Source organism: Luteibacter sp. NPDC104163, from assembly GCF_055584245.1.
This window is the reverse complement of record NZ_JBVJMK010000004.1, coordinates 1-57671: the sequence shown is the minus strand read 5'-3', so window position 1 is coordinate 57671 and position 57671 is coordinate 1. Positions and strand designations below refer to the sequence as shown.

At 63.8% G+C, this 57671-nt stretch carries 51 protein-coding genes (1 of these 51 running past the window's edge); 27 read left to right on the top strand and 24 right to left on the bottom strand.

Features of this window, described 5'->3' with window-relative positions:
• Positions 1 to 18, top strand: the 3' end of a protein-coding gene (locus ACZ6YI_RS06690; protein WP_465777968.1) for a DUF3103 family protein. The gene continues 504 nt to the left of window position 1, outside the view; only the last 18 of its 522 coding nucleotides appear in the window; the start codon falls outside the window, past its left edge; it ends in the stop codon at positions 16 to 18.
• 47 nt (positions 19 to 65) lie between these two features.
• On the top strand, positions 66 to 665 hold the full coding sequence (locus ACZ6YI_RS06685; RefSeq protein ID WP_465777967.1) for a DUF3103 family protein: 600 nt from the start codon (positions 66 to 68) through the stop codon (positions 663 to 665).
• A gap of 68 nt (positions 666 to 733) precedes the next feature.
• Here the strand turns inward: ACZ6YI_RS06685 and gcvT are convergent, their stop codons facing one another.
• The gene (gene gcvT, locus ACZ6YI_RS06680; RefSeq protein WP_465777966.1) at positions 734 to 1840 is read right to left on the bottom strand and encodes a glycine cleavage system aminomethyltransferase GcvT; all 1107 of its coding nucleotides are present in this window, start codon (positions 1838 to 1840) and stop codon (positions 734 to 736) included.
• Positions 1841 to 1946: 106 nt separating this feature from the next.
• Between gcvT and ACZ6YI_RS06675 the strand changes: the two genes are divergently transcribed.
• The 4 genes from ACZ6YI_RS06675 to ACZ6YI_RS06660 are packed head-to-tail and all read left to right on the top strand — an operon-like array spanning position 1947 to position 5412.
• Positions 1947 to 3089, top strand: coding sequence for an MlaE family ABC transporter permease (locus tag ACZ6YI_RS06675; protein WP_465777965.1), 1143 nt, complete (start codon positions 1947 to 1949; stop codon positions 3087 to 3089).
• Entirely contained in the window at positions 3083 to 3868 is a 786-nt protein-coding gene (locus tag ACZ6YI_RS06670; protein WP_465777964.1) for an ABC transporter ATP-binding protein, read from the top strand. The genes ACZ6YI_RS06675 and ACZ6YI_RS06670 overlap by 7 nt, the downstream gene beginning before the upstream one ends.
• A 3-nt stretch (positions 3869 to 3871) precedes the next feature.
• Positions 3872 to 4810 carry an MlaD family protein gene (locus tag ACZ6YI_RS06665; RefSeq protein ID WP_465777963.1) on the top strand — a complete coding sequence of 313 codons (939 nt, stop codon included), beginning with the start codon at positions 3872 to 3874 and terminating at the stop codon, positions 4808 to 4810.
• Positions 4807 to 5412 (top strand): ABC-type transport auxiliary lipoprotein family protein, encoded by a 606-nt coding sequence (locus ACZ6YI_RS06660; RefSeq protein WP_465777962.1) that lies wholly within the window; start codon positions 4807 to 4809, stop codon positions 5410 to 5412. The genes ACZ6YI_RS06665 and ACZ6YI_RS06660 overlap by 4 nt, the downstream gene beginning before the upstream one ends.
• Before the next feature lie 94 nt (positions 5413 to 5506).
• Here the strand turns inward: ACZ6YI_RS06660 and ACZ6YI_RS06655 are convergent, their stop codons facing one another.
• Positions 5507 to 6913, bottom strand: coding sequence for an amidase (locus tag ACZ6YI_RS06655; RefSeq protein ID WP_465777961.1), 1407 nt, complete (start codon positions 6911 to 6913; stop codon positions 5507 to 5509).
• A gap of 151 nt (positions 6914 to 7064) precedes the next feature.
• Between ACZ6YI_RS06655 and ACZ6YI_RS06650 the strand changes: the two genes are divergently transcribed.
• The 7 genes from ACZ6YI_RS06650 (at position 7065) to ACZ6YI_RS06620 (ending at position 18011) form a co-directional block, all read left to right on the top strand.
• The gene (locus ACZ6YI_RS06650) at positions 7065 to 8672 is read left to right on the top strand and encodes an electron transfer flavoprotein-ubiquinone oxidoreductase (protein WP_465777960.1); all 1608 of its coding nucleotides are present in this window, start codon (positions 7065 to 7067) and stop codon (positions 8670 to 8672) included.
• 99 nt (positions 8673 to 8771) lie between these two features.
• A complete protein-coding gene (locus ACZ6YI_RS06645; protein ID WP_465777959.1) occupies positions 8772 to 10781 on the top strand; it encodes a glycosyltransferase in 2010 nt (669 codons plus the stop codon).
• 3 nt (positions 10782 to 10784) lie between these two features.
• The gene (locus ACZ6YI_RS06640; protein WP_465777958.1) at positions 10785 to 12827 is read left to right on the top strand and encodes a glycoside hydrolase family 99-like domain-containing protein; all 2043 of its coding nucleotides are present in this window, start codon (positions 10785 to 10787) and stop codon (positions 12825 to 12827) included.
• Between the two features lie 12 nt (positions 12828 to 12839).
• Entirely contained in the window at positions 12840 to 13853 is a 1014-nt protein-coding gene (galE, locus tag ACZ6YI_RS06635) for a UDP-glucose 4-epimerase GalE (protein ID WP_465777957.1), read from the top strand.
• 142 nt (positions 13854 to 13995) lie between these two features.
• The gene (locus ACZ6YI_RS06630) at positions 13996 to 14742 is read left to right on the top strand and encodes an electron transfer flavoprotein subunit beta/FixA family protein (protein ID WP_465777956.1); all 747 of its coding nucleotides are present in this window, start codon (positions 13996 to 13998) and stop codon (positions 14740 to 14742) included.
• A 24-nt stretch (positions 14743 to 14766) separates the two neighbouring features.
• Entirely contained in the window at positions 14767 to 15708 is a 942-nt protein-coding gene (locus ACZ6YI_RS06625; RefSeq protein WP_465777955.1) for an electron transfer flavoprotein subunit alpha/FixB family protein, read from the top strand.
• A gap of 407 nt (positions 15709 to 16115) precedes the next feature.
• A complete protein-coding gene (locus ACZ6YI_RS06620; protein WP_465777954.1) occupies positions 16116 to 18011 on the top strand; it encodes a hypothetical protein in 1896 nt (631 codons plus the stop codon).
• A gap of 5 nt (positions 18012 to 18016) precedes the next feature.
• On the opposite strand, the gene ACZ6YI_RS06615 is transcribed toward ACZ6YI_RS06620, so the two are convergent.
• From ACZ6YI_RS06615 to ACZ6YI_RS06600, 4 genes are all read right to left on the bottom strand, one after another.
• Positions 18017 to 18949 (bottom strand): glycosyltransferase, encoded by a 933-nt coding sequence (locus ACZ6YI_RS06615; protein WP_465777953.1) that lies wholly within the window; start codon positions 18947 to 18949, stop codon positions 18017 to 18019.
• Positions 18950 to 19051: 102 nt separating this feature from the next.
• Positions 19052 to 19900, bottom strand: coding sequence for an FkbM family methyltransferase (locus ACZ6YI_RS06610; RefSeq protein WP_465777952.1), 849 nt, complete (start codon positions 19898 to 19900; stop codon positions 19052 to 19054).
• A gap of 128 nt (positions 19901 to 20028) precedes the next feature.
• Complete coding sequence (locus ACZ6YI_RS06605) at positions 20029 to 20937, bottom strand: hypothetical protein (protein ID WP_465777951.1); 909 nt, start codon at positions 20935 to 20937, stop codon at positions 20029 to 20031.
• Positions 20924 to 21547, bottom strand: a complete 624-nt coding sequence (locus tag ACZ6YI_RS06600) for a class I SAM-dependent methyltransferase (RefSeq protein ID WP_465777950.1) — start codon at positions 21545 to 21547, stop codon at positions 20924 to 20926. The genes ACZ6YI_RS06605 and ACZ6YI_RS06600 overlap by 14 nt, the downstream gene beginning before the upstream one ends.
• 186 nt (positions 21548 to 21733) lie before the next feature.
• Between ACZ6YI_RS06600 and ACZ6YI_RS06595 the strand changes: the two genes are divergently transcribed.
• A complete protein-coding gene (locus tag ACZ6YI_RS06595) occupies positions 21734 to 22768 on the top strand; it encodes a glycosyltransferase family 2 protein (protein WP_465777949.1) in 1035 nt (344 codons plus the stop codon).
• On the opposite strand, the gene ACZ6YI_RS06590 is transcribed toward ACZ6YI_RS06595, so the two are convergent.
• The 6 genes from ACZ6YI_RS06590 to ACZ6YI_RS06565 all read right to left on the bottom strand — a co-directional run bounded on the left by ACZ6YI_RS06590 (position 22752) and on the right by ACZ6YI_RS06565 (position 32021).
• Positions 22752 to 24971 carry a hypothetical protein gene (locus tag ACZ6YI_RS06590; protein WP_465777948.1) on the bottom strand — a complete coding sequence of 740 codons (2220 nt, stop codon included), beginning with the start codon at positions 24969 to 24971 and terminating at the stop codon, positions 22752 to 22754. The two genes, ACZ6YI_RS06595 and ACZ6YI_RS06590, sit on opposite strands and share 17 nt — an antisense overlap.
• An 88-nt stretch (positions 24972 to 25059) precedes the next feature.
• Positions 25060 to 27249 carry a glycosyltransferase gene (locus ACZ6YI_RS06585; protein WP_465777947.1) on the bottom strand — a complete coding sequence of 730 codons (2190 nt, stop codon included), beginning with the start codon at positions 27247 to 27249 and terminating at the stop codon, positions 25060 to 25062.
• Positions 27249 to 29192, bottom strand: coding sequence for a methyltransferase domain-containing protein (locus ACZ6YI_RS06580; protein WP_465777946.1), 1944 nt, complete (start codon positions 29190 to 29192; stop codon positions 27249 to 27251). The genes ACZ6YI_RS06585 and ACZ6YI_RS06580 overlap by 1 nt, the downstream gene beginning before the upstream one ends.
• 86 nt (positions 29193 to 29278) lie before the next feature.
• Positions 29279 to 30016, bottom strand: coding sequence for an ABC transporter ATP-binding protein (locus ACZ6YI_RS06575; protein WP_465777945.1), 738 nt, complete (start codon positions 30014 to 30016; stop codon positions 29279 to 29281).
• A gap of 2 nt (positions 30017 to 30018) precedes the next feature.
• The gene (locus ACZ6YI_RS06570; protein ID WP_465777944.1) at positions 30019 to 30837 is read right to left on the bottom strand and encodes an ABC transporter permease; all 819 of its coding nucleotides are present in this window, start codon (positions 30835 to 30837) and stop codon (positions 30019 to 30021) included.
• A 17-nt stretch (positions 30838 to 30854) separates the two neighbouring features.
• Positions 30855 to 32021, bottom strand: a complete 1167-nt coding sequence (locus ACZ6YI_RS06565) for a trans-sulfuration enzyme family protein (RefSeq protein WP_465777943.1) — start codon at positions 32019 to 32021, stop codon at positions 30855 to 30857.
• 208 nt (positions 32022 to 32229) lie between these two features.
• Between ACZ6YI_RS06565 and rfbB the strand changes: the two genes are divergently transcribed.
• The 5 genes from rfbB to ACZ6YI_RS06540 are packed head-to-tail and all read left to right on the top strand — an operon-like array spanning position 32230 to position 37028.
• Positions 32230 to 33276: a dTDP-glucose 4,6-dehydratase gene (gene rfbB, locus ACZ6YI_RS06560; RefSeq protein WP_465777942.1), complete on the top strand. Its 1047-nt coding sequence runs from the start codon at positions 32230 to 32232 to the stop codon at positions 33274 to 33276.
• Positions 33273 to 34160 (top strand): glucose-1-phosphate thymidylyltransferase RfbA, encoded by an 888-nt coding sequence (rfbA, locus tag ACZ6YI_RS06555; RefSeq protein WP_465777941.1) that lies wholly within the window; start codon positions 33273 to 33275, stop codon positions 34158 to 34160. The genes rfbB and rfbA overlap by 4 nt, the downstream gene beginning before the upstream one ends.
• Positions 34157 to 34705: a dTDP-4-dehydrorhamnose 3,5-epimerase gene (rfbC, locus tag ACZ6YI_RS06550; protein WP_465777940.1), complete on the top strand. Its 549-nt coding sequence runs from the start codon at positions 34157 to 34159 to the stop codon at positions 34703 to 34705. The genes rfbA and rfbC overlap by 4 nt, the downstream gene beginning before the upstream one ends.
• Positions 34702 to 35598: a dTDP-4-dehydrorhamnose reductase gene (gene rfbD / locus ACZ6YI_RS06545; protein ID WP_465777939.1), complete on the top strand. Its 897-nt coding sequence runs from the start codon at positions 34702 to 34704 to the stop codon at positions 35596 to 35598. The genes rfbC and rfbD overlap by 4 nt, the downstream gene beginning before the upstream one ends.
• 17 nt (positions 35599 to 35615) lie before the next feature.
• Complete coding sequence (locus ACZ6YI_RS06540) at positions 35616 to 37028, top strand: mannose-1-phosphate guanylyltransferase/mannose-6-phosphate isomerase (RefSeq protein WP_465777938.1); 1413 nt, start codon at positions 35616 to 35618, stop codon at positions 37026 to 37028.
• Between the two features lie 19 nt (positions 37029 to 37047).
• Here the strand turns inward: ACZ6YI_RS06540 and ACZ6YI_RS06535 are convergent, their stop codons facing one another.
• The 10 genes from ACZ6YI_RS06535 to ACZ6YI_RS06490 form a co-directional block, all read right to left on the bottom strand.
• On the bottom strand, positions 37048 to 37758 hold the full coding sequence (locus tag ACZ6YI_RS06535) for a class I SAM-dependent methyltransferase (protein WP_465777937.1): 711 nt from the start codon (positions 37756 to 37758) through the stop codon (positions 37048 to 37050).
• A 15-nt stretch (positions 37759 to 37773) separates the two neighbouring features.
• A complete protein-coding gene (locus tag ACZ6YI_RS06530; RefSeq protein ID WP_465777936.1) occupies positions 37774 to 38160 on the bottom strand; it encodes a GtrA family protein in 387 nt (128 codons plus the stop codon).
• The gene (locus ACZ6YI_RS06525; protein WP_465777935.1) at positions 38157 to 39518 is read right to left on the bottom strand and encodes a phosphohexomutase domain-containing protein; all 1362 of its coding nucleotides are present in this window, start codon (positions 39516 to 39518) and stop codon (positions 38157 to 38159) included. Before ACZ6YI_RS06525 ends, ACZ6YI_RS06530 begins: the two co-directional genes overlap by 4 nt.
• A gap of 9 nt (positions 39519 to 39527) precedes the next feature.
• Positions 39528 to 40505, bottom strand: coding sequence for a GDP-mannose 4,6-dehydratase (locus ACZ6YI_RS06520; protein WP_465777934.1), 978 nt, complete (start codon positions 40503 to 40505; stop codon positions 39528 to 39530).
• Positions 40502 to 41407 carry a GDP-mannose 4,6-dehydratase gene (locus tag ACZ6YI_RS06515; RefSeq protein WP_465777933.1) on the bottom strand — a complete coding sequence of 302 codons (906 nt, stop codon included), beginning with the start codon at positions 41405 to 41407 and terminating at the stop codon, positions 40502 to 40504. The genes ACZ6YI_RS06520 and ACZ6YI_RS06515 overlap by 4 nt, the downstream gene beginning before the upstream one ends.
• Entirely contained in the window at positions 41404 to 43233 is a 1830-nt protein-coding gene (glmS, locus tag ACZ6YI_RS06510) for a glutamine--fructose-6-phosphate transaminase (isomerizing) (protein ID WP_465777932.1), read from the bottom strand. The genes ACZ6YI_RS06515 and glmS overlap by 4 nt, the downstream gene beginning before the upstream one ends.
• A gap of 22 nt (positions 43234 to 43255) precedes the next feature.
• Entirely contained in the window at positions 43256 to 44626 is a 1371-nt protein-coding gene (locus ACZ6YI_RS06505) for a pyridoxal-phosphate dependent enzyme (RefSeq protein ID WP_465777931.1), read from the bottom strand.
• A gap of 208 nt (positions 44627 to 44834) precedes the next feature.
• Entirely contained in the window at positions 44835 to 45065 is a 231-nt protein-coding gene (locus tag ACZ6YI_RS06500) for a YdcH family protein (RefSeq protein WP_440328658.1), read from the bottom strand.
• A 336-nt stretch (positions 45066 to 45401) separates the two neighbouring features.
• Complete coding sequence (locus ACZ6YI_RS06495; RefSeq protein ID WP_465777930.1) at positions 45402 to 46064, bottom strand: DUF4398 domain-containing protein; 663 nt, start codon at positions 46062 to 46064, stop codon at positions 45402 to 45404.
• Positions 46064 to 46639: a DUF4398 domain-containing protein gene (locus tag ACZ6YI_RS06490; RefSeq protein WP_465777929.1), complete on the bottom strand. Its 576-nt coding sequence runs from the start codon at positions 46637 to 46639 to the stop codon at positions 46064 to 46066. Before ACZ6YI_RS06490 ends, ACZ6YI_RS06495 begins: the two co-directional genes overlap by 1 nt.
• A gap of 93 nt (positions 46640 to 46732) precedes the next feature.
• On the opposite strand from ACZ6YI_RS06490, the gene ACZ6YI_RS06485 reads away from it, so the two are divergent.
• Positions 46733 to 47842 carry a PilT/PilU family type 4a pilus ATPase gene (locus tag ACZ6YI_RS06485; protein WP_440326127.1) on the top strand — a complete coding sequence of 370 codons (1110 nt, stop codon included), beginning with the start codon at positions 46733 to 46735 and terminating at the stop codon, positions 47840 to 47842.
• Between the two features lie 84 nt (positions 47843 to 47926).
• On the opposite strand, the gene maiA is transcribed toward ACZ6YI_RS06485, so the two are convergent.
• Complete coding sequence (maiA, locus tag ACZ6YI_RS06480) at positions 47927 to 48577, bottom strand: maleylacetoacetate isomerase (protein WP_465777928.1); 651 nt, start codon at positions 48575 to 48577, stop codon at positions 47927 to 47929.
• An 83-nt stretch (positions 48578 to 48660) separates the two neighbouring features.
• On the opposite strand from maiA, the gene ACZ6YI_RS06475 reads away from it, so the two are divergent.
• From ACZ6YI_RS06475 to ACZ6YI_RS06450, 6 genes are all read left to right on the top strand, one after another.
• Positions 48661 to 49842, top strand: coding sequence for a phosphoglycerate kinase (locus ACZ6YI_RS06475; RefSeq protein ID WP_465777927.1), 1182 nt, complete (start codon positions 48661 to 48663; stop codon positions 49840 to 49842).
• On the top strand, positions 49842 to 50474 hold the full coding sequence (locus ACZ6YI_RS06470; RefSeq protein WP_465777926.1) for an HAD hydrolase-like protein: 633 nt from the start codon (positions 49842 to 49844) through the stop codon (positions 50472 to 50474). Before ACZ6YI_RS06475 ends, ACZ6YI_RS06470 begins: the two co-directional genes overlap by 1 nt.
• Positions 50475 to 50637: 163 nt before the next feature.
• Positions 50638 to 51843: a hypothetical protein gene (locus ACZ6YI_RS06465; protein WP_465777925.1), complete on the top strand. Its 1206-nt coding sequence runs from the start codon at positions 50638 to 50640 to the stop codon at positions 51841 to 51843.
• A 399-nt stretch (positions 51844 to 52242) separates the two neighbouring features.
• Positions 52243 to 52875: an outer membrane protein gene (locus ACZ6YI_RS06460; protein ID WP_465777924.1), complete on the top strand. Its 633-nt coding sequence runs from the start codon at positions 52243 to 52245 to the stop codon at positions 52873 to 52875.
• A gap of 266 nt (positions 52876 to 53141) precedes the next feature.
• The gene (locus tag ACZ6YI_RS06455) at positions 53142 to 53696 is read left to right on the top strand and encodes a hypothetical protein (protein WP_465777923.1); all 555 of its coding nucleotides are present in this window, start codon (positions 53142 to 53144) and stop codon (positions 53694 to 53696) included.
• 296 nt (positions 53697 to 53992) lie between these two features.
• Positions 53993 to 54487 carry a hypothetical protein gene (locus ACZ6YI_RS06450; RefSeq protein WP_465777922.1) on the top strand — a complete coding sequence of 165 codons (495 nt, stop codon included), beginning with the start codon at positions 53993 to 53995 and terminating at the stop codon, positions 54485 to 54487.
• Between the two features lie 55 nt (positions 54488 to 54542).
• Here ACZ6YI_RS06450 and tkt read toward each other — a convergent pair whose 3' ends face one another.
• A complete protein-coding gene (gene tkt / locus ACZ6YI_RS06445; RefSeq protein ID WP_465777921.1) occupies positions 54543 to 56555 on the bottom strand; it encodes a transketolase in 2013 nt (670 codons plus the stop codon).
• Positions 56556 to 56780: 225 nt separating this feature from the next.
• Between tkt and ACZ6YI_RS06440 the strand changes: the two genes are divergently transcribed.
• Positions 56781 to 57509 carry a porin family protein gene (locus tag ACZ6YI_RS06440; protein ID WP_465777920.1) on the top strand — a complete coding sequence of 243 codons (729 nt, stop codon included), beginning with the start codon at positions 56781 to 56783 and terminating at the stop codon, positions 57507 to 57509.
• Positions 57510 to 57671: the final 162 nt, after the last annotated feature.

Sequence of the window (57671 nt, the reverse complement as noted above, 5' to 3'; positions counted from 1 at the left end):
CCCTACACCGTCGGCTGACCGCCAACCGGCCGCCCATGCACCACCCCCACCCAGAAGGATCTGACATGAATACGACTCATACCGTTGCCGGCCCGGGTAACGAAGAACTGACCATCATCCAGCGGATCACTGCGAAGGACATCCGCGAATCGTGCCCGAAGGGCAAGGCCGAGGTCATCGCCATCGTGAGCGGTGTCGGGCACGACGCCATGCCGAAGGTATCGATCCGCCAGCTGCCCTTCCTGACCGAGGCGAACCAAAGCCGCAACCCGCACATGGATATCGTGAACTGGAACGAGTTCGCCTCGAAGTACGTGAACATCGAGTTCTGGGAACTCGACGGCGATCTCGACTTCAACCACCTCGCCCGAGGGGTCGTCGATTCCGTGGGTGATATCGCCACCCTGATCGCACCCGAGGTGACCCCGGGCACGCCGACGGAGCAGATCGAAAAGGCCCTGGAAAGCATCACGAAGCGATCGAAGGCTGCCGTGTCGCTGGTCTCGCGGATCGGCGAGGCCGTGATGAAGACCATGGGCAGCGGCAGCTGGCTGAAGGACGATCACGATTACCTCGATACCTTCTACACGATCGAGCGCGGCGAGTATTACAAGGACCGCATGGGCGCCAACCGCAACATCACGATTACGCTCCAACCGAAGTAACCGGCGCCACAAATGACGAGGGCGGCCCGCGGCCGCCCTCGTCAAGCACATCTTTATAGGGGTGCGTTTTAGTCCGCGATACCCGGCATCGGCTGGCCATCGCGCACGAACGGGAACTTCACCACGCGGACCGGCACTTCCTTCCCACGGATGTCGACGCGGACGTCACCCGGCTCGCCTGCAGGGATGCGGGCAAAGGCAATGGACTTGCCGAGCGTGGGGGCGAAGCCGCCGGAGAGGATCTCGCCCTCGCCGTTGGCAGTGAGAACTTTCTGACCGTGGCGGAGCACGCCCTTGTCGTCCATGACCAGGCCGACCATGACGCGCTTCACGCCATCGGCCTTGTGCTGCTCCAGCGCGGCGCGGCCGATGAAGTCACGGCCCTCGTCCAGCGAAATGGTCCAGGCCAGCGCGGCTTCCCACGGCGACACCGTCTCGTCCATGTCCTGGCCGTAAAGGTTCATGCCGGCTTCGAGGCGCAGGGTGTCGCGCGCACCCAGGCCGGCCGGGGCGACACCCGCGGCATGCAGGTGCTTCCACAGCTCCACGACGCGGGTGTTCGGCACGACGACCTCGAAGCCGTCTTCACCGGTGTAGCCGGTGCGGGCGAGGAACAGCGGCATGCCATCCGGACCCTCGGTTTCGATCGCGGCGAACTTGCCGAGCTTGCGTGCCTTCTCCTGCACGTCGGCCGGCAGGAGGCCGATCAGCTTCTCGCGGGCGTTCGGGCCCTGCACGGCGATCATGCCGAACTCGGGGCGTTCGCGGACGCTGACGCCGAAGGCAGCCGCCTGCTTTTCGATCCACGCCAGGTCCTTCACGCGGGTAGCGGCGTTCACCACCAGGCGGAAGAAATCCTCGCGCAGGAAATAGACGATCAGGTCGTCGATGACGCCGCCATTCTCGTCGAGCATGCAGGTGTAGAGCGCCTTGCCCGACTTCGCCAGCTTGTCCACGTTGTTGGCGACCAGCTTGCGCAGGAAGTCGCGGGTGTTCGGGCCAGTCAGGTCCACCACGGTCATGTGCGAGACATCGAACATGCCGGCGTCCTTGCGGACGGCGTGGTGTTCCTCGATCTGCGAGCCGTAGGCGATGGGCATGTCCCAGCCACCGAAATCGACCATGCGGGCGCCGAGCTCGCGGTGGGTGGCGTTGAGTTCGGTCTTGTCGGTCATGGTCTTACCTTCAGGGGGATAGGGCTTGGGGCTAGCCAGTTATTATCCCGGCAGCAAGCGCCAAGTCCAAGCGCGCCGCAACATCTTCCTGCTAGCCTTCCGACCCATGGCCACTCCCACCCTGCCCGGCACGGTCACCCTTACCCGCGATACCGGCGGCGATCGGCTCGTGCTCCGGGGGGACTGGACCCTCCCTTATTACGAGGCGCTGCAGCAGCGCGCCAACGAAATGGCCGGGTCGATCGGTAGCGAGGTCGCCGTGGACCTCCACGACGTCCATGCCATGGACACCTCCGGCGCGTTCGTCATCGCCGAGCTGCTTGGCAGCCGGCGCACCCAGGCCCTGGCCCAGGACGAAGCCCTCCCCGCCGCCCGCCGGGCACTGTTGAAGACCGTCGGCGACGCGATCGACACGTACTGCAAGGGCGTGCCGCGCAAGCGCGATGCCGGCTTCGTGGTCCTGCTCGAGCGTATCGGCCGGGGGGTCGAATCGTTCTGGAAGCAGACGCTCAAGCTGCTCGCCTTCATCGGCATCACGCTGCAGGGTTTCGCGAGCACGGGCTGGCGCCCCCGACGCTGGCGGGTCACCTCGCTCATTTCCCACCTGGAGCAGACCGGCCTGGATGCCGTGCCGATCCTCGCCCTGCTCTCCTTCATGGTGGGCGCGGTGGTCGCCTTCCTCGGCTCGACCGCGCTCGCCGCTTATGGTGCGAGCGTGTTCACGGTGGACCTGGTCGGCTTCGCGTTCCTGCGCGAGTTCGGCGTGCTGCTCACCGCCATCCTGCTCGCCGGCCGTACCGCCAGCGCCTTCACGGCGCAGATCGGTTCCATGAAGGCCCGCGAGGAGATCGACGCGATCCGCACCCTGGGTCTCGACCCGGTGGAGCTGCTGGTGCTTCCGCGCGTCCTCGCCCTGCTGATCGCCCTGCCGCTGCTCACCTTTATCGCCATGATCGCCGGCATCGTCGGCGGCGGCGTGGTCTGCATCGCCACGTTAAAGATGTCGCCCTCGATGTTCCTCAACATGTTCCAGGAGGACATGCAGCTCCGGCAGTTCCTCGTCGGCATCGCCAAGGCACCGGTGTTCGCCTTCATGATCGCGGTGATCGGCTGCATGGAAGGGTTCAAGGTATCCGGCAGCGCACAGTCGGTCGGCGAGCACACCACCTCCGCCGTGGTGCAATCCATCTTCGTGGTGATCCTGCTCGATGCGGTCGCCGCCCTCTTCTATATGGAGATGGGTTGGTGAGCGACGATACCGTAATTGAAGTACGCGGACTCACCAACCGGTTCGGCACGCAGACCGTGCACGAGAACCTCGACCTCGACGTGCGCCGCGGCGAGATCATCGGCATCGTCGGCGGCTCCGGCACCGGCAAGTCGGTATTGCTGCGAACCATCATCGGCCTGGTGCGCCCGGTGGCCGGCGAGGTCCGCGTGTTCGGCGAGAACCTGCTCTCGCTACCGGAGGACCGTCGCTCGCTGGTGGAACGGCGCTTCGGCGTCCTGTTCCAGAGCGGCGCCCTGTTCTCCTCGCTGACCGTGGCCGAGAACGTTGCCCTGCCGCTGGTGGAACACGCGAAGCTCGACCGCATCGATGCCACCCGCCTCGCCGGCGTGAAGCTCGCGCTCTCCGGCCTGCCGGTGGAAGCCGGGCGCAAATGGCCCTCGGAACTTTCCGGCGGCATGATCAAGCGCGCCGCCCTCGCCCGCGCGCTCGCGCTGGACCCCGAGATTTTGTTCCTCGACGAGCCGACCGCCGGCCTCGATCCGATCAGCGCCGCCGCGTTCGACAGCCTCATCGTCACCCTGCGCGATGCGCTGGGGCTCACCGTGTTCCTCGTGACGCACGACCTGGACACCTTGTATTCCACCTGCGACCGCGTAGCCGTGCTTTCCCAGCGCCGCGTCCTGGCCGTGGGCCCGATTAGCGAAGTCGCCCGCACCGATGATCCCTGGGTGCAGGCGTACTTCAACGGACCGCGCGGCCGCGCGGCCACCTTCGCCGCCAGCCAAGGCAAGGACTGAACCATGGAAACCCGAGCGCACCACATCCTTATCGGCCTGTTCACCGTGATCGTCGTCGTTGGCGGCCTGCTCTTCGGGGTCTGGCTGGCGAAGGCGCACTCCGACCAGGAATGGAACTACTACGACGTGGTGTTCAGCGAAGCAGTCACCGGTCTCTCGCGCGGCTCGGCGGTCCAGTACAACGGCATCCGCCTGGGCGACGTGACCCAGTTGAGGCTGGACCCGAATGACCCGCGCCGCGTGCTCGCCCGGATCCGGGTGAACGGCGATACGCCGCTGCGCAAGGACACGCACGCGAAGCTCGCGCTGACCGGCGTGACCGGCACGGCGATCATCCAGCTCACGGGTGGCTCGCCCGGCAGCCAGTTGCTCGTCGGCCACGACGGCGAGGTGCCCATCATCAATGCGGATACCTCCCAGCTGGCCAAGCTGCTCTCCAACAGCGAAGACCTCATCACCAACATCAACCAGGCGGCGGCGCATGCCAGCGAGTTGCTATCGCCCGAGAACGTGCACCGGATCGAGCGCACCCTGGATCACCTCGACAAGACGACCGGCGTCATCGCCGATGAGCGTGAAGACATCCGTTCGCTGATCAAGCAGCTCGATCTCGCCACGAAGCAGGCGAACGAGACGCTGGCGGAAAGCAAGAGCCTGGTGCAGAACGCCAATGGGCTGGTGCAGGGACAGGGCAAGGCGACGCTGGAGAGCGCGCAGCGTGCCATGGCCTCCCTCGAGCATTCCATGGCCTCGATCGACCGGCTCATCAACGACAACAGCGATGCCCTCAACGGTGGCGCCGCCAGCCTTGGCGACCTGGCGCCTGCCTTGCGCGAACTGCGCGACACGCTGGGATCGCTGCGCTCGATCACCCGGCGCCTGGATGAAAACCCGAGCGGCTACCTGTTCGGACGCGAGAAGACCAAGGAGTTCACCCCATGAGCCGCCTACGGTTCGCCCTTCCCTTCGTGCTCGCCGCCGTGGCGGGCTGCTCCATCCTGCCCAAGGCCGAACAACCGAGCGTCTATACGCTGCCGGCCGCGCCCGGCGGCCGGCCCATGGCGACGACGCCCGTGCCCTGGGCGCTGCGCATCGCCACGCCGAACGCGCCGCGCTCCATCGATAACTCACGCATCGCCGTGGTACCGGCGAGTAACACGATCACGGTGTATGCGGCCGCGCGCTGGAACGACAGTGCGCCGCACATCTTCCGTGACCGCCTCGCGGACGCGTTCCGCGACAGTGGCCGCGTCACCGCGCTCAGCACGGATGACAGCAACCTTGCCGCGGATTACGAGCTTGGCGGAACACTCGCGTCGTTCCAGACCGATTACGCCAACGGCAGCCCGGAAGTGGTGATCCGCTTCGACGCCATGCTCGCCAACTCCCGCCGCCACCAGATCGTCGCCAGCCAGCGTTTCGAGGTGCGCGAGCCGGTGGATGGGAAGGAAGTACCGCAGGTGGTGCAGGCGTTCGGGCGGGCGATGGACAAGCTCTCCCGCGATGTCGTGAGCTGGACCTACCAGTCAGCCCCAACGCCGTAGGAGCCCACCCTGTGGGCGACGCCGTTCGCGAGAGAGTCAGGGGTCCTGTGGCCTATCGCGAAAGATGTCGCCCACAGGGTGGGCTCCTACGAGGTCAGGCGGGTTTCGGTTCCACCGGATACGCCGGCTCGGCATCGAGCGACGACGCGCAGACCGCTGCAAGCTCCAGCAGCCGCAGATCCGAACCGCGCGCGCCCACGAGCTGCATGCCGATGGGCATCCCGTTCGGCAATGTCCCCATCGGAATGCTCACCGCCGGGCAACCCGCCAGGCTGGCGAAGCTGCAGAGGTCGGCCTGCGATGCCGGTGCCGGCTGGTCGAGCGGGAACGCACCCTGCGAGGTCGTGGGCATGACCAGCACATCGACCTGGGCGAACAGGCGGCGCATCTTCAGCGTGGCCGCATCCAGCACGAGATCGGCGGCGACATAGTCGGCGGCCGACTTCTTCGCCGCGAAATCCACCATCTGGCGGAAGGCCGGCGATACCGGATACGCCTCGTCGGCCAGTTCCTCGGCAAAGGTGTTGAGCATCTCCGCTTCCATGAGCAGGAGGCCGGCGCGACGGGTGCGGGCGAAATCCCAGTCGGAGAAATCCACCGCGCGGCGCTCGCCCAGTTCGCCCTTGAGCTGGGAAAGCGCGTTGTTGAACACATCGATGACGTCGCTCTCGACACCCACGGCGGCGAGGTCCGGCAGGAAACCGGTGCGCAGGTTGCCCGGCTCCCAGTCCGGCGGCTGGAACGCGACGCGACGGCGGCGCGAGCGGGCATCGTCGGCGTCGTAGCCCGCCAGGGTCTGCAGCAGCACGGTCAGGTCATCCACGCCGCGCGCCAGCAGGCCCACGGCGTCGAGCCTTCGCGCCGCGGGCACCAGGCCCCGGGCGGAAATCTCACCGTGGGTCGGTTTCAGCGCATACACGCCGCAGTAGCTGGCTGGCACGCGGACCGAGCCGAGCGTGTCGGAACCGATCGCAGCCACGGCCATGCCAGCGGCGACGGCGGCGGCCGCGCCACCCGACGAACCACCGGCGGTGTAGCCGAGGCGATGCGGATTGTGCGTTGCGCCATGGAACGGATTGTTGGTGGTAAGGCCCAACGCCCCTTCATCCATGTTGGTCTTGCCCAGCAGCACTGCGCCGGACGCACGCAACCGGGCAATCGCATGGGCATCCTGGCCAGGCACCACGGTGCGCCGCCGCATACCCGCCTTCGTGGGCACGCCGGCGACGTCGAAATTGTCCTTGATGGCGATGGGCAGGCCGTCCAGGCGGCCCATCACGCCATCGCGGCGGCGGCGGTCGGCCGCCAGGGCCTGCTCCTGGATGAGCGACACGCTCACGTCGGTATAGGCGTTCAGGACCGGATTAAGCCGCTCGATCGCGTCCTGGTACACATCTGAAAGGGCCTGCGGTTGTGCCCGGCCGATCGCCAGCCAGTGCATGATCTGCAAAAGGGTGGCCCGGCGCATGTCCGTGGCGGAGACAGGCAACATCGTATTCATGGAATCTCCTGGCGCGTGGAGACGACTATAAACCTCCCATGTGAATGTCTTGCAACCCCGGCGGGGTCCGTTTCAAACGGCGATTTGCCCGGGTTGGGGGGAAACGTGACAATACGTGATTGATCCTGCCAGCCAGATTCGAGAGCCAGCGATGAGCGAACGCGAAACCATGGAATACGATCTCGTCGTCGTCGGGGCAGGCCCCGCCGGCCTCGCGTTCGCGATGCGTACGAAACAGCTCAATCCGGAGATCTCGGTCTGCGTGATCGAGAAGGCCTCGACCATCGGTGCACAGATCCTCTCGGGCGCCGTCATCGAGACCGCCCCGCTGGATCGCCTGCTGCCGGATTGGCGCAAGGCGCCGCCGCCGGTGTGCGTGCCGGTGACGAAGGACGAGTTCTGGTGGCTGAAGGATCACCAGTCGGGCATCAAGGCCCCGGTGGCCCCACCGCAGATGAACAACCATGGCAACGTGATCGTCAGCCTGGGCGCCCTGTGCGCCTGGCTGGCACCACAGGCCGAGGCGCTGGGCGTCGACGTGTTCCCGGGCTATGCCGCCGCCGAGGCCCTGTTCGACGAAAGCGGCGCCGTGAATGGCGTGCGCATCGGCGACATGGGCATCGCGCGTGATGGCACGCACAAGCCGGGCTACACCGAAGGCATCGACATCCGCGCGAAGGTGACCGTGCTCGCCGAGGGCTGCCGGGGCCACATCAGCAAGGCACTGATCAAGACGTTCGACCTGGATGCGGAAAGCGACCCGCAGACCTACGGCATCGGCATCAAGGAACTGTGGCAGCTCCCTGCCGGCCGCGGCGAACCGGGCAAGGTGGTCCACACCACCGGCTGGCCGTTGGCGAACGACACCTACGGCGGCAGCTTCCTGTACCACCTGGATAACGACCGCGTCGCCGTCGGCTTCGTCGTCGGCCTGGATTACCCGGATCCGAACTTCTCGCCGTTCGAGGCGTTCCAGCAGTTCAAGCACCACCCGAACGTGAAGGGCCTGCTCGAAGGCGGCAACATCGTTTCCGCCGGTGCGCGCGCCATCATCGAGGGCGGCTTCCAGTCCCTTCCTAAGGTGGAAATGCCCGGCGCGATCCTCATCGGCGATTCCGCCGGCCTCGTGAACGTGCCGAAGATCAAGGGCACGCACCAGGCTATCGCCTCGGGCATGCTCGCTGCCGAGCACCTGGTCGCCACGCAACTCAACCCGGCCGGCTGGGACGCGAAGCTGCGCGGCTCGGCGGTCGTCGCCGAGCTGAAGTCCGTGCGCAACATCCGCCCGGGCTTCAACAAGGGGTTGTGGTTCGGCCTGCTCAATGCGGCGTGGGAAACCATCACATTCGGCAAGTCGCCGTGGACGCTGAAGAACCACGCTGACTGGTCGTCGCTGGACAAGCTTGGCCAGTACGAGGCGCCGAAGAAGGATTATGTGGAGCGCACGCTCGCGCCGCGTGACCGCCTGGCGTCGGTGTATTTCGCCGCCACGGAGCATGATGAAGACCAGCCGGTTCACCTGAAGGTGGCTGATACGTCTATCTGCGTGGACCGTTGCACCACCGAGTACGGGAATCCGTGCCAGCGGTTCTGCCCGGCGGGCGTGTATGAGATGGTTGAGGATGACGGTGGGCGGCGCTTGCAGATCAATGCGGCGAACTGCGTGCATTGCAAGACCTGCGATATCAAGGATCCGTACCAGATTATTACCTGGGTCACGCCTGAGGGTGGGTCTGGGCCGAATTACCAGGGCCTCTGAAGCATCGTGTCCGACCATCTATCCTGGCGTTATCGACGATTGAGATCACTTGCCCAGCGCATGCGCACAAGCATTGCGCTCCGGGGATGGCGAGGGACGTTGGCTCGCATCGGCCAGGGCCTCACGCCGAGGCCAGCCGAGGATGACTCCCTGCAGTTGCTGCCGCTGGATGCTCCGTATGCGCATCTGGCGCTGGCCACGTCGAGCCAACCGCGGGTATCTATCATCATCCCGGTTTATGGGAAAGTGGAATATACGCTGGCCTGCCTTCGCTCGCTAAGCCTGGCCCCCCCGGGCGTGCCGTACGAGGTGATCGTTGTCGATGACGCGTCGCCCGATAACACGGCGACGGTATTGTCCGAGGTGAGCGGGCTGCGCCTGCTGAAGAACGAACGGAACCTGGGCTTCGTGGGCTCATGCAATGCCGGCGCGGCAGCCGCGGGCGGTGCCATGCTCGTCTTCCTCAATAACGATACACAGGTAACGCCTGGGTGCATCGACGCGCTGCTCCAGGCTTTCGAGCTGTACCCCGACACGGGCATCGCCGGGAGCCAGCTCGTCTATCCCGACGGACGGCTCCAGGAAGCCGGGGCATGGGTATTCTCCGACGCGTCGGCCTGGAACATCGGCCGGTTCGAATCACGCAAGAACCCAGCTTACCGCTATACACGTACGGTCGATTACGTGTCGGGCGCATCGCTCGCCATCCCCGCCGCGCTATTCGCGGCGGTCGGCGCGTTCGACCTGCGTTACGCGCCGGGCTACTACGAAGATACCGATCTCGCCTTCGCCGTGCGCGCCGCCGGTTATAGCGTTCGCTATGTGCCGGCAAGCATCGTCGTGCACGCCGAGGGCATCAGTTCGGCGGATGAGGTGGATAGTGGCATGAAGCGCTTCCAGGCCGTCAATCGCCACAAGCTTGCCGAGAAATGGGCTCCGGCGCTTGCGCTTCAGCCCGCGCCCGGCACATCGCTCGCCACGATCGATCGCCAGCGCCGCGGCGCCACCGTACTGGTGGTGGATGTATCCACACCGGACGCCTCGCGCGATTCCGGATCGCTTCGCCTCATTTCGATGATGCGTATCCTTGTCGCCGATGGCTGGCACGTGGTATTTGCGCCCGATGATGGCGTCGCGTCCGATAAGGAAGTCTCAACACTCGGGGCCTTTGGGATCGAAGTGGCGGCGGCTCCATGGGTGGGGAGCGTCCCGGAATGGCTTGCCGCACGCGGCGCTGAACTTACCGCCGTGATCCTTTCGCGCCACATGGTCGCGACCCAATACGAGTCTTTCGTCCGCAAACATGCGCCCGGTGCGGCCTTCATTTTCGACACAGTGGACCTGCATTTCCTCCGCGAGGAGCGCGCCGCGATGCAAGCGGGTAGTAGCGCGCTGGCGAGGCACTCCCACTCGACACGCAAACACGAGCTTCGCCTGATCGCCGCCGCTGATACTACCTTCGTGGTCAGCGAATACGAACGCGAATTGCTCGCGGGCATCCTGCCGGATGCACGCGTCAGCCTGCTTTCAAACATCCACGAAGTGTTCGGGCGCACGGCCGGCTTCGCTGGGCGCCGTGACATCTTGTTCGTCGGTGGTTACGGCCACCCGCCGAATGCCGACGCCATGCACTGGATGGCCACTGAAATTCTTCCTGCCATGCGCCGCGTCGACCCGGATATCCGCATACTCGTCGCCGGCGACGTGCCCGACGATGCGCGTATAGCGCTCACCCGCGCCGGCCTCGACATGATGGGCCGCGTACCCGACCTTGCCCCCTTGATGGCCAGTTGCCTCGCTTCCATCGCGCCGCTGCGATTTGGTGCGGGCGTGAAAGGCAAGATCAACATGGCAATGAGCCACGGGCTTCCTGTCATCGCCACGCCCGTAGCCGTCGAAGGCATGCACCTGACCAACGGCGTGGATGCCATGGTCGCCGAGGGCCCCGATGCGATGGCCGCGGCGTACCAGCGCCTCGCCACGGATGAAGCGCTGTGGACGGTGCTGTCAGATCGATCCATGGCCCATGTCGCGACGCATTTTGGCGCCGATGCCGCGCGCGCTGCCTTGCGCGATGCGCTCCCGCCGCGCACTGTTCCGGGAGGCTGAGTCATGGCCATCGCCGGCACTTTTCGTTCACTTGTGTTCCGCGGCCTTCGGCTGGGGTTCCGCCTTGCCCCTTTGCCCACGGCAACCCGCGACCGCCTGCGCCAGCGGTTCCTCACCACGCTACCTGGGCTCGTGCCCGACGGCCCCACCGGCCGCCCGGCCACCGCCACGACGCGGCGCCCGTACGATCACGCTGGCCATCGGCTCGTCGGCTACCGGCCAGCGGTCGAAGCCGCCCCGTTGAAGGATGCCCCAGCGGCCGTCGTCGCCTTCTACCTTCCGCAATTCCATCCCTTCGCGGAGAACGATGCGTGGTGGGGCACGGGCTTCACTGAGTGGCGTAACGTATCGCGTGCGCTTCCGCAGTTCGAAGGACACGTGCAACCACGTCTTCCTGGCGACCTGGGCTTCTATGACTTGCGGCTACCGGAAACCATGCGTGCCCAGGCGGAGCTTGCCCGTACCTACGGAATCGCTGCGTTCTGCTCGTATTTCTACTGGTTCGCTGGCAAGACCCTCATGGAGGCACCGCTGCGCGGCTGGCTCGCCGATCCTTCCCTCGACCTGCCGCTGTGCTTGTGCTGGGCAAACGAAAACTGGTCACGACGCTGGGATGGCCGCGAAGAGGATGTGTTGATCGCGCAGCGGCACAGCGCGGAGGACGATCTTGCCTTCATCGCGCACATCGCACCTTACCTGCGTGATCGTCGCTACCTGCGCGTCGACGGCAAGCCGCTGCTGCTCGTCTACCGCCCCGGCTTGTTGCCGGATGCCGCCGCCACGGCAGCACGATGGCGGCTCTGGTGCCAGGAGAACGGCATCGGCGACATCTGGCTGGCGTACGTGCAGAGCTTTGACAACGTCGATCCGCGCCGCATTGGCTTCGACGCCGCCGTTGCCTTCCCGCCGAACAACACCACGGCGCGCAATGTGACCGCCTCGCGCACATTGCTCAATCCCGATTATGCAGGCGAGATCCTCGACTGGCGCGACCTAGCGCAGCAGGGCAAATCGCCGGATTACCTGCTCTACCCCGCCGTGAACCCCGGCTGGGATAACGAGGCGCGGCGTAGCGGCCGAGGCCGCTGTTTCGTGCATGCGTCGCCAGCTGGCTACATGGACTGGTTGCGTCGCGCCGTCATCACGGCCCGCGAACGCGCGCCACGGCAGCCGCTCGTCTTCGTCAATGCATGGAACGAGTGGGCAGAGGGTGCGGTGCTGGAACCTGATGCCGCGCGCGGCCATGCCTGGCTCGAAGCCACCCGCGCGGCGCTGGCACCCGTGCCGGTGGCGCCGCGCCCAGTCGCGCTGGTGCATGCCTGGCATGTCGACCTGCTCGACGATATCGCTGCGGCCCTATCGGCATCCGGCATCAGTTGGCGCGTGGTCATCACCACTGCCCGCGAGCGCGAAAAGGCCGTACGTGAAGCCTGCGCGCGCCTTGGCCTTTCCGCAGAGATCCACGCATATGCCAACCGCGGCCGTGACATCCTGCCCTTCTTGCAGGCAGCTGCGGGACTGCTGCTCGATGGCACACAGGTCATCCTGAAGCTGCACACGAAGAAAACCGAGCACCGTGCCGACGGTGAGGTCTGGCGACGCGACCTGTTCAATACCCTGCTCGCCCCTGGCCGAGCCCAAAGGCTGCTGGAGGCGTTCGCCGCCGATGCAACGCTCGGTGCGATCGCGCCCGACAGTCATGCGGTGCGGTTGGATGAATTCGCCGGAGCTAACGGCACGGCCGTGTCAGGTTTGCTTTCCCGGATGGACATCTCGCCCGGCCATGCTGAGCGGTTCATCGCCGGCAGCATGTTCTGGATCCGAGCGGACGGGCTGCGGCCGCTGTATGAGATGGACCTGGGTGAGTGGGAATTCGAGGCGGAAGCCGGCCAGGTTGACGGCACGCTCGCTCATGCCATTGAGCGCGTGGTAGCCGCCGGCGTGAGCAGCCGTGGGCTACGCATCCGTGAGGCCCACGAGTTACTCGGCGAAGAGCCCATGGCAAGCTTTACCTACGCCTCCCGCGTCCCCAAGATGCCCACCTGAAGGATCCACGGCATGAAAATCCTCGTCTGCGGCGGTGCCGGTTACATTGGCTCGCATACCACGGTCGAACTCGTCGAGCGTGGCCACGATGTACTGGTACTCGACAACCTGTGCAATTCATCGCGCCGCGCCGTCGAGCATGCGAGCCGCATCACGGGCCGCGACATCCCGTTCGTCGAAGCGGACGTCCGCGATAGCGCCGCGCTTGACCGGGCATTCGAGGCCTTCCAGCCCGATGTCGTCATGCATTTCGCCGCGCTGAAATCGGTGGGCGAATCCACGGAGCGCCCGCTCGATTATTTCGAGAACAATATCTCGGGCACCATCGTCTTGTTGCAAGCCATGCGCAAACATGGTGTGCAACGCCTTGTGTTCAGTTCGTCGGCAACCGTGTACGGCTTGCCGGAGACGTGCCCCGTGGATGAAGGCGCACCGCTATCGGTAACGAATCCGTATGGCCGCACGAAGCTGGTCATGGAAGAGCTGATCGCGGACGTGGTGGCGTCGGATCCGGCGTTCCGCGCTGGCATCCTGCGCTATTTCAATCCTGCGGGCGCCCATCCCTCGGGCATGCTCGGCGAAGATCCCGCGGGGCGCCCCAACAATCTTTTGCCGTATGTGAGCCAGGTGGCTATCGGGAGGCTGCCCAGCGTGCAGGTATTCGGCGGCGACTACCCCACGCCGGATGGCACGGGCGTTCGCGACTATATCCACGTGGTGGACCTTGCCCGCGCGCATGTCGATGCCATGGCCCGCCTCGTCGACCACGGTGGTTTCACCGTAAACCTCGGCACGGGCCGTGGCTACAGCGTGCTGGAGGCCATCCGGGCATTCGAGAAGGCTAGCGGCCGCAGCATTCCGTACCAAATCGTCCCCCGGCGGCCCGGTGATGTCGCCGCCTGCTTTGCTGACCCCGCCCTCGCAACACGCTTGCTGGGCTGGCAAGCAGAGCTCGGCCTCGAGCGCATGTGCGAGGACGCATGGCGATGGCAGACGCAGTTTCCCCAGGGCTTTGCGACACCGTGAACCCTTGCGCGGAGCCATGCGGCAGCGCAGCACGGACGTAACGGGCCGGCGTATCGCGGCCCTAGCCCTAACGTTTTCGCTAGAATGACAGGCCAATTTTGTCGTCCGTTCGCGTGAACGGGCATTCACACAGGAACCAAGCATGAAGATCCTGGTCGGCTACAAGCGCGTCGTGGACTACAACGTCCGCATTCAGGTCAAGCCCGATGGCACCGGCGTCGTCACCGATGGCGTGAAGCTTTCCGCCAACCCGTTCGACGATATCGCCCTGGAAGAGGCCCTGCGCCTTCGTGAGAAGGGCATTGCTGAAGAAGTCATCGTCGTCGGCATCGGTCCGGCCGACCTCACGGCCCACCTGCGCAATGGCCTGGCCATGGGCGCCAACCGCGCCATCCATGTGCAGACCGCTGACGCCGTCTCGCCGCTGACCGCCGCGCGCACCTTCCTCAAGCTCGTCGAGAAGGAGCAGCCGGGCCTGGTGATCCTGGGCAAGCAGGCCATCGATGACGATGCCAACCAGACCGGCCAGATGCTCGCCGCCCTGTGGGATCGGCCGCAGGCCACGTTCGCCAGCAAGGTCGAGATCGCCGATGGCAAGGCCACGGTGACCCGTGAGGTCGATGCTGGCCTGGAAACGATCGAAGCCGAGCTCCCGGCCGTGATCACCACGGATCTCCGCCTCAACGAGCCGCGCTTCATCAAGCTGCCGGACATCATGAAGGCCAAGTCCAAGCCGATCGACGTGATCGAGCTGGGCTCGCTTGGCGTCGATGCCGCCGATCATGTGAAGACCACCCACTTCGCCGCGCCGCCCAAGCGCAGCAAGGGCGTGATGGTCAACGATGCCGCCGAACTGGTCGCGGCCCTCAAGCAGAAGGGCCTGCTGTAAGGCAGCCGCACAGGAGCACATAGCATGAGCAAGATCCTCGTTATCGCCGAGCACCTGGACGGCAAGCTCAACGCCTCGACTGCGCGCGCCGTGAGCGCTGCCGCGGCCGTCAAGCCGGAAGCCATCGACGTCATCGTCCTGTCCGATGCCCCCGACGCCATCGCCGCGGAAGCCGCGAAGATCGACGGCGTCAGCAAGGTCCTGACCGTCGCCCGCCCGGAAAATGCCCACGCCCTGGCCGCGATCATCGCGCCCCAGGTCGCCAAGGCCGCCGCCGGTTACAGCCACGTGTTCGCCCCGTCGACCACGTTCGGCAAGGATGTCGCCCCCCGCATCGCCGCCCTGCTGGGCGTCTCGCAGGTGAGCGATGTCATGACCGTGGAAGGCCCGCACAGCTTCAAGCGGCCGATCTATGCGGGCAACGCCATCGTCACCGTTGAGGTCGACGCGGGCTCCACCGTCGTCGCCACCATCCGCACGGCCTCGTGGCCGGCCGCTGCCAGCAACGGCAGCGCGGGCGTCGAGGCGCTTTCGCTCGATGTCGCCCTGCCCTCGCATACCCGCTTCGTGAACCTGCAGCAGGGCAAGAGCGATCGCCCGGACCTGCAGGGCGCTGGCAAGGTGGTTTCCGGCGGCCGTGGCGTGGGTTCGAAGGAGAACTTCGAGGTTATCTACAAGTTCGCCGACAAGATCGGAGCGGCCGTTGGTGCCTCGCGTGCCGCCGTTGACGCCGGCTATGTTCCGAACGAGATGCAGGTCGGCCAGACCGGCAAGATCATTGCGCCGGAGCTGTATATCGCCGTGGGTATTTCGGGCGCTATCCAGCATCTGACGGGTATCAAGGATGCCGGCACGATCGTGGCGATCAACAAGGATGGCGAAGCGCCGATTTTTGAGATTGCCGATATCGGGTTGGTGGGGGATCTGTTCAAGATCCTGCCGGAGTTGGAAGCGGCCCTGGGGTGAGCATGCGAACGGCCGGGAGTGCACTTCCGGCCGTTCTGCCGCTGAAAAGTCCGCAGTCGCGCACCGCGTAAAACGGGGCGATATACGTCAGAATGCATCCTGAGAGAGACAGGGAGTGAGACGTGTACGGGCGTGGGGCAAACCTAATCTACAGGATCATGCTTGGCGGCATTTTCGCGCAGAGCATCTTTTTCCATAGCCATGCTGCGCAGACGTTCGGCCCTGCCGCTACCGCCTGCACGCTTACGATCCTTACCATCATCCTCGCATGGCTCCTGCGCCGGCCCTGGGCGTGGGTGAATGAGCGAAGGACCGGTGGCCCGTGGCACGGCGCGGCCAACCTCGCCCTGTTCGCACTTGCCGGCATCGCCCTGACATTTGCGTTCGGCACCAAGGCCGCACCGCCGATGCGGCATGTGCTCGAGGTCATCGCCACCGGTGAGCGCGACCCGGCGGCCACGGCATCTAAGGTCTCGTTCCACCTGGTGGTCGACGGGCGCATCGTGAATCCGTCGAAGATGCAGCGGCAGGGCAGCTGGACATCCCGTGAGCTGGAATTGGTTTCGGCTACCGGGCAGAAGCACTCAACGGCGCAGTGGCAGGGAGCGCTAAAGCGCGATGCCACCCTCGTATTCGAGTCCGACCAACGTTCGGGCAAGGCCTCGGTGACGTGGGATGGGGTGCGCAAGACCTTTGACCTTTATAGCGCGGAAAACCCGGCAACGATCGATGTATCGCTCGCGCCGGTCGACAGCATCGCCACCCCGCGCTTCCTTGTGTTCCCGGCACGCTCCGCATTGCAGGCATGGGTGCAGTTTTGCGATGGCATGGTTGTCGGCTTCGCTCTGATGCTGCTCGCCGAAGTGGCGACGCGACGCCCCTACACGCTGCCTGGGAAGGACAGGCCACTGGCATATGGACCGGTGCGTTATGCCTTGCCGATGCTTGCGGTATCGGTTGGCCTGTTGCTGACGTTCTATCCAGGAATCATGACGCCCGATTCCATGGATCAATGGGGCCAGGCAACGCGGGGCAAATACAACGACTGGCATCCGTTCTATCACACGCTCGCCGTCCACGGCTTGCGGGTTCTCTGGGACAGCCCGGCCATCGTCGCGTTCTTCCAGGCAGCGACGCTCGCCCTCGCCTGCGGCTGGCTGATCGACGCCGGCCAGCGTGCCACGCGCGCACCCCGTTGGGCGGCTTGGCTGGCGGCGCTCCTTTGCGCGGTTTGCCCGATGCTGGTCATCACGAGCGTCACGTTGTGGAAAGACGTGCCCTACGCCTCCTCGGTGATCGCGCTTACCGCGCTGACGATCTCGATGGCCTACCAGGCGAAACCCGATCCGAGGAACCCGTGGGCGTTCCTAGGCATCCTGACCCTTGCGCTGACCGCCATGCTGCTGCGTCACAACGGGCCGCCGGCCGCGCTTGCCACCCTTGCGGCGCTTGCCCTGTTCATCCCGACCTACCGATGGCGCCTTGCTGGCATCGGCGTACTGGCCATCGTGCTGTTCGTCGTCTTGATGGGCCCGCTGCCTCGCATACTCGGCGTACAGCACACCGAGGCAAAGTACGGACCCGCGGCGCACCACATCGCCGCTCACCTGGCAGTCGGCGAGCTTCCCAGCGATGCCGGGGATCTGGCGCTGGTTAAGCGCATCGACAGCACCGCGCCCGACTGGCACTACAACTGCGCCACTGTGGATTCGACCATTTTCCAGGAGGATTTCGATGCGAATTACGCTTCGCACCACGCAGACGAGCTGGTCCGCGCGTCCGCTCGACTCGCTTTTGCCCATCCGATCACCGAGCTGAAGCACATGGCTTGCGTCGGCAGCCTGGTCTGGAGCGCGAATGGCGCGCCCACCGCGACCGGTCGCCTCTATATCAGCGGTTCGGGCATGTGGTCGAACGATGGGCGGGCGGATTGGATTGCGCGAAACACGAACGGGCTGGCATCTTCATCGTTCGCCCCTGATCTGGCGCAAAAGTTAGGCATGGGGGTGCTAAAGGCACAGGGTGGCCTATTGTGGCGCCCCGGTATTTACCTCGCGATGCTTCTGTTCGCTACCCTGGTCGCCAGCCGGCGCATGAACAGCAGGCGCATCGCCTGGGCGGCATTGACCACTGTCGGCGTCCATTCCGCCGTACTCAGCATCGTCAACGTCGCTCAGGATGCTCGCTACCAGCTGCCGGTCTTCGCGGTAGCCATCGCTTTGGTGCCTTGCCTGCTGCTCGCACGGCAGGCAGCACCATGCGAGCCGGCTTCCGTGGCGCGGGAACCGGCTCGCGACGCGTAGCGACGTCAGGCGTCGGTGGTCGATGGGATGGTGAGGTAACGCAGGTGCTTCATTTCCTGCCGTCCCTTTGTCACCGTATCGAGGATGAGTCCGCAGATGAGGGAGCTGAATCCAAGGCCTACGAGGCCCATGGCAAGAATGGCCGTGGGGAATCGCGGGACCAGGCCGGTCTGCGCGTAGGTAATGATCAACGGCAAGCTCAGCGCGATGGCAATAAGCCAAAGCAGCAGGGTGATTACGCCAAAGAACTGGGCAGGGCGCTCGGTCTTGTAGAGACGGATGATCGTCGTGAGGATGCGGAACCCATCCTTATACGTCGATAGCTTGCTCTCCGAGCCTTCCGGGCGTGATGCATAGGGCGTCATTACTTCGCCGTAAGGCATCTTCAGTTCAAGCGCATGCACGGTCAGCTCGGTCTCCGTTTCGAACCCCTCAGATGACGCCGGGAACGACTTTGCATACCGGCGCGAAAAAGCACGGTAGCCGGAAAGCATGTCGGTAAAGCGGCCGCCAAACATCTTGGAGACGCAGCCCGTGAGCATAAGATTGCCAAAGCGGTGCCCGCTTCGATAGGCCTCGCGCTCATCGGAAACGCGGCAGCCAACCACCATGTCGAGGCGATCGTTGATCAGCTTGCTGATAAGCAAAGGCGCGGAGTCCGCATGGTAGGTCGCATCGCCGTCGACCATGATGTAAACGTCCGCATCGATATCCGCGAACATACGCCGCACGACGTTGCCCTTGCCGCGCAGGTCCACACGGAACACTTCGGCGCCATGCTCGCGCGCGACCGCTGCCGTGTTGTCCTTGGACGCATTGTCGAACACGCAAATCCGGGCCTCCGGAAGTGCCTTCCGAAAATCACGGATAACAGCTGGGATCGCGACCTCCTCGTTATAGCAGGGGATCACGACCGCCACCTTCAAAGTACGCTGCATTTTAGAGTTGCCCGTCTGATGTACGCCCCCCCCGGGACGCAGGGGGCAGAGTATACGGCATTCACCGGCCCCAAGAGCGGCTTTTCAAATAACTTAACTCGTTCATTTATCTACAAAATCCAGAGCGAACCGATTATGGGCATGCTCAATGAAAAAGCTGGTGTAGACGCAGCGTGAAAACATATCGTAGCCATGCTCCGTCAGGAACCGGTAAATGGCGGATTCGGCCGGCGCGCGATAATCAAAACGCAGGTCCTCGATGGCGATGACCGTGGGCCGGAATCGATTCCAGTCATTCGAGGCCAGCACATCGACATCCATGTCTTCCACATCTATGTTCATGAACTGGGGCGCGGCATCCGGGAAGTGCGTCTCCATGAGCTCGCGCAGCGTAAGCATGTCGATGGAAATGGCCTTGGGAACCTCCAGGCCGTCGGCTTTGGCGACCATCTGCGCGAACTGCGCCGAACCGGTATTGCTGGTGGCCCAGTCGTGGAACTTGAAAAATTCGAGCACCCCACGCTCCCGTCCGACAGCATTATTGAGGCTGATATCACGGGGACGGAACCGCGCGAACTCACCGATCATGAACGGATTCGGATCGACGTTGACGCCGCTCCAGCCACGCTCGTACAGCAACATCGTGTTCGAGTAGAGCGCCGGGTGATAGCAGCCGATATCGAGGTAGCGGCCCTGCGGCACCGTGTCGAAAAGAAAGCCCGCGATGGCATCCTCGCCCCAGTGCGAGAACGTGGGCCGCGAGTACTCAGGCGAACGGGATTCGAGGACCTTGATGTAACCCTCCAGCCGTCCGACCCAGTCATCGGGCGAGGTGCCGCGGCTTACATCGCGTATGCGCGGATCGCTGAGGCCCCGCTCCTCAATACCCCTGAAGGCCTCAAAGACGCGATCTCGCTGCTCAAACGCACGGCGTACGGCCGGAATCGTCATGACTGCTTGCTTCACCGCTTGCCTGAGCATCGCACCACCCGTCGTCTAGGAAATGGTTGTCACCCGATCTTAGCCACATTCCATGTCGGCTGTCGCCGCGGTACGCCGGGTGCCACGAAGCGAGAGGATCAGGCCGCGCCCTGCCACGAGCGCTGGCATATCGCCGCGGGCAGAAACGCCAGCAAATCGCCTAGAAATGTTGCCGCACGAAATGAAGCGACCCATAGGAGCACGGTATCGTCAGGCACGTAGCCATGCATGAGCCACACGAACACGGCTTCGCGCACACCGAGACCCGCGGGTGCACCCACTACGAAATACCCCGCCAGCCAGCTAAGCGCCGCAGCAGAGGCAAACGGCACGGGCGTTACGCCCGGTGGGGGCATGGCGCCGGCCACGATCCAGAGCGCCGTGCCCATCAGCGTGAAGAACACGAGATAGAACGGGGCTGCTGCGGCAAGCTGGGAAGGAACGAAGACAGGCAGCGCACGACGCGCCCATGGCAGTCGAGCCCTTGCGAAAATGATCACCCCGAGTGCCACGGCGGCAAGCGCGATAACCGCCAGCGCCATCCGCGCTGGCGTTAGCCAGCCGGTAATGAACGCGGCCAGTGGCGTGGCGAACACGAGCGCCGAAAAGGCCAGCAGCGCGGCCTCGCTGAGCGTGCAATACAACAGCGCCGCGTGCCCGAGACCCTTGCGCCGAAGCATGGCGTGACGTCCGACATACTGGGCGACGTTGCCTGGCAGGTACTTTCCCATTTGCGTGAAGAGATACGTGCCCACGCTCGGTCCCAGCGATACGAGCGGAGGCGCGTAAGCACGCTGCAGGAACCACCATGCCATGGCGAGTGAAGCCACGCCGACCGCATAGACCGCGGCAGCCAATGGGATACGCCAGGCGAGGCTATCGGCATGCGGCGTGTGCAGGATGCGATCCATCACGCCGCTCGCACTGAAGCGGTACATCACCCACGCCAGGGCGAGCAGGCTGAGTAGGGACCCTATCGCGCGTATGTAGCGCTTAGCGCCTGGCACGGCAAAGCGCCATCGTCCACGGGAGAGGTGTACGTACGGCGATCACATCGAATCGCGTCGCCAGTAGTTCGGTAAAATGTCGCGTCGACCAATGCTGGATGTGACCCGGCGTGTTGCCCAGGTCGCCAAGATATCGCATGCGTGCAAGGTTCAGCGCGCGCCATATAGGTTCCCGCGGCACGCTGACGAGGACGTATTCCTCGGTAAGAGCATCCAGCGTAGCCAGCGCGGCGACGGGGTCGTCCAGATGCTCCAGCACTTCGCAACACACGACCAGCCCGCGTGGTGCGAAGCGGTTCGTGGCGTCGGCGATATCGCAGACCGAATAATCGATATTGAGTTTCGCATCAGCAGCGCGGCGGCGTGCTTCATCCACCGCTTCCTCCGCGATATCGCAGCCTTCGACGGCAAATCCTTCGCGCGCCATGCGCATGGAAAGCTCGCCTTCGCCGCAGCCAATCTCCAGTACGGTGCGTTCCCTGACCTTCGCCTGGCCCCGCAACTCATCGAACGCAGCGAGAAACCCTTGCATCAGCCAACGCGCGATGGGGTTACGCGTGTGGTACTTGTCGTAGTAATTCCCTGCCGGCTGAGCCGTGCCACTTGGCATGATCAAACCCCAATTTAAATTATTTTTCACGTAAAGCAGACAATTTGCAGACAATCGGCTCTGTGCAAAGGTTGCAAGACTATGTCAGGGTAGCGCAAGGGGGAAAGGCAGCGACCTGCTGCTGCATCCCACGGGCATTTTGACACGTGCGAGCCGTTTGCTCGCCGAGATACGGGGCCAACGCGCATGAAACTGGTCATCCAGATACCTTGCCTCAACGAGGGGCAAACGCTTGCGATTGCCCTCGCCGCACTCCCGAGGCACGTGGAAGGCTTTGATTCCGTCGAGTGGCTGGTCATCGATGATGGCTCCGTGGACAACACGGCGGAGGTCGCACGATCTCACGGCGTCGATCACGTGGTGAGCCATCCCTGTAACCGAGGCCTGGCGACGGCATTCACGACAGGACTGGAAGCGGCGTTGTGCCTGGGCGCCGACGTCATCGTCAACACCGACGCCGATAACCAATACGACGCATCCGATATCCCTCTGCTGGTCCAGCCGATCCTCGATCGCGAAGCGGATATGGTCATCGGCTCCCGGCCGATCGACGATACCGAACACTTCTCTTGGGTGAAGAAGAAACTCCAGCACCTCGGCAGCTGGGCGGTACGCGTCGCTAGCAAGACCACCGTGACCGATGCTCCCAGTGGGTTCAGGGCCATCACTCGAGAAGCGGCGATGCGCTTGAATGTTTTCGGCATCTATACATACACGCTGGAAACGATCATCCAGGCGGGGCTGAGCGAGCTCCGCGTCAAGTCGGTGCCGATCCATACGAATGAGGATCTTCGCCCCTCGCGTCTGGTGCGAAGCATATCGAGTTACGTGAAACGCTCCATCGGCACGATCCTGAGGGTTCTGGTGATTTATCGACCCCTCGTCCTTTTCAGCTGGATCGGCATGACGTTCGTGACGTTCGGCCTGCTGGTCGGCGCGCGCTTCCTGTATCTATTCCTCGCCGGACAGGGCGAGGGTCATGTGCAGTCCGTCGTCCTCGCCGCGTTGTCGCTGATCGTAGGCGCGCTCATCCTCGTCATGGGCCTGCTCGCCGACCTGATCGCCGTCAATCGCAAACTCACCGAGCAGCTGCTGTTCCGCATGAAGCGGCTGGAATACCAGACGACAACCTCGCCGCCGCACATCCAGCAGGATCTCGGCGAGGTGCCTGCGACACGCAGCTGGATGGAACGGGCCCCGACCGCTAGCGGGGCACCGTAAGCACGTCGTCGCGCATGGCGCGGCGGGGCCGGAAGGTGGGGAACGGATGCTGGGTCGCGCGCAGCAGCGATGGCACGGCTGCCAGTGCTATCACCATGATGGCCATCTGGTAACGCGGATCCTGTGCCACGTTGAACAACAGGATCGACGATGACTGCGCCAAGGCAGCAAGGACAAGGCACGTAGCGAGCTCCCACCTCCGTTGGCGGAGGGCGGCGACCGTGCTGGCGAACAGGATCAGGTAGAGGAAGATGGCCGGCCGTCGCCAGCCATCATGGCTGAGCCAGTTAGCGACGACCCGGCGAATGACACCGCCCACGCGCCCTAGGCCGGGCTGTTCGTGCAGGCCGAGGTCGTTATTGGCAATCCATCGCAGCGCATCCCCTGATCTCCAGACACCCCAGCCGGATATGTCGATAGGCTCACGCGCCGTCTTGCCCATGCGCCACACCAGTGAACTGACGCACGCCAAGTGGCGTAGTTCCACGCGTGGATGGGCAAGTGCCATGCGCTGCGCAAGGTCCAACAGCGGACGCGCGGATTGCTCGGCGGCAATCAGGTTGAAGCGTGGATCGAACAGCGCCGTGCCGGCGTAAGCACAGTTGTATGGAAGTATCGTTCCGCCCGACCAGATGCGCTGCACCAGTTCCCGGTCCTGTTCCGTAGGCAACGGCTCGCCCGCGGCCTGGTGTGCGGCAATGTGATGCACGGCGATCGTGAACGACACATGCGTTCGCGTCGTACCGAGCGCATCGAGAACGGGGCCATTGATAACGTACACGCTGGCCATGCTGGCCAGGAGCAGGACGACGGCATGCCAACGCTCGGATGGCGTGATGACCACGATCAGGCCAACGATGGCAAGGATGAAAGGCAGCCCGTTATAACGGAACGCCAGGCAGACGACGACGGCGACGAATGTGCATAGCCACCATGCCACGCGGCGTAGCAGTGGAAGGCGCAGGCAGGTGACGCCAATCACGAAGGCCATCAGGAAGACAACGGCCGCCGAATAAAGCACGTCTTTCCACAGGGTAACGACGTTGATGCAAACCAGCGGATACGCGGCGCACAGCAGCGCGCCAGCAGCCGCCGCTGCACGCGGGGCGCCCGCGGCGGCGCGCACGAATGTGATGAGCGCACCGGTGGCGGCCGCCATCACGAACGCCTGAAAGATCGCGACGGTGGCTGGCGTGCCGCCGAGCCCGCCGAGCACGCCCATGAGCATTCCGTAGAGCGGCGGATGCCAGTCCTGCCAAAGGCCGGTCTGCGCCTGTATCCACTGGTCCAGCGAATCATTGGTCATGACGCCGGGATAGAACGCCGCGAGATAGACGAGGTACGCCACGAGCTGTGGCGCAGCGAAGAGCACGAAATCGCGGCGGCGAATGTGCCTGCGCTCGGGGATCGTGGGCAGTTGGTAGGGCGATGTGACCACGCCCCGCCCCAGGTCGAAAAGCGCAACGACCGCGAGCCCGAGGAGCCATGCATCGACGACGAAGGCGAACCACTGTATCGCCGTCCGATGAGGCAAGGCCAGGCGATCGGTAATGACCGAGCCGCCAACGAGGTTCAGGTCGACGGTCCCCTCTTTGCCCGGCGGACGGTAGAGCTCGAGGTCGCGATGGTGGCCATTGACCGTGACCCGGGCCTGCCCTGACCAGTCGTGGGCAACGAAATGAACGCGGATCGAGCGTGCCCGGCCCGAGTAGGTCAGGCTGGCGGGCTGGCCAGGCGGCGCGGAGACGGCAAGATTACCTTTGAACTGCCACGGTCCCTGCACACCGAGGGCAGACGACGGGAGATCTTCGCCGTCGGCTTCCACGCGGACCCAGACTTCCGCCGACTTCGCGGCGGGATCGTGCGTGCCCAGGGCCTCAACGACGACGGCAGAGGGCTCCTCTGGCCGGACATGCAACGGCAGTGCGAAGCCAAGCGGCAAGCCGAGCATCGCCGCGAGGGCGAGACGCCGCAGGCCCGCGCGGCCGCGCCAGCACGCGCGCCAGGTATCGGGCACCACGGCGAACAACAGGATAATGAGCGCCACAGCAAGGGCAATGAGCAACGCAGCGACGAGGTAGGAGCCCGAGGTTGTGGGCGCCTCACGATGAAACTCGCGGAAATAGAAAGAGAGCCCGAAAAGGCATGCGACGATGCCCCCCGAGCCACGGGGAGTCCTCCGGAACTTATCCCAGTCAAGCATTATCCCCACCCCCATCACGGCGGCCCGGAAATCCACCGGGCCCCCTGATCCTAACCGAGGAAGGAAACGCCGTCAGCCCGGCAACCGGCTATCCGCGTCGGCTCTTGAGGATTCGCCAGACACCACGCATCGCGCTCTTTCCCCACCGCAGCAGCCAGGGTGCACGACGCTCGAGCTGGCGAGCCACGGTGAGCGCGGCGAATACCACCTCGCTATTCTCGTATTCGGTCAGGCGTGCACGCAGCTCAGCCGAGGATCCGCCGAGCGCGGCCAGCGATTCACCCTCATGTGCAAAGCCCTGCAGCGCATACAAGGGCAGCTGCATACCACCGACGGTCATCGATTTGGTGCGCAGTACGTCGTGGTACGCGAGGCGGTGATTCAGGCGCCCCTCGGACGAATGGATCATCGAGCTCGCACGGCGCCGGTAGAAAAACGCCACATGGTTGGTGACGATCATCCGGTGGCCCGACATGAGCGCCCGGAGATACAAATCCCAGTCCTCGTACGAGGTCATTTCCTCGCGATACGCGAGGTTGTCGAACACCGAACGACGAATCAGCGAAGTCGCCGTGGATAGGCGGTTCTCATGCAGGCCACTCGCCCGCGCCTCGCCGATCAGCACATGGCAATGGCCGAGGACGTCCCGCGTGAACACCGCGCCATCGTCATTATCGGCGAAGTAGGCAACCTGGGGCACGACCACGTCGTACTCGGGATTCAGTTCGAGGCCACGCACCGCGATTTCGATGAAGTCCGAGGCGATGAGATCGTCGGCATCGAGCGGGAGGATATAGACGCCCTGCGCATTCCGAATACCCAGATTACGCGCCGCGCTAAGGCCAACGTTCTGGGCGGCACGCACGACCCGCAGACGCGGCTCGGCCATTCCCTCGAGGCGATCGATCAGGGTCCGGCTAATAGACTCGGTGGATGCATCGTCGACAACGACCACCTCGAGGTTGGGATAGGTCGAGGCCAGCGCGCTATCGAGCGTACGGGTCAAGTAGGTGCCCATGTTGTAGTGCGGCACGATGATGCTGACCTTGGGGAATCGGCCTTCGATCTTCCGCACAAACGGTGCCGGCAAAGTCCAGGGACCCGGATCGGCGGGAGGAACCACGAGGCCCCGCTCGACCCTGTCACCGAAGAAGACGCGCGACAGGCACACGGCCAGGCCGTCGACCGTGCCGTCGAACTTCTCGCAGTTACCGCCCGACATCCAAGGCGATTCCGCGTCGAACGCAGGGTTCGTTTCGTTGAGCAGACACAACGCGCCAGCCATGGAGGCCTCGTAGGCTGCCAGGCAGAACGACTCATAGATGCTTGGGAAGACACACACGCTTTGCGCGATGGTCGCCGCACGCTCCGTATCCTTAACCCCGCGAAGGAAGTGGAACCGCGACTTGAATTCCCACGGCACCAGCGCCTCCATGCGCGCCTGGTAAGCAGGCTCGAAGGAATGCGCTAGCAGGAGGATATCCCCACGGTATTCAGGGTGTGCCGCAAGGAAGCCGCAGCAACCACGAATGAAGACATCGGGGCGCTTGAAGCGTTGGAGCTTCGACGAAAAGACGATGGGCGTATCAAGCGTGGGGACGATCGCGCCGCGAGCGGTCGACGGCGCATCCAGGACAATGGGCGATGCGTGGATGACGAGCTTCGGATGCCACTGCGCATCATCGATCGCGAAAAACGTCTTGACCGATCGGGCCACGCTGGCCAACTGCCCGACGATACGGTCGCAATCGAGCAGCGACTTACGTTCCAGGTCGTACAGCGCAAGCGCCTGGAGATCGGTAGGGCGGTTTTCAACCGACGCAAGCAGGCTGTCCGTGCTGTGCAGGCGCACGGCGAGGCAAGTGTTCGTGAAAGCGAGCCCGAGGCGCTTCTCCTGGCACGACGCGAACGCCGCCCCACCCCAGTCGGTGAACTCAACGTAATCCAATGCACCCGCTTCCGTTTCCAGGCGCAACAGAGCCTGCATGGCGCGGACCGATTCGGCATGAAGTGGGGAATCGGTATACGTCCGCTGGTCCGGATAGCGGTAGTGGCGCTTGTCGACCAGCTGATAGGTACCCGGCGAAGCGTCGACAAATCGCACAGTCGGATAGACCGACTGGAAGCGCTTACGGTTCAGCCCGTCATTGAGGTAAACGATCGCAGTGCTGGCCAGCTCTTCAGCCGTGGATGTGCTGAGAATGTTCGCCGCGACGCGGCCGATACCACCTGCCGTGAAAGGAAACAGTTCCTTCAGGACGAAAACGCGAAGACCCATTAGCCAAGCTCCAGAAGGTCAAGGTAGCGCTGCAGCGAGATCTCACGGATCCGCGTCGCGTAGTCGTCGATCAAGCCGCGCATCTCGCTCCGTTCGACACCCAGAACACGTGAAATGCCGGTCGAGATGTCGGCCACGCTGAGCGGGTTGGCGACCTCGGTGAGGCGTACGTACGGGTGATCTTCGAGCGCATCAAGGAACAGCGGCCCTCGCAGGCACGGCGTGCCGACGGCGAGCGCCTCCTGGTCGACCATGGGGTGGCAATCCACCAGCGTCACGTTGCTCACGAGATCGACCTGGCGCATCGTCTCAAGCATATCCCGCCCCGAACGGGGCGGCAGCACGCGCAGCTTGGAGCTAAGGCGACGATCGATATCCAGATCGGTGGCTAGGGTCCAGAACTGGTCGACGTCCGGGTTGAACTGGGCAGCCAACAGGTTTGTTACCACGTTCTTGTGCAGCAAATTCCACGAAGGACCAAACACCACGGTCGACGAGCGCCGGCCTGCCTTGATATCGCTTGGCGCGGGTGGAAGGTTGGGTGGGATGTTAAGCAGCTGCGGCACGAACGCCCGGGGCCCGATGACGGACTCCATGCCGCGCCGCATTCCCTGCATCCGCCGCAGCTTGCCTTCGTGGACAAGACGCAGCGCGCTTTGCGCCAGCTTCCGCTCGCCTTCGAACACCCACATGGCGGGCGCCCCGTGCCAGACCATATACAGGTGATCCATGCCAACGGCATTCATCGACTGGATGAATGCCTTCATGGACGGTGAGAAGCCGTGCAGCACAAGGCGATTAACGCCCGCGCGCGAAAGCAGGGCGATGATCTGATCGATGCTGGCCATCGAAAGGGGGCGGTCAGCGCTGATGCCCAGCTTGAAGCCGGGTAGTGCGCCGGCGGATGAGCGTATCCCGAACCACTCGAGGTGAAAGACGTGGCAAACCCTACCGAACGACGCATGCTCGTGCGCGAACTGGGTGTCGCGCTGGGCGTTCCACTCGTACTCGTTGTTGGGCTGGGCGACAGGAGCGAAGAGGTGGCGGGTGTCGTGCGCTTCGGCATCGAGGAGCGATGGATCCGTGGAGCCTTCGTAGTCCAGTACTACCGCTTCGAGCTTCTTGCGCAGCGCATGCATGTCGGCCATGGCATCGCATCGCTCCGTGGCAGCGGACAGTGCGTCCTGCGTTGCGTCAAGCTTGCCGGTCACGGTCGAGAGCGATGCCCTCAGTTCGTTGATGTCTTCCTTGGCGTCATGCGCCTCGGCATGCAGCGCGGCGGCGCTGTCAATTTCTGCCTCAAGGTTGCGAACGGCATCTTCAAGACGCTTCAGTCCGAGCAGGCGGATGTCATCGAGCGTGACGCGACGGCGCTCATCGCCCGTGACCACGTGGATTTCGGCCGCCGCGAGAGGCTGGCGAAATACGTAGAAGTCCTGGTTGTACGCAATGCCACGAAAGATCGTGATGTCACGACTGGCCGCGTGGGGAGTGACGTGGTCATGCACCCAGCAGCCACCATGCCAGTTATTTTCTTTCATGTTGAAGCTGGAGAGCATGTTCTCCAGCAGGCACAGCTCGCCACCGTCCGCGACCATCGCGAAGATCTGGCTCACCAACCCGGCCACGGCGGCTGGCGCGTTATGGATCAGAACGGAGACCGTGAATACGATGTCGAACGTTTCGCCGGGGAAGGCCTCAGCTACCGTGGGGGCCACGCGAAGGCGCGTTGGATCAAATCCCGGCGGCGGGTTATCCCAAAACGGCTGCACCATCGATGCGGAGAAATCGTACCCGTGGTACGCCACGTCGCTCGATTGCGCAAACAGACGGGCGAAGCGGCCGAAGCCACAGCCGAACTCGAGCACGCGTACAGGGCGGCCAAGGCGCTGTGCTTCCACCGCAAAGTGGTTTGTCAGCCAACGTTCCTGCTGGACGTACATCGGGTTTTCGGCCTGGCTGCGCTGCTCCTGCTGGCTCTGGTACTTCGTACCGTCGCGGCTCAACCAGTAGTCATTATTCGCGTTGCTCATGCCTGCACCACCAGGTCATCGCCGGAACGTTCAATTTTTGCGATTCGGCCATGTTCCATAGAGACGGTCACATTACAGAGGTCGCTGATGATGTTGGGATTGTGCGAGGCAAGAACCAGGATGCTCGCCCGATCGACCAGCGCCTTGAGGCGGTCTTCAGCACGGCGGACGAATTCAGCATCACCCACGCTGAGCCACTCATCCATCAGGAGGATGTCGGCGTGAACGCTGGTGACGATCGAAAATGCCAGGCGCAGCACCATGCCGCTCGAGTACGTGCGAACGGGCATGGCGATGTAGTCGCCGAGCCCGGAGAACTCTACGATCTCCGGAGTAAGCCGGCGGATTTCGGCGCGCGACATGCCAAGCATGAGGCCACGCAGCAGGATGTTCTCCGCGCCGGTCGCTTCGAAGTCCATGCCAAGCGTCACGTCGATAAGGCTGGTGACACGGCCTTCCAGGCTTAGCCTGCCGGCAGTCGGCTCGTAGACGCCACCAAGCAGGCGGAGCAAGGTCGTCTTGCCCGCGCCGTTATGGCCCAGCAAGCCGATACGATCACCTGCGCCGATCGAGAGCGTGACGTCCTTCAAGGCCTCCACGACTGTGATCTGGCGGCTGCCGGCGGCAATGCGCCCACCCGTGGCGGCCGACATGACCATCTGCTTCAGCGAGCGGTTGCCCGTGCCATATACAGGAAGGGAGAGGCTGCAGTTTTCAAGAATGATCGATGCCATGGTCACACCCAGAACGCGATGCGCTGGCGGTAGCGCACAAACAGGGGAATCGCCACGGCGTACAGCGCCACGGTGAGGACGCCGATACCGATATAGACGTTCGCGCCGGGCACGTAGCCGAGGATCGGACCTCGCAAGAGATCGACCAGCATGAACAAGGGGTTGTACTTGGCAAAGGCAACGCGGGTGCCCAGCGCCTCAGGCTTCCAGAAGATCGGCGTCAGGAAGAACGCGAGCTGCACGACGCTACCGATGATCGGCTGCATGTCGCGGAAGCGTGCGCAGAAAAGACCGAGGATGATCGCCACCGGGATCGCCGCCACAATAACCATGATGAGACCGGGGATCACCATCAACCACGTCAGCGACGGCATGATCCCGAGGAAGATCATGAACGGCAGGTAGGCAGCGCAGTTATGCAGGAAGATGATGACGTTACGCATGATCATCCGAAACGCATGCAGCGTCAGCGGCAGGCGAACCGAGCGGATCAAGGAATCTGCCCCGCTGAACGTTGCGCATCCCTCCAGGATCAGCATTGAAATCAAGCCCCAGCTGATGATACCCAGGGCGAGGTACGGAATGAACTCGTGCACATCCAGGCGGAACAGCGCGGCATACAGCGGCCCCATGCCCGCAATGGTGACGACCATGGTCAACGTAATCCACAGCGGGCCAAGCACGGAGCGGCGATAACGCTGGCGAATATCCTGCCAGGCTAGAGTCGACCAGACGGGCCACGCATGCAGGCCATCAGTAATGTCTTTGCGCGCCTGCGAGAACCGCGACAACGAACGCGGTGAATCGATTGTGTTCTGCATGTGGGAGGTCATGAAGTTCAGGCAAGCGCGGCCGCGAGCTCGTCACGCAGATCCGCGACGTCCTCGACACCCACCGACAAACGCACCAGGCTATCGCTGATACCAAGCCGCTTGCGGTTGGCCGGCGGAATAGAGGCGTGCGTCATGATCGCCGGGTGCTCGATGAGGCTTTCGACACCGCCGAGCGATTCCGCCAGGGCGAACAGATGGCAACGCTCGAGCATGCGGCGCGCCTTGCGCAAGCCACCGGAAACTTCCACTGAGATAATCCCGCCGAAGCCATCCATCTGGCGCTTCGCAAGCGCGTGCTGCGGGTGGCTGTGCAGGCCGGGGTAGATCACCCGGTCAATCCCCGGATGACGCTCAAGCCAGCGCGCGATTTCCATGGCGTTCTCGCAATGCGCCGCCATGCGCAGATGCAGGGTTTTCAGACCCCGCATGGCCAGGAAGGCATCGAAGGGGCCGCCCACGGCGCCGACCGAGTTCTGCAGGAACCCCATCCGCTCGGCCATCTCGGGATTGGCGGCGACGACGATGCCGCCGACCATGTCGGAATGACCGTTGAGGTACTTGGTGGCCGAATGCAGGACCAGGTCGGCGCCGTATTCGATGGGCCGCTGCAGCATGGGCGAGCAGAACGTGTTGTCGACGACCATGATGAGGCCGTGCTTTCGGGCGAACGTGGCAATCTTTGCCAGGTCGACCAGCTTTAGCATCGGATTGGTCGGCGTCTCGACCCAGATCATGCGCGTACGCGGGGTCAGCGCGGCCTTCAGCGCGGCCGCATCGTTGAGGTCGACGAAGCTGAAATCGAGACCGGCGGAGCGGCGGCGAACGCGCTCGAACAGACGGAACGTGCCGCCATAGAGGTCATCCATGGCGATGACGTGGTCGCCCGAATCGAGCAGGTCGAGCACGGTGGCGGCACCCGCCAGGCCCGAACCAAACGCGAAGCCGGCCACGCCACCCTCAAGATCGGCCACGCAACGCTCGTACGCCATGCGGGTCGGATTCTGGGTACGCGAATATTCGTAACCCTTGTGGACGCCGGGGCTCTCCTGGACGTAGGTAGACGTCGCATATATCGGCGTCATGATGGCGCCGGTGGACGGGTCGGGGTGTTGTCCCGCATGGATGGCCCGTGTGCCGAGCCCCACCTCAACACCTTTATTCTTCTTAATCATGTAGTTACCTGATTCCGTCAGGGCTGCGAAACAGGCGTTCCGCAGGAAAAGTGGTCCATTTTAGCCGGGATGTGCTTGAGGCGGCGACCCTGCCTGAAGAATTGTTCACGTACCCATGCAACTTGCTTGGCCCCCGGGGCGATCTACGGGCATCATTGTCCGCCACGCCTCTTCATGCGGCTATCCATCCCCTATCCATGGCTTCCGAATGGCAACTCTCCTGGTCACCGGCGGCGCCGGCTTTATCGGTGGTAATTACGTCCTGAGGGCGATCTCCGCCGGGCACCGCGTCGTCAACCTCGACAAACTGACCTACGCGGGCAACCGTTCCACGCTCGCGGCGGCGGAGGCCTCTGGCCGCCACGAACTTATCGTCGGTGATATTGGCGATCGCGAACTGGTCGCCTCCCTGCTGGCCGCCCACCGACCCGAAGCGGTGCTCAACTTCGCGGCGGAGAGCCATGTCGATCGCTCGATCGACGGGCCAGCCGAGTTCATCCAGACCAATGTCGTTGGCACCCTTGGCCTGCTCGAGAGCGTCCGCGACCACTGGCGCGGGCTCACGACGGACGCGGCCGCACGCTTCCGCCTGCTGCACGTGTCTACCGACGAGGTCTACGGGTCGCTGGGGCCTACCGGTTTCTTCACCGAAACGACGCCGTACGCCCCGAACTCACCCTACTCCGCGTCCAAGGCCGCATCCGATCACCTCGTACGAGCCTTCCACCATACCTATGGCGTGCCCACGCTTACGACAAACTGCTCGAACAACTACGGACCATTCCAGTTTCCCGAGAAGCTGATCCCGCTGGTTATCCAGAAGGCCCTGGCCGGCGAGCCGCTGCCCGTCTACGGCGATGGCCTCAATATCCGCGACTGGCTCTTCGTCGATGACCACTGCGATGCCATCGAGACCGTGCTCGCGCGGGGCCAGGTAGGCGAAACCTACAACGTGGGCGGTGATGCCGAGCGCACCAATATCGACGTGGTGCGCACGATCTGCGCCCTACTAGATGAGCGCCGTCCGCGGGCAGCGGGTCGCTATGAGGAACTGATCACCTACGTGCGCGACCGCCCTGGGCACGACCGCCGTTACGCGATCGACGCGAGCCGGTTGCGAAGCGAGCTCGGCTGGGTGCCACGGCACGATTTCAACGCTGGCATGGCGCGCACGGTCGACTGGTATCTCGCCAACCAGCCCTGGGTCGATGACATAGTCCGGGGCACTTACCGCATGGAGCGCCTGGGCGCATGACTCAACGCAAGGGCATCATCCTGGCCGGCGGCTCCGGCACGCGGCTTTACCCGATCACGCAGGGCGTGAGCAAACAATTGCTCCCCGTCTACGACAAGCCGATGATCTATTACCCGCTGGGCACGCTGATGCTGGCTGGTATCCGAGATATCCTCGTGATCAACACGCCGCACGAGCAGGCCATGTTCCAACGGCTGCTCGGCGATGGCTCGCAGTGGGGCATCAACATCCACTATGCGACGCAGCCTTCGCCCGACGGCCTTGCCCAGGCTTTCCTCATCGGCCGGGACTTTCTTGGCGGACAGCCCAGTTGCCTGGTCCTGGGCGATAACATCTTCTATGGCGAAGGCCTCACGGAGCGAATGCGCCGCGCCGATGCGCGACCCGAGGGTGCCAGCGTCTTCGGCTACTGGGTGCGCGATCCCGAGCGCTATGGCGTGGCTGAAATCGATGCGCAGGGCAAGGTACTTGGCATCGAGGAAAAGCCCCTGAAGCCGCGTTCCAACTATGCGATCACCGGCCTTTATTTTTATGACGGGCACGCGCCCGACTATGCGGCGGCGCTGCGCCCGTCCCCCCGTGGCGAACTGGAGATCACGGATCTCAACCGCCATTACCTGCAGGCGGGGCAGCTGCACCTCGAGCAACTCGGCCGCGGCTACGCGTGGCTCGATACCGGCACGCATGAGTCGCTCATGGAAGCCTGCAACTACATCCAGACGATCGAAAATCGCCAGGGCCTCAAGGTGTGTTGCCCCGAGGAGATCGCGTTCCTCAACGGATGGATCACCGCGGAGAAGCTCGCGGAACTGGCCGCGCCACTCGCCAAGGTCGGTTACGGCCAGTACCTTCTCCGCCTCGCCGAACTGGGCCGCCATCCATGAAGTTCCTTGAAACCGCCCTTCCCGGTGTTACCGTGATCGAACCCGATGTCTTCGGGGACTCTCGCGGCTATTTCTTTGAAGGCTACAACGAGCAGAAATTCCAGGCCGCGGGCATCGACGTGAACTTTGTCCAGAGCAACGTCTCGCGCTCGCGCCGGGGCGTGCTGCGTGGCTTGCATTACCAGTGGCGCAAGCCGCAGGGCAAGCTTGTCAGCGTACTGGAGGGTGAGGTTTACGATGTCGCGGTGGATATTCGCCCCGAATCGCCCACGTTCGGGCAGTACGTCGGCATGATGCTCACCGCAGATAATCACCGCATGCTGTGGATCCCGGAGGGCTATGCCCATGGATTCTGCGTGGTCTCCGACTACGCCACGTTCGCCTACCAGTGCACGTCGCTCTACGACCGCGAATCCGATGCGGCCATCCGCTGGAACGATGCACTTTTCGCGATCGACTGGCCACTGAGCAACCCCGAACTATCGGCCAAGGATGCCGCTGCGCCTCTCCACGCCGACGTTCCGCGGGACCGGCTCCCGGCATGAGCATCCTGTTGCTCGGCGGTCGTGGCCAGGTCGGCCATGCGCTGCGCACGACCCTGCCGGCGCTTGGCCCACTCGTCGTGGCGACCCGGGAGGGCGGGGCCGGAGACCTGGCCTGCGATCTCGCCGACCCGGCCGCCGTCGCGCGCCTCCTCGATGCGGTATCGCCTACGCTTATCGTGAACGCCGCCGCGTACACGGCAGTCGACAAGGCCGAAATCCAGCCCGCGGCGGCCGCCGCATTGAACGCAGCCCTACCCGGCCAGCTCGGTGCATGGGCTGCCCAGTCCGGCGCGCGCGTCGTGCACTACTCCACCGATTACGTGTTCGGTGGCGATGCCACGCGGCCCTACCGCGAGGACGACGCCACGGCTCCCGCCGGTGTCTACGGGCTAACAAAGCGCGATGGTGAGCGTGCGCTCGCCGCATCCGGTGCCTGGCACCTCACCCTACGTACCGCCTGGGTGTATGGTGCGCATGGGCATAACTTCATGCGCACGATGTTGCGCCTCGCCCAGGAGCGCGACACGTTTGCGGTCGTCGACGACCAATGGGGCACGCCCACCAGCGCACCGTGGATAGCTGCGGCAACCGTCGAAGTGCTCCGGCGCGCCCAGAATGCCGCGAGCGGTGGCACCTACCACCTCACCGCCGCGGGCGAGACCACCTGGAGGGTCTTCGCCGAGGCCATTTTCTCCGGCGCTGCGGCGCGCGGTCTCCTGGTGCGGACACCGAAGGTACGCGCCATCGGCACCGCCGATTTCCCAACACCCGCGAAACGGCCGGCCTGGTCGGTCCTTGACGGATCACTGGTCGAGTCCACCTACGGCCTGCACAGACCTGCATGGACGACGCTGCTGGGCGAAGTCCTCGATACAATGCCCCTTCCAACCTGAAGCCCGGGACATCCAACGTGCTGATTCCCCTCATCCTTAGCGGCGGTAGCGGCACGCGCCTCTGGCCCATCTCGCGCCGGAACCTGCCCAAGCAGTTCCTTTCGCTGGCAGGTACGCAGACGCTCTTCCAGCAGACCGCGCTACGCGCGAATGCCCTCCCGAACGCAGCACCCCCGCTGGTGGTCGCGGCCGACGATCATCGCTTTCTCGCCGCCGAGCAATTACAGGAAATTGGCCTGGATGGCGCGGACATCCTGCTTGAGCCGGTGGCTCGAAATACCGCGCCTGCCATCGCCGTGGGCGCGCTGAGGGCACTGCAACGCCACGCCGACGCCCTGCTGCTTGTCTTGCCAGCGGATCACCTCATTGGCGATGCCAGCGTGTTTGCCGAGGCGGTCGCCAGCGCACTGCCGGCGGCACACGCAGGCTCCCTGGTGACTTTCGGTATTCGCCCGGATCGCCCGGAGACCGGCTTCGGCTATATCCGCCGCGGCGATGTGCTGGATGCTGCCGCGTTCCGCGTTGCACGCTTCGTGGAAAAGCCGCAGCTCGACCTGGCTCGCGAGTATCTGGATAGCGGCGAATACGACTGGAACTCGGGCATGTTCCTGTTCCGCGCCGACCGCTACCTCGAAGAGCTGGGCAAGCATGCGCCGGCCATGCTCGACGCCGCCCGCGCCGCGTTCGACAAAGCCCGCGTCGACCTCGATTTCATCCGGCTCGACGCAGACGCCTTTGCCAGCGCACCGAACGATTCCATCGATTACGCGGTAATGGAGAAAACCGACCGCGCCGCCGTGGTCCCGGTCAACTGCGGCTGGTCGGACATCGGTTCCTGGGATGCGCTGTGGATGGCCGCCGACAAGGACGCCAACGAAAACCACTTCGAAGGCGACGTGCTGGCCATCGATACCCACCGATCCCTGGTGCGCTCGCACGGCCGGCACATGGTGGCGACCGTAGGCCTCGACGATGTGGTGGTGGTAACGACGCCCGACGCCACCCTGGTGGCACGCCGCGATGCATCGCAGGATGTCAAAAAGATCGTGGATGCGCTGAAGGCGGCCGGGCGGAGCGAACACGACCTCCACCGCGTGGTTCGCCGCCCATGGGGCATGTATGACTCCCTTGAATCAGGCGATCGCTTCCAGGTGAAGCGCATCGTGGTCAAGCCGGGCGCGGCGCTCAGCCTGCAGATGCACCACCACCGAGCCGAGCACTGGATCGTCGTGAAGGGAGTCGCCGAGGTCACTTGCGACGATAAGGTGTTCCTTCTCGCCGAGAACCAGAGCACGTACCTTCCGCTGGGCAGCAAGCACCGCCTGCGCAACCCGGGCAAGGTGCCGGTCGAACTGATCGAGGTGCAGTCGGGCAGCTACCTGGGTGAAGACGACATTGTTCGCTACGACGACGCCTACGGCCGCGCGTAACACCCCGGCCCAGGCGTCACTAGGCTGCCCGGGCGGTGGCGAACACGTTTTTCCCAAACAGCGGGTGCGTCAGCATATCGATGGCTCGGCTGAGAGGAAGCAGGTAGCGATCGAACAGCCGTAGCGAGCGCTCGCTCGGCTCACCCGAGGCACTGCCGATGACCTTGAAACCCAGGGCCAGCATAAACCCTATGGAATCTCGGTAGGACATGCTCTCCACGGCGAAACCCGCCGCCTCAAGATGGCTCCTGAGCATGGGTTTCGTGTAACGGCGATGGTGCCCCACCTTGTCGTCCATGCTGGTCCAGATCATCCGGAATGCCGGCACGAAGATGGCGATCCGCCCCCCGTCCTTCAGCAGGCCGCGCAACGTGCGCAGCGCCTCCACATCATCTTCGATGTGTTCAAGGACATTTGATGTGTAGATGAGATCGTAGGTTCCCCTGACCTCATCGAGCTTGGCATAGGGGGCATAACCCCTCTGGACGAGAACATCGCGCTGTTTCGCATCCACCTCGAGCACTGATGGCCGAACCGAGGTTTTCGCGGCATAGATTTCGCTGAGCGAGCCAATACCAGCGCCGAAATCCAGGACATCCCGACGCGGGGCAACGCCGCGGTCAGAACGGATGAACTGATCAACGATCCAGCCGTTGTAGTTGCGTAAGGCATCTTCGTTGGTAACCAGGAGATCGGAACCCGTGTACTCGAAATCGTGCGGTACAGCCATTCGACCTCCCATTGACTACCTGTGACGGAAGACCCAAAACTTTGCGCTGATGAAGTTGACCGACATCGCCACGCCCGCACCTGCGGCAACCGCAAGCAGCGGCGACCAGGCCGTCCGGGGTATAACCAGGATGACCGCGCTATATACGGCGTAGTTAATAGCACCACCCACGGCCATGGCCGCTAGGTAATGCAGGAACTCTCCCACATACGAACGGCGGGAAGTTGAAGAAAATGTGAAAGTACGATTAACCAGCCAAGTGGCAAATACGGCACAAAGGAACGATATGAGCCGGCCAATGAAAGGACCAAGGCCCAGCCAGAGGCCGAGGTACAGGACACCGGCATCGACGAGGAAGCCCAGCACGCCCGCCATGATGAATTGCGCTACCTGACGCCTCATGCCGGACGAGCTCCGGTGATGAGACGGCTGACCTCAGCGGTCTGGCGAGCCATGAGACCCGTGTCGCCGCGAGCCTCCACATTCAGGCGCAACAACGGCTCGGTGTTGGATGAGCGCAGGTTGAAGCGCCAGACGCCAAAATCCGCGCTGACACCATCGACATACTCCAGCACCGGCGATTCAGGAGCGTAGAACGCGAGTACGCGCGCAACCACGGCCTTCACATCGTCCACCACGAAGTTGATCTCGCCACTGCACGGGTAGGCCGCCATGCGCTCAGCCAACATATCCGCCAGCGACACTCCCGTGGCTGAAAGCCGCGCGGCGACCAGTAACCACGGGATCATCCCGGAATCGCAGTAGGCGAACTCGCGGAAATAATGATGCGCGCTCATCTCACCGCCGTAGATGGCATCCTCGGCGCGCATGCGCTCCTTGATGAAGGCATGCCCCGTCTTGCTCTCGATCGCTATGCCGCCTGAGGCCTTTACCATGTCGATGGTGTTCCAGGTTAGCCGTGGATCATGGATGATCTTCGCGCCCGGGTGCTTTTCGAGGATCTGCGCGGCAAGCAAGCCCACGATGTAGTAGCCCTCGATGAACTCGCCACCGGAATCGAACAAGAAGCAGCGGTCGAAGTCGCCATCCCACGCGATACCGAAGTCAGCACCATGCGACCTCACTGCATCAGCTGTTGCAGCCCGGTTATCCGGCAAGAGCGGGTTCGGAATGCCGTTCGGAAAGCTGCCGTCAGGCTCGTGGTTAATACGGATAAACTGCAGCGGCAAGTGCGCTTCAAGCAGGTCGATAACCGCTCCCGCGCCGCCGTTGCCAGCGTTCACGACGACCTTCAATGGTCGGAATGCTGCCGGATCGACGTAGCTGAGAAGGTGCTGGATGTAAGCCGACTTGTCGTGATCGCGCATCAAGCCACCACGAGCCGCGCGCGGCTCACCAAAAGCACCTTCCTCGACCATCCGCTCGATATCGCGCAACCCCGTATCGCCACTGATCGGCCGCGCGCCCTCGCGCACCAGCTTCATACCGTTGTAGTCGATCGGGTTATGGCTGGCTGTCACCATGATGCCGCCGGCGACGCCGCGGTGGAACGTCTGGAAATAAACTTCTTCCGTACCGCACAGACCGATATCGATGGCATCGCGGCCTTCGTCATTCAGGCCACGAATGACTGCCTCTGCGAACGCCGGGCTGTCACGGCGGATATCGTAGCCGACCACCACAGCACCCTCACCGACCGTCCGCGCGAACGCGCGCCCTAGTCGGTAGGCGATGTCTTCATTCAACTCATCGGGTACGCGGCCGCGGATGTCGTAAGCCTTGAAGCACTTCATCGGCATGACTTCCCGTTAGCTCGACAAGCGACGCAGGTCGGCATCCACCATCATGGAAATGAGCTGTTCCATCGAGGTTTTCGGGGTCCAGCCCAGCATCGCCTTTGCCTTGTCCGGATTACCCAGAAGGATATCGACCTCGGCGGGGCGAATGAACCTCGGGTCAATCACGAGGTAGTCCTCGTAGTTGAGCCCCACGTGATCGAACGCCAGTTTGCACATGTCGCGGACACTGACCGTTATGCCCGTGGCAACGACGTAGTCATCGGCCTGGGCTTGCTGGGTCATGCGCCACATCGCCTCGACGTAATCCCCGGCGAAGCCCCAGTCTCGCTTGCTATCGATGTTGCCAAGGCGCAATTCCTTCTGCCGGCCCAGCTTGATCGATGCTACAGCGTGGGTGACCTTGCGCGTCACGAATTCGATGCCGCGTAGCGGCGATTCGTGGTTGAACAGGATGCCGCTTGAGGCGTGCATGCCGTAGCTCTCACGGTAGTTCACAGTGGCCCAGTGGGCCATCATCTTCGCGACGCCATAGGGACTACGTGGATGAAAAGGCGTATTCTCGTCCTGACGCTCCGCCTTGATCAAGCCAAACATTTCGCTCGTCGATGCCTGGTAGAAATGCGCGTCGCGATTAACGATGCGCGTGGCCTCCAGCATGCGCATGGCGCCGGTGCCATCGATATCGGCGGTCAACAGGGGCTGCTGCCACGAGGTACCCACGAAACTTTGCGCACCGAGGTTGTATACCTCACCGGCGCGGGACTGCTCCATCGCGCGAATCAACGACGAGAGGTCGGCCAGGTCGCCATCGATCACATGGACATCGTCGAGGATACCCAGCTCCCGCAGGCGCCACGACGTATCGGTGCTACGACGCGGAGCAAGGCCGTATACGTGGTAGCCCTTGCCGAGCAACAGCTGCGCCAGATAGGCACCGTCCTGCCCCGTAATGCCGGTGATCAGGGCCGATTGTTGGCCGTTGCTCATGCTCTGCCTCTCGCGTCGTTCAGTACTGCAGTCAAAGTGTCGCGGATGGGAATCAGTGGTTCCCACCCCGTGTGTTCTTTCAGCAAGGTGGCATTGGCCACCATGCGGCGCTGCTCCGCCGGGCGCATCCGTGCTGGATCCTGCTCGAGGATTACCTTCACACCGGCCAGTTCGCACATCATCTCTATTAGCGTGCGCACGCGGTATTCGCGCCCACTGCCGATAACGTAGCGCTGCCCGGGACGCCCGGCGCGCAACAGGGCATTGTAAGCGGCAACGACGTCCCGGACATCGGTGAAGTCACGGGTCGTATCGATATCGCCGGTACGCATGACCCGCTCCGCCCCCCGTTCTATAGCCACGATCTGCGACGCGAACGAGGGTACGGCGAACTGGCCGCCCTGCCCCGGCCCGATGTGGTTGAACGGGCGAGCGATCACCGCATCCAGTCCGAAGGTCCGATGCCACATGAGCACCAGTTCCTCCGCGGCTACCTTCGAAACGGCGTATGGATTACGCGGCTCCGCGAGGCGATGCTCATCCACGGGCAGTTCCGCATCGGGCACGAGACCGTATACGTCACCGGAACTGACGTATACAAAGCGCCCCGCAAAACCCGCGGCAGACAAGGCCTGCAAGAGGTGGAGCGTCCCACCCACATTGATATCAAACGTCTCGCCGGGCGCCTCGAAGGATCGTGGCACAAACCCTTGAGCAGCCAGATGGAGGACGCCATCCGGCCGCACCCCGTCTACCCACGTGCGCACCGCATCGCCATCCCGCAAATCCAGGTCTGCCGGCGCCGCCTCCAGTTGCCAGTCGCTGAAGCGGCCAGCAGCTGCTTCAGCGCGGATAGTGGAGCCAACAAACCCGCCGGCCCCCGTGAGAAGCAGCCGCCTCATTCCACCGTCACGGACTTCGCCAGATTACGCGGCTGGTCCACGTCGGTGCCGCGCAGGACGGCCACATGGTAGGCCAGCAGCTGCATCGGCACCGTAAACACTGCGGGTGCGATCAGATCGCCGCCACCATCCACCAGCACAGTGGCAAGGCGCTCCGTATCGGTATCCATCTCAACGCGCTCATCCGCAAATACGATGAGTTCGCCACCGCGGGCACGAACTTCCTGCAGGTTCGACTTCAGCTTGTCGAGCAGGGGACCGTTGGGCGCCACCGCCACGATGGGCATGTTTTCGTCTACCAGGGCCAGCGGTCCGTGCTTCAGCTCGCCGGCCGGGTAGGCCTCGGCATGGATGTACGAGATTTCCTTCAGCTTGAGCGAGCCCTCAAGCGCGACTGGATACTGGGCGCCACGGCCGAGGAAAAGCGCGTGCTGTTTGTTGATGAAGTGATCGGCGATCCCGATGATCTCGTCCTCACTCTTCAGCGCATTCTCGATGTACCGCGGCAGCGACTGCAGTTCCTGGCAATGATCCAGGTAGGTCTGGTGGTTCAGGCCACGGCGGCGTCCCAGGTCCAGCGCCAGCAGGGCGAACGCCGCAAGCTGGGTCGTAAACGCCTTGGTTGATGCCACGCCAATCTCCGGGCCCGCGCGCGTCATCAGACGCAGGTCGGATTCGCGGACCACCGACGATTCGGGCACGTTGCAGATGGCGAACGTGGCGAGGTAGCCCCGGCGGCGCGATTCACGCATGGCTGCGAGCGTATCGGCCGTTTCGCCCGACTGGGACACGGCAACGAACAGCGTGTCCTCAGGCACCACCACATCGCGGTAGCGGTATTCGCTAGCCACCTCGACCACGACCGGGATGCGCGCAAGCTCCTCGATCCAGTACTTCGCCACCATGCCGGCGTGGTAACTGGTGCCGCAAGCCACGATGTGCACGGCACGAGTCTTGTCGAGGATCGGATCGGCATCGATGCCGAAGATATTGGGCAGAACGCCGTGCGGACCAATACGGCCCTCCAGCGTATCGGCGACCGCGCGCGGCTGCTCGAAGATTTCCTTCTGCATGTAGTGGCGGTACTCGCCACGCTCGACCGCATCGGCGCTGATCTCGCTCTCGTGCGCGGCGCGATCGACCGGGTTGCCCTGGATGTCGAACACCTGCACATCGTTGCGGGTGATCTCGACGATGTCGTCCTCTTCCAGGTACATCATCCGGTTGGTGACCTTGATGAGCGCCTGGGCATCCGACCCGAGGAAGTGCTCGCCGATGCCGATGCCCACTAGCAGGGGGCAGCCACGACGCGCTCCGACGATCCGGCCCGGCTCGTCGAGGCTCATCACGGCGATGGCGTAAGCGCCCTCCAGCCCGCGAACAGCGGCCGTGACGGCGTCACGCAGCGACTTACCGGCCTGCACATGCTCATCGATAACCGCGCCCATCACTTCCGTGTCGGTCTGTGAGTGGAAGGTCCGCCCCTTGGCCTGCAGGCCTTCGCGCAGGCTGGCGTAGTTCTCGATGATGCCGTTGTGCACGATCGCGATACGACCCTGCACGTGGGGATGTGCATTGACCTCGCTAGGCACGCCGTGCGTCGCCCAGCGCGTGTGTGCGATGCCAGTACCACCCGGGATCGGATCGGCGTCGTACAGCGCCTCCATCTCACGGACCTTACCCTTCGCACGCACGCGACGGATCTCGCCTTCGTCGGCGATGGCCATGCCCGCCGAATCATAGCCGCGATACTCCAGCGCTTTCAGGCCGGCGATGAGAATGGGAGCGATATCACGCTGCGCAACGGCTGCGACGATTCCACACATGGTCGTTCTTCCTTAGGAAAATTCAGTTAACTTTGCGACGCAGGTAATTGAGCAGATCGATACGGGTAATCAAGCCAAGGAACTGCTCGCCATCGACAACGATGGCGACGTGGCCCTTTTCAAACACGGACATCAGCGATTCAATCGACGAGGTGACCTGGATCACTTCCGGCGACGCGATCATCGCCGTCGATACCGGGTCGCGGAACTTCGATTCATCCGAGTGGACGTGCAGCAGCACATCCGACTCATCCAGGATGCCGCGGATGCGGTCGCCTTCCATGACCGGAAGCTGCGACACGTCGTACAGCTTCATGCGGTTATAGGCGGTGATCAGCATATCGTCCGGCTTGACGACCACCGTATCGCGCTGCGCATACGGGCGCAGGATCAGGTCACGCAGATCCCCGTAATGCTCGCGCTCGATGAAGCCGTTATCGAGCATCCAGTAATCGTTGTACATCTTCGACAGGTACTTGTTACCCGTGTCGCAGACGAGGGTGACCACGCGCTTCGGCTCGGTCTGTTCGCGGCAATATTTCAGCGCGGCGGACAGCAACGTACCGGTGGAGGAACCACCCAGCACGCCCTCCTTCGACAACAGCTCACGGGCCGCGAGGAAGCTTTCCTTGTCGCTGATGGCGAACGCCTTCTCGACCATGGAGAAATCGCTGATCGACGGCAGGAAATCCTCGCCGATGCCCTCGACCATCCACGAGCCCGACTTCTCCGAGAGCGTGCCCTCGTTGATGTACTGGGCGAGGATCGAGCCGACCGGGTCCGCAAGGATGATCTTGGTGTCCGGCGAGTGCTCGCGCAGGTACGCCGTGAGGCCGCTCATGGTGCCCGACGAGCCGCAGCCGACGACGATGGCGTCGACCTTGCCGTCGAGCTGGTCGAGGATCTCCGGGCCCGTCGTCTGGACGTGGGCGGCCGGGTTATCAGGGTTGCCGAACTGGTTGATGAAGTAGGCCCCCGGCGTTTCGCGCGCGATGCGCTCCGCCATGTCCTGGTAGTACTCGGGGTGGCCCTTGGCGACGTCCGAGCGGGTGAGAACGACCTCGGCACCCATCGCCTTCAGGTTGAAGATCTTCTCGCGGCTCATCTTGTCGGGGACGACCAGCACGAGGCGGTAGCCCTTCTGCTGCGCGACCAGGGCCAGGCCCAGGCCGGTATTGCCGGCGGTGCCTTCGACCAGCGTATCGCCCGGCTTGATCTTACCGGCGCGCTCGGCGCCCTCGATCATGGACATGCCGATGCGGTCCTTCACCGAGCCGCCCGGATTGGCGCTTTCCAGCTTCAGGAAGAGCTCGCAACAGCCGGTATCCAGGTGCTGGGCGCGCACCATGGGGGTGCGGCCGATCAGATCGAGGACGCTGTCATGAACCTTCATTGGAACTCCGTATGGTGTGCCGGCAGGGCCCCTTCGACCCTGCCCGATGGGCGCCCATGATAGTGGGTGGCGAGGCTGTTCGATCCCCCCGCTGTTCAGGCTACGGCGAAACGATGTATGCGAGGCCCCTGATCCGGCAGGCACACGTTTATGCAGCGCAACAAAAAGGGCGCGACATGCGCGCCCTTTCCTGTACCCATGGATCGACTCAGTGTGGCCGTGAGGCCTGCCAGGAATCCCACATCCGTTCGAGTTTTTCCTTCGCGTGCAGCTTATCCCGCTTCATCTGGGTGAGGTCCCGGTCGCTTAGCGGAAGACATCCGCGTCCGGCTTCCTCGAGCTTCTTGTTGAGTTCCTGATGTTGGGAATAAAGACGACGGGTTTCCGCGTTGGCGTGGATGAACTTCTCGACGTCGTCACGCTGCTGGTTTTCGAACATTGCAGATCTCCTCGCGTTGGGGCCGCCCGCGGCGCGGGACGGTCGTGAGGGGAGCCATGCGGGCTCGCTAGATGGTGCGTGCCTGGTGAACTTCAACGCATGCTCCGGCAGGATCCCGCCGCGTGTTTTTCACGTGACGGGAGGTCCAAGCTACTCCCCTGCCAAGGGGGCTGCAAGAGAGAATTTTCGCAAAAGCACGCGCAAAAACGGTTGCATCAGCAACGGCTTACGCGGCAGGTGTGGCGGCGGGCGTTGGGGGCCATCGCGTGCAAGCACGCTCCCACAGGGGTCGGTACGACCTTGTGGGAGCGCGCTTGCGTGCGATGCGTTCCGGGCTTAGTTGCCGCCCGAGGACTTCTTCTTCGACGAACCGGTCGCCGGGGTATTGGCGGGCGCACCGCCATCCGACGAGTTCATGTCACGCATGGCACGGGCGGCGGCCTCGGCCAGTGCCGCCTGCTTCTTGGCGGCGTTGGCGACCTTGGCCTGTGCCGCGGCGACCTGGCGGGCCTTGTCGCCCTCGGCCTTGGCCTGCTCCAGGGCCTGCGAGTACTCCACGCCCTGCTGCTGCAGGCGGGCGGCCTCTTCCTGGATCATCTGGTTCTGCTGGCGCTGCTGCTCGAGCTGGCGGCGGGCCATCTCGGTGTCGAGGCGGCTGGCCTCGAGCAGGATGGCATCATGCTCGCGATCGAGCTGGGCACCCTTGGCCTGGGCGTCCTGGAACTGCGCCATCGCCTTGGCGATATCCACGCGCCGTTCGGCGACGTAGAGGTAATGGGCGTGCTCCTTGTCCTTGGGCTTGAACTGCGAGATCTGGCCGATGGCTTCGCGGGCGCGGGCCTGCTCGGCCTGGGCGTAGCCGCCGATGACCGGATCGGACGAGAGCTGGTCCAGGCTGGCATTGAGGCGGCGGACGTCAAGGTCGTCCGTGGCGGCCACGGCCGTGCCGGCCGAGACGGCCAGCGCGAGGGCGGAGAGGAGGATCGTGTAGCGCTTCATCACTGGCCTCCCTGGTTGTTCGGCTGCGGCTGGTCGTTCTGCGGCTGGATGTACCCACCGCCATTGTCATTCAGCGGCTGGGTCTGGCCACCCACCGGCGGCGGCGCATTGTCCGTCGCTTCCGGCAGGACCGACTCCGTCTCCTGCACGTTGTTCGGGATGGGCACCGTGTCGTTCTGGTGGTTGTCGATCATCTCGACGCGCATCTGCGCGTTTTCCTTGCTCTTGGCCGAGTTCTGGGCACGGGCGGCGCCCAGCCGGGATTTGGCCCGGGCCAGTTCGCTATCCGCGCGCGACTCGTCGGCGAGCACCGAGGCATCGTCATATTTCTTCGACGCCATGGCGGCCTGCGCCTGGCGGAACTTGCTTTGGGCATAATCCAGGTCGACCGGCGCGTAATCGGCAGCGCCGGCATCGCGGGCAGCCTGCAGGGCGGTCAGGGCCTGGTTCATGGAACCATCCGGCGGAGGGGTGCTTGCGCAGCCCGCCAGGGTGGCGAAAGCCAGGGCCAGAGCGGCCTGGACAAGGAGCCGGCGGCCCGTGGGCAGGGCGTTCGACGGCAAGTTGTGGACCATCACTCGTTCCTCTTACAGCTTTGCGAGATATTGTCGATATAGAAGGTCGGGAGACCGTCGTCTCGATTGTAATGCGAACCAACGGGGGTTTAGGTGGATATCGGTTATTTCCTGAAACTGATGGTGGACAAGGGCGCGTCGGACATGTTTCTGACGACGGGTGCCCCCGTGAACATCAAGGTTGAGGGCAAGCTTTACCCGCTTGGTAACACCGGCCTGCCCAGCGGCATGGTCAAGAAGATCGCCTATTCCCTGATGGACGAAGGCCAGGTGCCCCAGTTCGAGCGCGACCTCGAGCTGAACATGGCCCTTGCGGTGAAGGAAGCGGGCCGCTTTCGCATCAACGTGTTCAAGCAGCGCGGCGAGATCGGCATGGTCATCCGTGCCATCAAGAGCGAGATTCCCTCGCTGGAAGAACTCCAGCTGCCGGGCATCTTCCGCGACCTGATCATGGAGCCGCGCGGCCTCATCCTGGTCGTCGGCGCCACCGGTTCGGGCAAGTCCACCACCCTGGCGGCCATGCTCGACCACCGAAACACCAACAGCTCGGGCCACATCCTCACCATCGAGGATCCGATCGAATACCTGCACCGCCACAAGCGCTCCATCGTGAACCAGCGCGAGGTGGGCCTCGATACCCACAGCTATCACGAAGCGCTGAAGAACGCGATGCGTGAAGCGCCCGATGTCATCATGATCGGCGAAATTCGCGACACGGAAACCATGGAAGCGGCGATTTCCTTCTCGGAAACCGGCCACCTCTGCCTGGCGACCCTGCACTCGAACAATGCCGACCAGACCCTCGAGCGCATCCTGAACTTCTTCCCGGAATCGGCGCACAAGAACGTGCTGATGAACCTGGCCCTGAACCTGCGATCGGTGATCAGCCAGCGCCTGGTCATCGGCAAGGACGGGCGCCGCATGCCGGCGACGGAAGTCCTGCTCAACACCCCGCTGATCCGCGACATGATCCGCCGTGGCCAGATCCACGAGGTGAAGGACGCCATGGACCGCAGCCTGCAGGAAGGCATGCAGACCTTCGACCAGTCGCTGTACCGCCTGTACAAGGAAGGTCGGATCACGCTCGAGGAATGCCTCAACAAGGCGGATTCGCGTGACGGCCTGGCGCTTAAGATTCGCCTGTCCGAGGGCGCCACCGGTAATGAGTTCGCGTCGAGCGATCCGTACGGGATTGGCGTTTAAGGTTAGGCAAACCATCGCGCGCAAGCGCGCTCCCACAAGAACCATCCATTGGCCGTTGTGGGAGCGCGCTTGCGCGCGATGCCGTTACCGCGGCGCGTCCGGCTGCACCTCAGGCGCCGCCTGCTGGAACGCCGGCAGCGCCTGGCAGTTATCCACCACCCGGCGGATCAGCGGATACGGCCCCAGGTCCAGCTCCCAGCGGACCGCGTTGTAGAACTGCGGGACCAGGCAGACGTCGGCGATGGTCGGCGTATCGCCCCAGCAGAACGTCCCGCGCGGGCCCTGCGCCAGCAGCGCCTCGATCCCGTCGAACCCGTGGCCGATCCAGCGCCGGGACCATGCCGCCTTCGCCGCCTGGTCAGCGCCGAAGCGCCCCTCGATTTCCTTCAGTACCCGCAGGTTGCCCAGCGGATGAATGTCCGTGCTCACCGCCAGCGCCAGCTCGCGGACGCGGGCACGGTGGCGGGGATCCTCAGGCAGCAACGCCGGGGTCGGCCGGGTCTCTTCCAGGTATTCGAGGATCGCCATCGACTGGCGCACGACGAAATCCCCGTCGACCAGGGTAGGCAGCTGGCCCTGCGGCGAAACCTCGCGGTAGCCGGCCTTCAGGTGCTCCCCGCCTTCGTTGATCAGGCTGACAGGCCGCGGTTCGTAGGCCAGGCCCTTGAGATTCAGGGCTATACGGATGCGATAGGCGGCGCTGGAGCGCCAGTAGGTATACAGGGCGAGGGCCATGGGCGATTCCTTCGTTGGTCCGCCGATTCTAGCGGGGACGTTACAATCAGGGTTTTCCTGACATCCCCAGCTGGAGTCCCACCGTGTCCGTCATCCGCATGCAAGACCTCGACCTGCGCGGCAAGCGCGTCCTGATCCGCGAAGACCTGAACGTGCCCGTGGAAAACGGCAGGATCACCTCCACCCAGCGCCTGGATGCCTCCCTGCCCACGATCGTCGCCGCCCGCGACGCCGGCGCGAAGGTCATGGTGATCTCGCACCTGGGCCGGCCGAAGGAAGGCGAGTTCGACGAGGCGTCCTCGCTGAAGCCGGTGGCCGAGTGGCTGGCCCACAAGCTGGGCAGCGATGTGCGCCTGGTCCGTGACTATCTGGACGGCGTCGACGTTGCCGACGGCGAAGTGGTCGTCCTCGAGAACTGCCGCATGAACGTCGGCGAAGGCAAGGACGACGAAGCCCTCTCGAAGAAGTACGCCGCCCTTTGCGATGTGTTCGTCATGGATGCCTTCGGCACCGCGCACCGCGCACAGGCTTCGACCCACGGCGTGATCCGCTTCGCTCCGGTTGCCGCTGCCGGCCCCCTGCTGGCGAAGGAACTGGATGCGCTGGGCAAGGCCCTCGAAAATCCTGACCGCCCGCTGCTCGCGATCGTCGCCGGCTCCAAGGTCTCGACCAAGCTGGAACTGCTGCAGAACCTGGTCGGCGGCGTCGACCAGCTCATTGTCGGCGGCGGCATCGCCAACACCTTCATCCTCGCAGCCGGTCACAAGGTGGGAAAGTCGCTGGTCGAAGCGGACCTGCTCGACACCGCGAAGAAGATCATGGCCGACGCGAAGGCACGCGGCGCCGATGTGCCGGTGCCGACCGACGTGGTCGTCGCCACCGAGTTCTCGGCCTCGGCCAAGGCCACGGTGAAGGCGGTCGACCAGGTGGCTGATGACGAGATGATCCTCGATATCGGCCCGGATACGGCGAAGCGTTATGCCGAACTGATCGCGAAGGCCGGCACTGTCGTCTGGAACGGCCCGGTCGGCGTGTTCGAGTTCGATGCGTTCGGCAAGGGCACCGAGACCCTGGCCCGCGCCATCGCCGCGTCGAAGGCATTCTCGATCGCTGGCGGCGGCGACACCCTCGCCGCGGTCGACAAGTACGGCATCGAAGACGGCGTCTCCTATATCTCCACCGGCGGCGGCGCGTTCCTCGAATTCCTGGAAGGCAAGGAACTGCCGGCCGTGGCGGCGCTCAAGGCTCGGGCGGACAAGCAGTAATGCTGTTTCTCTTTGACCTCGATGGCACGCTCATCGATTCCGAGGTCGGCATCCTCGCCGGCATCCGCCACTCCATGGCGGCTGTCGGCGCGGAGCCGCCCGACCACGCCACCATGCGCTCGTGGATCGGCCCGCCGCTGCGGGTGAGTTTCGGCGGTGTGCTTGATGGCGACAGCGAACGCGTCGAAGCGGCCGTGGCTGCCTACACCGAACGCTTCCACGAGGTAGGCTGGTCCGAGCACACCGTGTACGAAGGCATCCCCGAGCTGATCGAGGGTCTTGCCGAGCGCGGCCACCAGCTCGCCGTCGTCACCAGCAAGACGCGCGCGCACGCCGAACGCATCCTCGCGAACCTGCCGTTCGCGACGGCGTTCGAGCGCCTGTATGCGCCCGGCCCGCTCAGTGCGCATAGCGAGAAGGCTGAAATGGTCGCCGCCGCACTTGCCGACTTCGGCCACGTGGAATCGGAGACCTTCATGATCGGCGACCGCCGCTACGACATGGACGGTGCCGTCGCGAACAGCGTGCGCGGCATCGGCGTGCTGTGGGGCTTTGGCGATCGGGCGGAGCTGGAAGCTGCCGGCGCGTGGCGCGTGGTCGAAAAGCCTGCCGACATCCTCGCCATGGCCTGACGCCTGTCGCGGGGTGTTATCCACACGGAATGTGGATACGCCCTGCATAACCGTGTGGATAAGTCTGCTCTCGCCTTTCGTTTCCGGCACTTGGAACACGTCGGCTACGAATTCACCAGCCGTAGTATCCTGAAGGGCGTTGCACCCAAGGGGCTGAAGCAGGATGGACGGCACTGCCGTAGAAAAGGACGCCCTCGCGGCGTCGGGACGTCGGCGCGCGCTTGCGCTTCCCGAAGTGCTAAAGCGCGTATGGTTGCCATTCCTGCTATCCCGGCTCATTGTTTTTATTCTCTTTGCAGTGACGCCTATTATTGCTGCGGTTCCGATCGCCCAATGGAACAGTGACGACGGTACGGCCGTCCGCCTTTCCCGTGTCGCCATGGCAGATGGCATTAGCCGCGTTGCGATCGGCAACGATTCGGGCTGGTATTTAGGCATCGCTCGCGACGGCTACGAGAAGCGGCCGTTCGATACATCACGACAAGCCAATTGGGCCTTCTTCCCACTGCACCCCATGCTCTGGCGAGCGGCTGCGGCGGTGACCGGCGAGTGGACGTGGTCGGGCGTCATCATTGCCAATGGCTTGTTCCTGGGTGCGCTTTGCGCGCTCTGGCAACTGGCACTCGGGCTGACCGAACGTCGCGAGACAGCGGATGCGGCCGTGACGTTCGCGTCCGTGTGGCCCACCACGTACTTCATGTCGCTGCCGCACACCGAGGCGCTGTTCTTCCTGCTGGCAGGCCTTTCGCTGCTCGCCGGCACACGTCGCAAGTTTGGTACGGCCGGCATCTTCGGCGCCCTCGCCTCCGCGACGCGCTTCAACGGCCTGTTCCTCATTCCTGCGCTCGGTATGGCCTGGCTGCGTAGCGAGCGCCGCCGGCGGGATCTCGCGTGGATTGGCGTCGCTACTGCGGGTGCCTTGCTCTACGCAGGATATCTCGGGTCGATCACCGGCAATCCGCTCGCATTCAAGGATATCCAGGTGACGTGGGGGCGGCATGTGGCAGCGCCATGGACCGCGCTGGCGGACTACATCGGACACCCGGCGAAGCTGGCGGTCTCCTGGAATCCCCGTGCGCTCAATTTTCTGGTAGCGATCGCGGGCGTTGCCAGCATCGTTACCTGCTGGCGCAAAGGCTGGCGTGATCTCGCCATGTTCACCGGGCTGACCTTGCTGGCGCCGCTGTGCACGGGAACGCTGACTTCGTTGACGCGGTACGCCGGCGTCGCACCAGGCGTTTTCCTGGCGCTCGCCGTGTGGTCGGAGGACAAGCCGCGCGTCGCTCAGGTGCTGACGATGCTGTCGTCCGTGGCGCTCGCGTTCATGGTCATCCTGTTCGCCCTTGGGATAAACATGGCGGGCGCCTGATCGGTTATCCACACGTGATGTGGATACCGCCTGCATAACCGTGTGGATAACCTGATTCGCATCAGCGCCAGCAGGCACTTAGCTCACCATGGTCATTCCTTGGCCAGTACATGCTAGTCCGTGAGGGCGGGCGCCTACACGAAGAGCGGCGACTCGCTGACATGCGCCGACGGAATGACACCCTGCAGATTTCGGAACACTCGCAGTAGCCTTTTGAGTACCTTACGGATTGCCCAGGCTGCTCGCTGCGAACGGATCGAAGACGCGGGGTTGAGCGATACCGAGCGCTGCGGCGTCGATGATGTTCAACGCGGCCGGTCTGTAGGACTTCCCTGACAGATTTCGCGCCTGGCGATCCCTATGATTGCCCGACTGTTTAAACAGGAAGGGGGACTTCGCATGACCAGGTATCTTCTCACGGCCGCTTTTGTCGTCTCGGCCATGCTCTCGCCGCTCGCCCATGCCGATGGGCAAGGCGCCTTCGTCCAGGCTGGTGCCGGCCGCGCAACGCAGAGCCACAACGGCACCGCATGGGGAGTGGACGGCGGGTATCGCTGGACCGTCGCCAACGGCGTGTACCTCGGCGCAGAAACGGGCTATCACGACCTGGCCAGCAGCAAGTTTCGCTATGGCGACTCGGAGTCGTTCAGTGACATGAGCGGTACCCACCAATTCGCGAGCCAGGGCACGGGTCGTGTCGGCACGCAAGCCGCCCTCTTGGGTGCGAACTTGCGCTGGGACATTTCAGGCCAGTTGTACGCGGTAGTTCACGGCGGCCTCGCCCGCTATCGCACGCGCACACGTACCGACGGCACAAGCACGATTGATGCCCAGTCGCCCTCGACATTCCATAATGCTTATAACGTCTTTGACACGCGCTGGTACGCGGGCGTCGGCTTCGGCTTCGATTTCACCCCACAGATCAGCTTGCAGTTCACCTACGATCACTACCCGCAGCACTACAGCGCCTATGGTTATCGCTACTCGAATAACCTCGATATCTATGGCACCGCGGTCGAGTTTCGCTTCTGATGAACGAGGGAGCTTATCCACAGCGAATGTGGATACGCTCTGCAAAAAGCTGTGGATAAACCGAAAGGCCCCTTCCGCGGCCATATTTTAGGTTGCGATGGGCACGGACTGCCCAGGCACTCGCTGAGTCCGCGCGTCGGGTAAGCCCTACACCGGGGTCAGCACATCGCTGACGCCTTTCGATGGTAGGGCGCCCTGCAATCGGCGGCGTGCCATCGATAAGCTTTCGAGCGCACCAATACGGTGCCTCAGACGAAGGTTATGCCATGAGCGCACACCAAAGGATGGCGTGCACGCTGCTCGCCGCAGGGATGCTATTCGCCACCGCCCGCACGGATGCCGCCGTGCTCGGCCCCGGCCAGTCGATGGCCCCCGGGCAGCGGCTGTACTCATCAAGCCAGCTTTATTTCGCCACGCTCGACCCGACGGGCGACTTCGCTGTCTACCGAGCCAGCGACGGCGCACGCGCCTGGTCGGCCGGCACCGGAGGGTCAGGTGCCGTCACCGCCAGCATGCTTCGCGACGGCAGGCTCGTCCTGACCAACGCAGAGGGCCACACCGTGTGGGCCACGCCAACACGCGGCAAGCACCGGGTCTTCGGCGTGACCGCCTACGGCTCAGCCGTTGTCCTCAACGCGCGCAAGTGGAGGCCCTACGACAAGAAGGCCGAGCCCATCGTGGAACAAATGCTCGTCCGCCGCGCCAAACTCGACTGGCAGACGCCGGCCCTCGACAGCCCCGCGAAGACGCGACAACGCGCCGCCGCGCAGGCCATCCGCGACGCAACCGGGACGAAACACCCGCCACGTAACGGAAAGTAACCACCAGACGCCGGTTATCCACACGCCGTGTGGATACCGGTTGCATAACCGTGTGGACAAGTCCGATCCGGGCTTACGTACCAGGCACTTAGTTCACGCTGGTCACGCCGTAAGCAACGAACCGCCGCGCCGTGAGCCGTTATCCACAACGCATGTGGATTCGCGCTGCATAACGCTGTGGATAAGACGAATCTCACAAGCAATGACAAGCCCTTAGCTTGCAACGGTCACGAATTGAGCAGGTGACGAATCGACACGAGACGCAGGCCCTCGCCATTCAAAAGGAGCAATTTCAAATGATCAACGGCCAGAGACTTGCGCGGTCGCTGCTTACCGTCAGCGGACTGCTTTTCTGCCATATCGCAAGCAGTGCCGTCCTCGGACCCGGCTACTCACTGACGAGGGGCCAGCGCCTCTATTCAACGGACGGGCGCTTCTTCGTTCACGTCGACGACGACGGTGACTTCGCCGTGGTTCGAGCCGCTGATGGGGCGCGTGCCTGGTCTGCCGGTACAGCAGGATCCGGCGCGACCACTGCAAGCATGCAGCGCGACGGAGCGCTCGTCCTCCTGACATCGGATGGACGACCCGTTTGGAGAAGCCCGACCGGAGGTCGCCACCGCGTGTTCGGCGTAACCAGTTGGGGCACAGCCGTTGTTATCGACGCCCGCAAATGGAAGCCGCGGCGAAAGCGCGGTGAGCCGATCGTCGAACAGATGCTCCGCAGACGCGCCTTCATTGAATGGCAGTCAACGGCATTCAACCAGCCACCGAAGTACCGGCAACGCTGACAAAAAAAGCCCCGGCATGAGCCGGGGCTTTTCTGTACGCCCTTACAGCGTATGTTTACTTCGAAACAGCCTTAACCGCATCAATCACCGCGTGCGCGGTAATGCCGAAGTGCTCGTAGAGCACCTTGATCGGGGCGGAAGCGCCGAAGGTCGTCATGCCGACCACCTTGCCGTCCAGGCCGACGTACTTGAACCAGAAGTCCACGGCGGCGGCTTCGACGGCCACGCGGGCGCGGCACCACGACGGCAGCACGCCTTCGCGATATTCCGGCGACTGCGCGTCGAACTCTTCCGTGCAGGGCATGGAGACCACGCGGGTCGGGGTGCCCTGGTCGCCGAGGGCCTTGGCGGCTTCGACCGCGATGCCCACTTCCGAGCCCGTGGCGATGATGATCGCCTTGAACTTCTCGCTCGGCTCGAACAGGACGTAGCCGCCCTTCTCGATGTTCGCGACCTGCTCTTCCGTACGCGGGTTATGTTCGAGGTTCTGGCGCGAGAAGATCAGGCACGACGGGTTGCCGGCGCGCTCGATGGCCTTCTTCCACGACACGGCGGATTCCACGGCATCCGCCGGGCGCCACACGCGGTTGTTCGGGATGAGGCGCAGCGAACCCAGATGCTCGACTGGCTGGTGGGTCGGGCCGTCTTCACCCAGGCCGATCGAATCGTGCGTGTACACGTGGATCGCGTGGGCCGGGATCAGGCAGGACATGCGCACCGCGTTGCGGGCGTAATCCGAGAACACCAGGAAGGTGGCGTCGTACGGGATGAAACCACCGTGCAGCGCGATACCGTTCGAGATGGCCGACATGCCGAACTCACGCACGCCGTAGTGGATGTAGTTGCCTTCCGCACCACCGGTCGAAATGTTCTTCGAACCCTTCCAGATGGTGAGGTTCGACGGGGCAAGGTCAGCCGAACCGCCGATGAGTTCCGGCAGCAGCGGGCCGAACGCGTCGAGCGACATCTGCGAGGCCTTGCGCGAAGCAATGACCGGGCCATCGGCCTGGAGCTTGTTGATGAAGGCGGCGGCGCCGTCCTTCCAATCCTTCGGCAGGTCGCCCGAGAGGCGACGCTTCAGTTCGGCGGCGAGTTCCGGGTGGGCCTTGGCGTAGGCATCGAACTTCTCGTTCCATGCGTTCTCCGACTTGGTGCCGGCATCCTTCGCGTTCCACGAGCTGTAGATCTCTTCGGGAATCACGAAGGCCGGGTAGTTCCAGCCGAGGCGCTCACGGGTAAGAGCCACTTCCTTCTCGCCCAGGGCCGCGCCGTGGGACTCTTCCTTGCCTTCCTTGTTCGGCGAACCGAAGCCGATGACGGTCTTGCAGATGACCAGGCTCGGCTTGTCGCTCTGCGACGTCGCCGAAGCGAGTGCCGCCTTGATCGCTTCCGGATCATGACCGTCGACCGGCTTGCCGTCCTTGCCCACCACCACGTTCCAGCCGTAAGCGCGGAAGCGCTCGGCGGTGTCGTCGGTGAACCAGTCATGCACTTCGCCGTCGATCGAAATGCCGTTGTCGTCGTACACCGCGACGAGCTTGCCGAGCTTCAGCGTGCCGGCGAGCGAGGACACTTCGTGCGAGATGCCTTCCATGAGGCAGCCATCGCCAACGAACACATAGGTGTGGTGGTCGACGACATCGTGGCCCGGGCGGTTGAAGCGCTCGGCGAGCACCTTCTCCGCGATGGCGAAGCCGACGGCGTTGGCGAGGCCCTGGCCCAGCGGGCCGGTGGTGGTCTCGACGCCCGGCGTGTGGCCGAACTCCGGGTGGCCCGCGGTGTGGTGGTTGAGCTGGCGGAAGTTCTTGAGGTCTTCGATCGGCAGGTTGTAGCCGGTCAGGTGCAGCAGCGCGTACTGCAGCATGGAGCCGTGACCGTTGGAGAGGATGAAACGATCGCGGTTCGGCCAATGCGGGTTAGCCGGGTTGTGGTGGAGGAAATCACCCCACAGCACCTCAGCGATGTCGGCCATGCCCATCGGCATGCCCGGGTGGCCCGAATTCGCAGCTTGCACACCATCCATGGCCAGGGCGCGGATCGCATTGGCGCGTTCGCGGCGTGTCGTCATCGGCGTTCTCCAGATCAGAAGGCGGGGGGAAACGTCCATTGTCGCCGATCACGTATCACGTTGTCGTGGACATTCATGCCGCGTCCGGGAAGTTAACCCGGCCTTAATCTTTTGACCTCGATTTTTGAATTTCTTCAGGTTCGGGTGGTTCTAATGAATCACGGTCATCGACTTCCCCCTTCCCCAACGGTCGGTGGCCCGCCCCGAAAAAAGAGGAAAATTCCCATGAAAAAGGCAGTTCTTGCCCTTGCGGTCTCTTGCGTCTCGTTTTCGGCCATTCCGGCCTTTGCACAGGACAACACCGCGGTTTCCGGTAACTACCAGCCCAGCCAGTCGGTCGGTAGCGGCAACTGGTTCATTGGCGCCAACGTTGGCCGTACCAACGGCAGCGACACCGGCGGCTTAGGCAGCGATACCAGCGGTTTCAACTTCCTGCACGGCGAAAAGGGCCGTCGCACCGGCTACGGCCTGCTTGGCGGCTACCGCTGGAAGGTCGGCCCCGACCTCGGCATGGGCCTTGAAGCCGGCTACACCGACCTCGGTAACTACCGGGTCAAGAACGTTTTCGAGTCCGGCCAGGACGTGGACCAGAAGAGCGAGCGCGACGCGCTGCGCGGCTGGATGGTCGGCGCCAACATGAAGCTCAACCTCGTGCCGCAGTGGTACATCACCATGCACGGCGGTTACTTCCGTTCGAACGACAACAGCCACAACTACAACAACTCGGTGGGCCAGGACCTCGGCTTCACCAATGGCGGCCGCCCGAACCGCGGCAGCTGGTACGCCGGCATCGGCACCGGCTGGGACGTCAACGAGCACTTCGGCGTTGGCGTGAGCTACGACTACTTTCACGCCAATGCGGGCAAGCTGGTCGACAACACCACCGGCGCGACGCAGCCGGATCTGAAGCGCTCCACGGGCCTGCTGTCGCTGGCCGGCGAGTACCGCTTCTAAGCCTTTGGCCCAACCACTGTGGGAGCGGGGGTGGGCGCCGGGGGGGGGGGCGCCCCCCCCCCACCCCCGCCCCCCCCCCCCCCCAAACCCCAAGGGGGAAGAATAACCCCCAGGACACCGCAATAAAGCGCAAACCACCCCCGGCAAGAAAAAAAGCCCGAG

Coding starts and splice junctions, on each gene's coding strand:
- ACZ6YI_RS06665 (WP_465777963.1), top strand. CDS start 3,872: ATGGAAACCCGAGCGCACCACATCCTTATCGGCCTGTTCACCGTGATC.
- ACZ6YI_RS06470 (WP_465777926.1), top strand. CDS start 49,842: ATGCTGTTTCTCTTTGACCTCGATGGCACGCTCATCGATTCCGAGGTC.
- maiA (WP_465777928.1), bottom strand. CDS start 48,577: ATGGCCCTCGCCCTGTATACCTACTGGCGCTCCAGCGCCGCCTATCGC.
- ACZ6YI_RS06500 (WP_440328658.1), bottom strand. CDS start 45,065: ATGTTCGAAAACCAGCAGCGTGACGACGTCGAGAAGTTCATCCACGCC.
- ACZ6YI_RS06525 (WP_465777935.1), bottom strand. CDS start 39,518: ATGCCGATGAAGTGCTTCAAGGCTTACGACATCCGCGGCCGCGTACCC.
- rfbB (WP_465777942.1), top strand. CDS start 32,230: ATGGCAACTCTCCTGGTCACCGGCGGCGCCGGCTTTATCGGTGGTAAT.
- ACZ6YI_RS06490 (WP_465777929.1), bottom strand. CDS start 46,639: ATGGTCCACAACTTGCCGTCGAACGCCCTGCCCACGGGCCGCCGGCTC.
- ACZ6YI_RS06535 (WP_465777937.1), bottom strand. CDS start 37,758: ATGGCTGTACCGCACGATTTCGAGTACACGGGTTCCGATCTCCTGGTT.
- ACZ6YI_RS06620 (WP_465777954.1), top strand. CDS start 16,116: ATGCGGCATGTGCTCGAGGTCATCGCCACCGGTGAGCGCGACCCGGCG.
- ACZ6YI_RS06570 (WP_465777944.1), bottom strand. CDS start 30,837: ATGCAGAACACAATCGATTCACCGCGTTCGTTGTCGCGGTTCTCGCAG.
- ACZ6YI_RS06580 (WP_465777946.1), bottom strand. CDS start 29,192: ATGTACGTCCAGCAGGAACGTTGGCTGACAAACCACTTTGCGGTGGAA.
- ACZ6YI_RS06655 (WP_465777961.1), bottom strand. CDS start 6,913: ATGAATACGATGTTGCCTGTCTCCGCCACGGACATGCGCCGGGCCACC.
- rfbA (WP_465777941.1), top strand. CDS start 33,273: ATGACTCAACGCAAGGGCATCATCCTGGCCGGCGGCTCCGGCACGCGG.
- ACZ6YI_RS06625 (WP_465777955.1), top strand. CDS start 14,767: ATGAGCAAGATCCTCGTTATCGCCGAGCACCTGGACGGCAAGCTCAAC.
- ACZ6YI_RS06590 (WP_465777948.1), bottom strand. CDS start 24,971: ATGCTTGACTGGGATAAGTTCCGGAGGACTCCCCGTGGCTCGGGGGGC.
- rfbD (WP_465777939.1), top strand. CDS start 34,702: ATGAGCATCCTGTTGCTCGGCGGTCGTGGCCAGGTCGGCCATGCGCTG.
- ACZ6YI_RS06585 (WP_465777947.1), bottom strand. CDS start 27,249: ATGGGTCTTCGCGTTTTCGTCCTGAAGGAACTGTTTCCTTTCACGGCA.
- ACZ6YI_RS06640 (WP_465777958.1), top strand. CDS start 10,785: ATGGCCATCGCCGGCACTTTTCGTTCACTTGTGTTCCGCGGCCTTCGG.
- ACZ6YI_RS06460 (WP_465777924.1), top strand. CDS start 52,243: ATGACCAGGTATCTTCTCACGGCCGCTTTTGTCGTCTCGGCCATGCTC.
- ACZ6YI_RS06515 (WP_465777933.1), bottom strand. CDS start 41,407: ATGAGGCGGCTGCTTCTCACGGGGGCCGGCGGGTTTGTTGGCTCCACT.
- ACZ6YI_RS06650 (WP_465777960.1), top strand. CDS start 7,065: ATGAGCGAACGCGAAACCATGGAATACGATCTCGTCGTCGTCGGGGCA.
- ACZ6YI_RS06450 (WP_465777922.1), top strand. CDS start 53,993: ATGATCAACGGCCAGAGACTTGCGCGGTCGCTGCTTACCGTCAGCGGA.
- ACZ6YI_RS06675 (WP_465777965.1), top strand. CDS start 1,947: ATGGCCACTCCCACCCTGCCCGGCACGGTCACCCTTACCCGCGATACC.
- ACZ6YI_RS06660 (WP_465777962.1), top strand. CDS start 4,807: ATGAGCCGCCTACGGTTCGCCCTTCCCTTCGTGCTCGCCGCCGTGGCG.
- ACZ6YI_RS06495 (WP_465777930.1), bottom strand. CDS start 46,064: ATGAAGCGCTACACGATCCTCCTCTCCGCCCTCGCGCTGGCCGTCTCG.
- ACZ6YI_RS06530 (WP_465777936.1), bottom strand. CDS start 38,160: ATGAGGCGTCAGGTAGCGCAATTCATCATGGCGGGCGTGCTGGGCTTC.
- gcvT (WP_465777966.1), bottom strand. CDS start 1,840: ATGACCGACAAGACCGAACTCAACGCCACCCACCGCGAGCTCGGCGCC.
- glmS (WP_465777932.1), bottom strand. CDS start 43,233: ATGTGTGGAATCGTCGCAGCCGTTGCGCAGCGTGATATCGCTCCCATT.
- ACZ6YI_RS06440 (WP_465777920.1), top strand. CDS start 56,781: ATGAAAAAGGCAGTTCTTGCCCTTGCGGTCTCTTGCGTCTCGTTTTCG.
- ACZ6YI_RS06565 (WP_465777943.1), bottom strand. CDS start 32,021: ATGATTAAGAAGAATAAAGGTGTTGAGGTGGGGCTCGGCACACGGGCC.
- ACZ6YI_RS06575 (WP_465777945.1), bottom strand. CDS start 30,016: ATGGCATCGATCATTCTTGAAAACTGCAGCCTCTCCCTTCCTGTATAT.
- galE (WP_465777957.1), top strand. CDS start 12,840: ATGAAAATCCTCGTCTGCGGCGGTGCCGGTTACATTGGCTCGCATACC.
- ACZ6YI_RS06685 (WP_465777967.1), top strand. CDS start 66: ATGAATACGACTCATACCGTTGCCGGCCCGGGTAACGAAGAACTGACC.
- tkt (WP_465777921.1), bottom strand. CDS start 56,555: ATGACGACACGCCGCGAACGCGCCAATGCGATCCGCGCCCTGGCCATG.
- ACZ6YI_RS06505 (WP_465777931.1), bottom strand. CDS start 44,626: ATGAAGGTTCATGACAGCGTCCTCGATCTGATCGGCCGCACCCCCATG.
- rfbC (WP_465777940.1), top strand. CDS start 34,157: ATGAAGTTCCTTGAAACCGCCCTTCCCGGTGTTACCGTGATCGAACCC.
- ACZ6YI_RS06610 (WP_465777952.1), bottom strand. CDS start 19,900: ATGACGATTCCGGCCGTACGCCGTGCGTTTGAGCAGCGAGATCGCGTC.
- ACZ6YI_RS06465 (WP_465777925.1), top strand. CDS start 50,638: ATGGACGGCACTGCCGTAGAAAAGGACGCCCTCGCGGCGTCGGGACGT.
- ACZ6YI_RS06630 (WP_465777956.1), top strand. CDS start 13,996: ATGAAGATCCTGGTCGGCTACAAGCGCGTCGTGGACTACAACGTCCGC.
- ACZ6YI_RS06455 (WP_465777923.1), top strand. CDS start 53,142: ATGAGCGCACACCAAAGGATGGCGTGCACGCTGCTCGCCGCAGGGATG.
- ACZ6YI_RS06615 (WP_465777953.1), bottom strand. CDS start 18,949: ATGCAGCGTACTTTGAAGGTGGCGGTCGTGATCCCCTGCTATAACGAG.
- ACZ6YI_RS06600 (WP_465777950.1), bottom strand. CDS start 21,547: ATGCCAAGTGGCACGGCTCAGCCGGCAGGGAATTACTACGACAAGTAC.
- ACZ6YI_RS06595 (WP_465777949.1), top strand. CDS start 21,734: ATGAAACTGGTCATCCAGATACCTTGCCTCAACGAGGGGCAAACGCTT.
- ACZ6YI_RS06520 (WP_465777934.1), bottom strand. CDS start 40,505: ATGAGCAACGGCCAACAATCGGCCCTGATCACCGGCATTACGGGGCAG.